At 69.6% G+C, this 57,671-nt stretch carries 48 protein-coding genes and 6 pseudogenes; 39 read left to right on the top strand and 15 right to left on the bottom strand.

Annotated features, from left to right (window positions below):
• Window positions 1-65: 65 nt before the first annotated feature.
• A complete protein-coding gene (locus VS93_RS08305) occupies window positions 66-704 on the bottom strand; it encodes a WbqC family protein (RefSeq protein WP_394298803.1) in 639 nt (212 codons plus the stop codon).
• Window positions 705-1,185: 481 nt separating this feature from the next.
• Here VS93_RS08305 and VS93_RS08300 point away from each other — a divergent pair.
• Window positions 1,186-2,743, top strand: a pseudogene (locus VS93_RS08300) (glycosyltransferase).
• Window positions 2,744-2,863: 120 nt separating this feature from the next.
• Window positions 2,864-3,274 carry a DUF3817 domain-containing protein gene (locus tag VS93_RS08295; protein ID WP_046469396.1) on the top strand — a complete coding sequence of 137 codons (411 nt, stop codon included), beginning with the start codon at window positions 2,864-2,866 and terminating at the stop codon, window positions 3,272-3,274.
• On the opposite strand, the gene VS93_RS08290 is transcribed toward VS93_RS08295, so the two are convergent.
• Window positions 3,241-4,140: an SURF1 family protein gene (locus VS93_RS08290; protein ID WP_082126718.1), complete on the bottom strand. Its 900-nt coding sequence runs from the start codon at window positions 4,138-4,140 to the stop codon at window positions 3,241-3,243. The two genes, VS93_RS08295 and VS93_RS08290, sit on opposite strands and share 34 nt — an antisense overlap.
• Before the next feature lie 696 nt (window positions 4,141-4,836).
• On the opposite strand from VS93_RS08290, the gene VS93_RS08285 reads away from it, so the two are divergent.
• The 4 genes from VS93_RS08285 to VS93_RS08265 all read left to right on the top strand — a co-directional run bounded on the left by VS93_RS08285 (window position 4,837) and on the right by VS93_RS08265 (window position 7,160).
• The gene (locus tag VS93_RS08285) at window positions 4,837-5,604 is read left to right on the top strand and encodes an alpha/beta fold hydrolase (RefSeq protein WP_046469431.1); all 768 of its coding nucleotides are present in this window, start codon (window positions 4,837-4,839) and stop codon (window positions 5,602-5,604) included.
• Between the two features lie 220 nt (window positions 5,605-5,824).
• Window positions 5,825-6,241, top strand: a complete 417-nt coding sequence (locus tag VS93_RS08280; RefSeq protein ID WP_236700418.1) for a fluoride efflux transporter FluC — start codon at window positions 5,825-5,827, stop codon at window positions 6,239-6,241.
• 4 nt (window positions 6,242-6,245) lie between these two features.
• Window positions 6,246-6,608: a fluoride efflux transporter FluC gene (locus VS93_RS08275; protein ID WP_046469394.1), complete on the top strand. Its 363-nt coding sequence runs from the start codon at window positions 6,246-6,248 to the stop codon at window positions 6,606-6,608.
• A 318-nt stretch (window positions 6,609-6,926) separates the two neighbouring features.
• Window positions 6,927-7,160 (top strand): hypothetical protein, encoded by a 234-nt coding sequence (locus tag VS93_RS08265; protein ID WP_046469392.1) that lies wholly within the window; start codon window positions 6,927-6,929, stop codon window positions 7,158-7,160.
• An 88-nt stretch (window positions 7,161-7,248) separates the two neighbouring features.
• On the opposite strand, the gene VS93_RS08260 is transcribed toward VS93_RS08265, so the two are convergent.
• A complete protein-coding gene (locus tag VS93_RS08260; protein ID WP_046469391.1) occupies window positions 7,249-7,893 on the bottom strand; it encodes a class II aldolase/adducin family protein in 645 nt (214 codons plus the stop codon).
• A gap of 506 nt (window positions 7,894-8,399) precedes the next feature.
• On the opposite strand from VS93_RS08260, the gene VS93_RS08255 reads away from it, so the two are divergent.
• The 4 genes from VS93_RS08255 to VS93_RS08240 all read left to right on the top strand — a co-directional run bounded on the left by VS93_RS08255 (window position 8,400) and on the right by VS93_RS08240 (window position 14,544).
• The gene (locus tag VS93_RS08255; RefSeq protein WP_082126722.1) at window positions 8,400-9,923 is read left to right on the top strand and encodes an aldehyde dehydrogenase family protein; all 1,524 of its coding nucleotides are present in this window, start codon (window positions 8,400-8,402) and stop codon (window positions 9,921-9,923) included.
• 162 nt (window positions 9,924-10,085) lie between these two features.
• Complete coding sequence (locus tag VS93_RS08250) at window positions 10,086-11,636, top strand: GMC family oxidoreductase (RefSeq protein WP_046469389.1); 1,551 nt, start codon at window positions 10,086-10,088, stop codon at window positions 11,634-11,636.
• Between the two features lie 509 nt (window positions 11,637-12,145).
• Window positions 12,146-13,048, top strand: a complete 903-nt coding sequence (locus tag VS93_RS08245; protein ID WP_046469430.1) for a glycine betaine ABC transporter substrate-binding protein — start codon at window positions 12,146-12,148, stop codon at window positions 13,046-13,048.
• A gap of 122 nt (window positions 13,049-13,170) precedes the next feature.
• Entirely contained in the window at window positions 13,171-14,544 is a 1,374-nt protein-coding gene (locus tag VS93_RS08240) for an acyltransferase family protein (protein ID WP_201776579.1), read from the top strand.
• A 28-nt stretch (window positions 14,545-14,572) separates the two neighbouring features.
• Here the strand turns inward: VS93_RS08240 and VS93_RS08235 are convergent, their stop codons facing one another.
• Window positions 14,573-14,809: a hypothetical protein gene (locus VS93_RS08235; protein WP_046469387.1), complete on the bottom strand. Its 237-nt coding sequence runs from the start codon at window positions 14,807-14,809 to the stop codon at window positions 14,573-14,575.
• Between the two features lie 412 nt (window positions 14,810-15,221).
• On the opposite strand from VS93_RS08235, the gene VS93_RS08230 reads away from it, so the two are divergent.
• Window positions 15,222-15,431 carry a hypothetical protein gene (locus tag VS93_RS08230; RefSeq protein WP_046469386.1) on the top strand — a complete coding sequence of 70 codons (210 nt, stop codon included), beginning with the start codon at window positions 15,222-15,224 and terminating at the stop codon, window positions 15,429-15,431.
• Between the two features lie 9 nt (window positions 15,432-15,440).
• Here VS93_RS08230 and purL read toward each other — a convergent pair whose 3' ends face one another.
• The 5 genes from purL to purS form a co-directional block, all read right to left on the bottom strand.
• Complete coding sequence (gene purL / locus VS93_RS08225) at window positions 15,441-17,738, bottom strand: phosphoribosylformylglycinamidine synthase subunit PurL (RefSeq protein ID WP_046469385.1); 2,298 nt, start codon at window positions 17,736-17,738, stop codon at window positions 15,441-15,443.
• A gap of 53 nt (window positions 17,739-17,791) precedes the next feature.
• Window positions 17,792-18,289 carry a hypothetical protein gene (locus VS93_RS08220; RefSeq protein WP_046469384.1) on the bottom strand — a complete coding sequence of 166 codons (498 nt, stop codon included), beginning with the start codon at window positions 18,287-18,289 and terminating at the stop codon, window positions 17,792-17,794.
• Window positions 18,290-18,332: 43 nt separating this feature from the next.
• Window positions 18,333-19,037: a phosphoribosylformylglycinamidine synthase subunit PurQ gene (gene purQ / locus VS93_RS08215; protein ID WP_046469383.1), complete on the bottom strand. Its 705-nt coding sequence runs from the start codon at window positions 19,035-19,037 to the stop codon at window positions 18,333-18,335.
• Window positions 19,038-19,210: 173 nt separating this feature from the next.
• Window positions 19,211-19,663, bottom strand: a complete 453-nt coding sequence (locus VS93_RS08210) for an ATP-binding protein (RefSeq protein ID WP_236700417.1) — start codon at window positions 19,661-19,663, stop codon at window positions 19,211-19,213.
• Between the two features lie 84 nt (window positions 19,664-19,747).
• Window positions 19,748-19,990, bottom strand: coding sequence for a phosphoribosylformylglycinamidine synthase subunit PurS (gene purS, locus VS93_RS08205; RefSeq protein ID WP_046469382.1), 243 nt, complete (start codon window positions 19,988-19,990; stop codon window positions 19,748-19,750).
• Window positions 19,991-20,260: 270 nt separating this feature from the next.
• Between purS and VS93_RS08200 the strand changes: the two genes are divergently transcribed.
• The 6 genes and pseudogenes from VS93_RS08200 to VS93_RS08185 all read left to right on the top strand — a co-directional run bounded on the left by VS93_RS08200 (window position 20,261) and on the right by VS93_RS08185 (window position 26,683).
• Entirely contained in the window at window positions 20,261-20,863 is a 603-nt protein-coding gene (locus VS93_RS08200; protein WP_046469381.1) for a sigma-70 family RNA polymerase sigma factor, read from the top strand.
• Between the two features lie 490 nt (window positions 20,864-21,353).
• Window positions 21,354-22,286: pseudogene (locus VS93_RS31230) on the top strand (thiamine pyrophosphate-dependent dehydrogenase E1 component subunit alpha); the annotation flags it as partial.
• A gap of 186 nt (window positions 22,287-22,472) precedes the next feature.
• Window positions 22,473-23,453: an alpha-ketoacid dehydrogenase subunit beta gene (locus VS93_RS31225; RefSeq protein ID WP_046469428.1), complete on the top strand. Its 981-nt coding sequence runs from the start codon at window positions 22,473-22,475 to the stop codon at window positions 23,451-23,453.
• Between the two features lie 15 nt (window positions 23,454-23,468).
• Window positions 23,469-23,644, top strand: a pseudogene (locus VS93_RS33305) (biotin/lipoyl-containing protein); the annotation flags it as partial.
• Window positions 23,645-24,880, top strand: a complete 1,236-nt coding sequence (locus tag VS93_RS08190; RefSeq protein WP_394298802.1) for a dihydrolipoamide acetyltransferase family protein — start codon at window positions 23,645-23,647, stop codon at window positions 24,878-24,880.
• A 225-nt stretch (window positions 24,881-25,105) separates the two neighbouring features.
• Complete coding sequence (locus VS93_RS08185; RefSeq protein WP_236700416.1) at window positions 25,106-26,683, top strand: OmpA family protein; 1,578 nt, start codon at window positions 25,106-25,108, stop codon at window positions 26,681-26,683.
• Window positions 26,684-27,036: 353 nt separating this feature from the next.
• Here the strand turns inward: VS93_RS08185 and VS93_RS08180 are convergent, their stop codons facing one another.
• Entirely contained in the window at window positions 27,037-28,341 is a 1,305-nt protein-coding gene (locus tag VS93_RS08180; RefSeq protein WP_052745602.1) for a serine hydrolase domain-containing protein, read from the bottom strand.
• Window positions 28,342-28,819: 478 nt separating this feature from the next.
• On the opposite strand from VS93_RS08180, the gene VS93_RS26785 reads away from it, so the two are divergent.
• Window positions 28,820-29,419 (top strand): TetR/AcrR family transcriptional regulator, encoded by a 600-nt coding sequence (locus tag VS93_RS26785; protein WP_162231655.1) that lies wholly within the window; start codon window positions 28,820-28,822, stop codon window positions 29,417-29,419.
• Window positions 29,420-29,599: 180 nt separating this feature from the next.
• A complete protein-coding gene (locus VS93_RS08170; RefSeq protein ID WP_046469380.1) occupies window positions 29,600-31,786 on the top strand; it encodes an MMPL family transporter in 2,187 nt (728 codons plus the stop codon).
• An 83-nt stretch (window positions 31,787-31,869) separates the two neighbouring features.
• Here the strand turns inward: VS93_RS08170 and VS93_RS32445 are convergent, their stop codons facing one another.
• Both VS93_RS32445 and VS93_RS08165 read right to left on the bottom strand, forming a co-directional pair.
• On the bottom strand, window positions 31,870-32,118 hold the full coding sequence (locus VS93_RS32445; protein WP_269082813.1) for a helix-turn-helix domain-containing protein: 249 nt from the start codon (window positions 32,116-32,118) through the stop codon (window positions 31,870-31,872).
• Window positions 32,119-32,328: 210 nt separating this feature from the next.
• The gene (locus tag VS93_RS08165) at window positions 32,329-32,511 is read right to left on the bottom strand and encodes a hypothetical protein (RefSeq protein WP_046469379.1); all 183 of its coding nucleotides are present in this window, start codon (window positions 32,509-32,511) and stop codon (window positions 32,329-32,331) included.
• 597 nt (window positions 32,512-33,108) lie between these two features.
• On the opposite strand from VS93_RS08165, the gene VS93_RS08160 reads away from it, so the two are divergent.
• The 15 genes and pseudogenes from VS93_RS08160 to VS93_RS08100 all read left to right on the top strand — a co-directional run bounded on the left by VS93_RS08160 (window position 33,109) and on the right by VS93_RS08100 (window position 48,948).
• Window positions 33,109-33,903 (top strand): enoyl-CoA hydratase/isomerase family protein, encoded by a 795-nt coding sequence (locus VS93_RS08160; RefSeq protein WP_052745600.1) that lies wholly within the window; start codon window positions 33,109-33,111, stop codon window positions 33,901-33,903.
• Window positions 33,904-34,049: 146 nt separating this feature from the next.
• A complete protein-coding gene (locus VS93_RS08155; RefSeq protein WP_052745599.1) occupies window positions 34,050-35,228 on the top strand; it encodes a beta-ketoacyl-[acyl-carrier-protein] synthase family protein in 1,179 nt (392 codons plus the stop codon).
• On the top strand, window positions 35,225-36,919 hold the full coding sequence (locus tag VS93_RS08150; RefSeq protein WP_046469377.1) for a CoA-transferase: 1,695 nt from the start codon (window positions 35,225-35,227) through the stop codon (window positions 36,917-36,919). Before VS93_RS08155 ends, VS93_RS08150 begins: the two co-directional genes overlap by 4 nt.
• A complete protein-coding gene (locus VS93_RS08145) occupies window positions 36,916-37,926 on the top strand; it encodes a 3-oxoacyl-ACP synthase III family protein (protein WP_046469376.1) in 1,011 nt (336 codons plus the stop codon). The genes VS93_RS08150 and VS93_RS08145 overlap by 4 nt, the downstream gene beginning before the upstream one ends.
• A gap of 136 nt (window positions 37,927-38,062) precedes the next feature.
• Window positions 38,063-39,055 (top strand): 3-oxoacyl-ACP synthase, encoded by a 993-nt coding sequence (locus VS93_RS08140; protein ID WP_046469424.1) that lies wholly within the window; start codon window positions 38,063-38,065, stop codon window positions 39,053-39,055.
• Window positions 39,056-39,069: 14 nt separating this feature from the next.
• Window positions 39,070-39,909, top strand: coding sequence for an SDR family NAD(P)-dependent oxidoreductase (locus VS93_RS08135; RefSeq protein ID WP_162231654.1), 840 nt, complete (start codon window positions 39,070-39,072; stop codon window positions 39,907-39,909).
• Window positions 39,884-40,744 (top strand): SDR family NAD(P)-dependent oxidoreductase, encoded by an 861-nt coding sequence (locus tag VS93_RS08130; RefSeq protein WP_236700415.1) that lies wholly within the window; start codon window positions 39,884-39,886, stop codon window positions 40,742-40,744. The genes VS93_RS08135 and VS93_RS08130 overlap by 26 nt, the downstream gene beginning before the upstream one ends.
• Window positions 40,745-40,788: 44 nt before the next feature.
• Entirely contained in the window at window positions 40,789-42,093 is a 1,305-nt protein-coding gene (locus tag VS93_RS08125; RefSeq protein WP_046469375.1) for a beta-ketoacyl synthase N-terminal-like domain-containing protein, read from the top strand.
• Entirely contained in the window at window positions 42,090-42,839 is a 750-nt protein-coding gene (locus VS93_RS26780; protein WP_052745598.1) for a beta-ketoacyl synthase N-terminal-like domain-containing protein, read from the top strand. The genes VS93_RS08125 and VS93_RS26780 overlap by 4 nt, the downstream gene beginning before the upstream one ends.
• Window positions 42,833-43,363, top strand: a complete 531-nt coding sequence (locus VS93_RS26775) for a beta-ketoacyl-[acyl-carrier-protein] synthase family protein (RefSeq protein WP_052745597.1) — start codon at window positions 42,833-42,835, stop codon at window positions 43,361-43,363. Before VS93_RS26780 ends, VS93_RS26775 begins: the two co-directional genes overlap by 7 nt.
• 162 nt (window positions 43,364-43,525) lie before the next feature.
• The gene (locus VS93_RS08115; protein WP_046469421.1) at window positions 43,526-44,701 is read left to right on the top strand and encodes a serine hydrolase domain-containing protein; all 1,176 of its coding nucleotides are present in this window, start codon (window positions 43,526-43,528) and stop codon (window positions 44,699-44,701) included.
• 114 nt (window positions 44,702-44,815) lie between these two features.
• Window positions 44,816-46,444, top strand: a complete 1,629-nt coding sequence (locus VS93_RS08110) for an AMP-binding protein (RefSeq protein WP_236700414.1) — start codon at window positions 44,816-44,818, stop codon at window positions 46,442-46,444.
• A 44-nt stretch (window positions 46,445-46,488) separates the two neighbouring features.
• A pseudogene (locus VS93_RS33300) lies at window positions 46,489-47,600 on the top strand (CocE/NonD family hydrolase); the annotation flags it as partial.
• A 62-nt stretch (window positions 47,601-47,662) separates the two neighbouring features.
• Window positions 47,663-48,151: a CocE/NonD family hydrolase gene (locus VS93_RS30305; protein WP_052745594.1), complete on the top strand. Its 489-nt coding sequence runs from the start codon at window positions 47,663-47,665 to the stop codon at window positions 48,149-48,151.
• Between the two features lie 2 nt (window positions 48,152-48,153).
• Window positions 48,154-48,948, top strand: a complete 795-nt coding sequence (locus VS93_RS08100; RefSeq protein ID WP_046469374.1) for an enoyl-CoA hydratase/isomerase family protein — start codon at window positions 48,154-48,156, stop codon at window positions 48,946-48,948.
• 84 nt (window positions 48,949-49,032) lie between these two features.
• Here the strand turns inward: VS93_RS08100 and VS93_RS08095 are convergent, their stop codons facing one another.
• Both VS93_RS08095 and VS93_RS08090 read right to left on the bottom strand, forming a co-directional pair.
• Window positions 49,033-50,427, bottom strand: coding sequence for an MFS transporter (locus VS93_RS08095; protein WP_046469373.1), 1,395 nt, complete (start codon window positions 50,425-50,427; stop codon window positions 49,033-49,035).
• A gap of 237 nt (window positions 50,428-50,664) precedes the next feature.
• Window positions 50,665-52,866, bottom strand: coding sequence for a prolyl oligopeptidase family serine peptidase (locus VS93_RS08090; protein WP_052745593.1), 2,202 nt, complete (start codon window positions 52,864-52,866; stop codon window positions 50,665-50,667).
• Here VS93_RS08090 and VS93_RS32870 point away from each other — a divergent pair.
• The 4 genes and pseudogenes from VS93_RS32870 to VS93_RS32440 form a co-directional block, all read left to right on the top strand.
• Window positions 52,752-53,441 (top strand): annotated as a pseudogene (locus VS93_RS32870) (thiolase family protein); the annotation flags it as partial. The gene VS93_RS08090 and the pseudogene VS93_RS32870 overlap by 115 nt on opposite strands.
• On the top strand, window positions 53,381-54,352 hold the full coding sequence (locus tag VS93_RS31215) for an acetyl-CoA acetyltransferase (protein ID WP_236700413.1): 972 nt from the start codon (window positions 53,381-53,383) through the stop codon (window positions 54,350-54,352). The pseudogene VS93_RS32870 and the gene VS93_RS31215, both read left to right, overlap by 61 nt.
• A gap of 57 nt (window positions 54,353-54,409) precedes the next feature.
• A complete protein-coding gene (locus VS93_RS08080; RefSeq protein ID WP_052745592.1) occupies window positions 54,410-55,036 on the top strand; it encodes an SDR family NAD(P)-dependent oxidoreductase in 627 nt (208 codons plus the stop codon).
• Window positions 55,033-55,167: an SDR family oxidoreductase gene (locus VS93_RS32440; protein WP_082126711.1), complete on the top strand. Its 135-nt coding sequence runs from the start codon at window positions 55,033-55,035 to the stop codon at window positions 55,165-55,167. The genes VS93_RS08080 and VS93_RS32440 overlap by 4 nt, the downstream gene beginning before the upstream one ends.
• 113 nt (window positions 55,168-55,280) lie before the next feature.
• Here VS93_RS32440 and VS93_RS08075 read toward each other — a convergent pair.
• A pseudogene (locus VS93_RS08075) lies at window positions 55,281-56,440 on the bottom strand (DUF418 domain-containing protein).
• Between the two features lie 179 nt (window positions 56,441-56,619).
• Here VS93_RS08075 and VS93_RS08070 point away from each other — a divergent pair.
• Window positions 56,620-57,384: a TetR/AcrR family transcriptional regulator gene (locus tag VS93_RS08070; protein ID WP_046469372.1), complete on the top strand. Its 765-nt coding sequence runs from the start codon at window positions 56,620-56,622 to the stop codon at window positions 57,382-57,384.
• Window positions 57,385-57,671: the final 287 nt, after the last annotated feature.

The following is a 57,671-nucleotide window of genomic DNA, read 5'->3' as shown; positions in this document are numbered from 1 at the left end:
TGCACGTGGTATATGACAGACGCCCACGTGCGGGTTTTGGTTGCCACACCGTGCGGGGTGGGCTCTCATTCGGCAGCGTCGGCCGGGCGTGCCCCGCGTAGCAGGTCAAGCCCCTCCGGGCCGACGTTCAGCAGCAGGTCCAGCGCCGCCATCCGGGGCAGGAACTCCCCTTTCGGGGAGGTGCGCTGCGGGTACTCGGGGTGCTGGAATTGCTGCCACTCGACACCGATGCCGTACCGCTGGAAGACGCTTTCGTCGACGTAGCCGCGGGCGCCGTCGCCGGAGAGCATCGTGGTCGCGCCCACCTTTGCGGAGAGCTGCGCCAGCAGTTCGCTCTTTTGCCCCGGGAAGTCGCCGAGTTCACTCGCGCATACGACCGGTGTCGTGATCTTAAAACTTTCCAAAATGAAGCGTGTGGTAGCCGTTGCCAAGTCTGATAGGTATTCCCACTCCTCTTTGTAGATACGGAGAAATTTCTTTCCGAAGTCCTCCATGAACGGAGCGCCGCGGTAGCAGTGCTCCGCGATCGCCCTGCGGTGTTTCTCCCTCCAGTGCTGTGAGTTGTCGATCAGCTTGTCCATGATGCGTTCGTCCCGGCTCTGCTGGATTACCGGGACGGTCAGCAGCACAGGGCCGTTCTTCGAGGCCACATAGTTGCGGTTCTGCCACCCCTTGCGTTCGTACTGAACGTGGTCGAGAACGATGAAGAGGTCGCTCTGATCGACCTTGTCGATGAGTCCCAGCCAGGGCAGATAGTGCGCTGGTGCATGGCGACACGCACTGCGGTTCCTCTCCGAGGCGGTTTGTGCACTCTGTGTTCGCTGCGGAGCAGCTCCCCTGGAGCCTAATCAAGTCGTCAGCTCGTCCATGGCGACCGATCCGGTGGATTCGGACTTTTGGCTATTTCTTTGCCGAGAAGGTGAGCTGTGTGGCGTGGACCGTAGGAATGCGAGAAACTGCGTAGTCAGGGGCACACTTCGGCCCCCTGCTGGTATTGCATCAACGGCGCGGATCGTGCGCAAGCGTATAGATACGACTTGGATGGCCTACATAGGTCGTCTGGTTCTGTGAACTTTCTGCCCGGGCGCGGCGTCTACAGGGTGTTGGCTTTAGTCGGTTACCGTCTGCCCGAAACGGTAACCATCTGCCTCATGCCCGAAACCGCGCCATCCGGAGGGTTAACCTGTGCGTACTGCCCGTTTCATCGGAAGTTGGCTGTCAGGCTGATCGCTCTGACGCTGGCCGTGACACTTTTTACGCAGTGGCTCGGGTTTGCCCTGGGAACCGGTGCCGGCCCTGCACCGCTTTTCCTGTGGCTGGCGTTCGGCATCAACCTGCTCGTCTGGAGCATGATCGGCGTGTTGCGCCTCGGGGACGACTCGGCCCGGGCCCTGCTCCAGCGCCGGGCCGTTCCGGCGCGTCGTGAGGTCGCGGTGGAGCCCGCCCCCGATGCCGGGGACCCGGAACGCAGCGAGGAACGGGTTCTGGTCCGGTCGAGAGCGGGCGGAGGAGGGGCCGCCGGAACGGTGGTGGCCGGCGAAGGCGGCGGGAGCGACACACCCGGGGCGCCCTCCGGCGGCGGTGTCGCCACGCGGAAAGCGGCCCCCGAACAGATGAAACTCGCGGTGATCATCCCCGCGCACAACGAAGAACCGGTCATCGACGGCGCGATCACGTCGGCACTGCGGCTCTTCAACCGGTGGGACATCTACGTGGTCTCGGACAGCTCCCGCGACGCCACCGCCGACATCGCCGCCGAGACCGGTATCAACGTCCTCGAGCTCCTCAGCAACCGGGGCAAGGCAGGGGCGATCGAAGCCGTGATCCAGGAATTCGACCTGACCGAGAACTACGACGGCGTGGTCATCCTGGACGCTGACACCGCGCTCGACGAGAAGTACGTCGAGGGTGCGAAGCGGCAGCTGCTCGACCCCAGTGTCGCGGCGGTGGCGGGCTTCGTGGTGGCGGAGTGGAAGCCGAAGGAGCGGACCGTCATCGGGCGCCTGATTTCGGCCTACCGTGATCGCCTGTACTGGATGCTCCAGTACCTCCTCAGATTCGGCCAGACCTGGAGACACACCAGCACCACCTTCATCGTCCCGGGCTTCGCCAGCGTCTACCGCAGCAGCGTGCTCAAGCAGCTGGACATCAACCCCAAGGGGCTGGTGATCGAGGACTTCAACATGACGTTCGAGGTGCACCACCGGCGCCTTGGCCGCATATCGATGAAGCCCGGGACCAAGGCCTACTGCCAGGACCCGTTCACTCTGGGCGACTACGTCAAGCAGGTGCGCCGCTGGACGCTGGGTTTCTGGCAGACGGTGCGGCGGCACGGGGTCTGGCCGAGCGTGTTCTGGTTCGCCCTGTTCTTCTACATAATGGAAGTCCTGCTCGTGGCGAGCCTGCTCATCATTACGACCGGCCTTGCGGTGTTCACCCTGCTGCCGGTGATCACCGGAGAGGCGATCCTCGGCCTCGGCTGGTACGCCGCCGCGTACACCGAGGTGACAGTGGTGCTGCCGCTCACCGCGATCGCCATCGGGATGTTCGTTCCGGACTACGTCCTCACCTGCGTCATGGCGACGGTGCGGCGCCGGCCGAGCTACCTCTTCTACGGGCTGTTCTTCCTGCCGATGCGGCTCATCGACTCCTACCTCACACTGCGCACCATCCCGCAGGCCTGGACCACCAAGGCTCCGACGGTCAGTGGAAGAGCCCGGTGCGGGCCGCCGGCCGGTTGTGAGCCGACCCGCACAACGACTGCTCAGCGCAGCACCTAGGCTCGAAGAGCAAAGGAATCTCTGGCGCTGTGTATGTGGGACCGCCGGGGATCTGTGCCGTTCGACCGGACGAGGTGCCCCCTGTGGAAAAGAAGCGCCTGGCGTTCACGCTGTACCGGGTGCTCGCTTATGTGGCGGGGATCTTCCTGCTGCTTCTGGCGTTCGTGGCTATGCCGGCGAAGTACCTGGTCGGAGAGACCGCTCCGTTCTCGCTCATGCCCGCTCCGGCGGGGATGGAGCGGCTGTTCGGTGCGGATTCGGTCCTGATGATGGCGGTCGCGATCCCGCACGGCTACATCTACATGCTGTACGTGCTGGTCGTGATCTGGGTCGCCCTGGAACGCCGTTGGGGGGCGGGGCGGACGCTCTGGGTCGCCGTTGCCGGGACGATCCCGTTCGTGGGTCTTATCGTGGAGCACCGCCTGGCCAAGGCGGAGAAGGCTTCGGAGCGCCGGGCCCGTCAGGGTGAGGAGGTGCCGGTGGCGGAGGGCTGAGACCCTGCTGAGCCGGCGCTCTCGCCGCCGCCGGGATCCTCGGGCGTCCCGCCGGAGCCGTCGCCTCCCGCGCCGCCGTCCGGGTCTGCGGCGCCGCTGGAGCCATGGACCTGCCCCGCCAGTTCCCGGCGCATCAGCACGATCCAGAACACGAAGGCCGCGGCCCCGAAGACGACCCACTGCGCGGCGTAGCTCACACTCCGCCAGTTCCACTCGATCTCGCGCGGCGGATCGGGCGGGGACACCTCCTGCGGCCGCACGCCCTGCCTCTCGGCCGGGGCGCCGGAGGGCTCCTGCGAGGCCAGGAGAACGTACCCCTCGTAGAGCCGGTACTCCCAGACGTTCATCAGGAGCGATGGTGCGATCCTCTCGACTTGGCCCTCGGGCATCGAGATCGGGATGACGCCCTCGTCCTCCTTCTGCGGTGGGAGCAGCCAGCCGGTGACCGTGACCTCGCCTTCGGGCAGGGGGGCCAGGTCCTGAGGGGAGTCGGCGTCGCCGTCGACCCAGCCGAGGTGCACGATCACGGCGCTGCCGTCCTCGGTGACCAGCGGGGCGATGACGTTGTAGCCTTCTCCCCCTTGGGGGGAACGCGCGGGGACCAGCATCTCGGCACCGGTGTCGTACTCTCCCGCGGCGGTGACGGCCGTGTTGGCCCTGTCGTGCGGCATGTACTCGCCGGGGGCGAGAACGGTGCTCAGCTCGGAGGCCGAGTCCGGGTTTTCCACCGGACTGGTGATTACGTCGCGTGATGGCTCCTGGGCGCGCATGAACTGCCAGTAACCGAAGGCGAAACAGGTGACGACGGCGAGCACGACCAGCGCGTGGAGGCCGAGCCAGCGAGGCTGCAGTAGCGGATAGCGCACCCTCTCAGGCTATGTCCGATGCGGGGGGAGGGTTTGCTGGTCCCCCATTGACGTTTCCCGTGTGGGCTTGGCTCGGAGTAGACACACGGATGGTGATTACTTTAAGTAATTTTCTGTGACTGAGGGTTGTTGCTGGAGGAGGGTGTGGGTAATCTATGTACCAGCGCGGGAGGGAAGTCACTGTAAACGCGCTTCGCGAGCTTTCGCAGGTCGCGACTCCAGGGGGGAGGAGTCTGCGACCGTTCCCAAAGCGAGGGCCGCCTCCGTGATTTTGAGGGGGGACATGGAGGCGGCCCTCGCGTTTTCTATGTGGGCGGTGCTCGCGGCGCGGTCGGGCCCTTTCCGCGATCACCGCGGTCCTGTCGGGAGGCGGCCTCCTCGCTGCACCGCTGATCGGCGATCGGCGGCGCGGTGACCTGCTCGAACGGTGGCTGGCCGGACTTGGGTGCGAGGCCCCCGGCGGCATCGGAAGAGGTTTCGCCGAATGCGGCCCGCCCACCGCCATCTGCGGCCGCCGGGCCCCGGCCGTCCAGAGCGGGGGTGGAACTCCGAGCGCGTCCCAGAGCAGGACCGCAGGGCGCCCCACGATGCGCATCGGTCGGCTCCCGACGGCCGGTGCGGACCGGAGCCGGACCGTCACCGTCCCGGGCGGAGATGCGGGTACGCTTTTACCTGCTGTCCCAGGAGGTCGCGCACATGGCCGAGGTACCCCTGCAGCACCGGTTCGACGGACCTCGGAACGCTCCGACCGTGCTGCTCCTTCCAGAGTTCGGCACGAGGTGGTCGATATGGGAACCGCAGATGCCGGAACTGACCCGGACGAGCCGGGTCCTCCGCGTCAACCATCGCGGCCATGGCTCGTCGCTGGCCCCCGAAGGCCCCTACACGACCGAAGAGCTGGTCGGGGACGTCCTTGCGCTGCTCAACAAGCTGGGCTTAGAGCGGCTTTCCATTCTCGGTTTCGGTTTCGGGGGCATGCTGGCCACGTGGATCGCCTCGACGGTCCCCGACCGGGTGAACCGGCTGGCGCTCCTGGCCGGCGCGCCCCGCACACCCGCCGCCCACCACTGGCGCGACATCGCTTCGCGGGTCCGTGAGGGCGGAATGGCCGCGGTGTCGTCGGAGGTGACGCGCTCCTGGTTCACACCGGCGTGGGCCGAGCAGCGCCCCGACATCGTGGAGCGCGTGGTCGAGGAGTTCCAGGGAACCGACTGCGCCGGTTACGCTGGGTGCTGCGACGCGATCGCTGAGGAGGATCAGCGCGGCACCCTGGCCCGGGTGCGGGCGCCGACGGTGGTCATGTCCGCCGCGCACGATCCTCTTCTGCCGCCCGGCTACGGTCGGCAGCTGGCCGACGCTATCTCCGGAGCCAGGTTCGAGGTGATCACCGGGGCGGCGCACCTGGTGGGCGTCGAACGCTCCGACAGGGTGAACGAACTGCTCATGGACCACGTGGCCCGATGAGTGCGGCGGCGCGGCCGCTATCATCGCTCCCGGCGGTGGGGCCCGCCATTTCGCTTCCGGCGGGAAACCGCGGCGTGTGCCGCTAACGGTCCCTGTCAGCCGCACCCGTAGCTGATGGGAGCCTTTCATGGTGGAAGGAACCGGGCCGCCGCCGGTCGGTCCCGGCCCCGGCGCGTCCTCTCCGCGTAGTCGCTGGAGGCTCCGGGAGGCGCCATGGGCCGTGTGGTCGGCGGTCGCTCTAGGAGGCGCTATCGGCGGCCTCGCCCGCCACGGGCTCAATCTCGCGATACCGCACGAGCCCGGGGTGTTCGCCTGGTCGACCTTTCTCTCCAACATAACGGGCTGCTTCCTGATCGGCGTTCTCATGGTGCTGGTCAGCGATGTCGTGCCGCGGCTGCGGCTGCTGCGCCCCTTCCTCGGGGTCGGTGTCCTGGGCGGCTACACCACGTTCTCGACGCATATCGACGTTGCACAGGTGCACATCGACGAGGCCCAGCAGTTGCTGGTCGCCGGCTCCGCGGGATTCGCGCTGGTCTACATGGCGGGTACGGCGGTCGGCGCGCTCCTGGCGGTGTGGATCGGAGTGCGAGCGACTCAGGCGGCGTTCCGTGCGCGGATCGCCGCGGGCCGGAGGTAGCGGGATGACGGTCCTCATGGTCGCGCTCGGCGCCTCCCTCGGTTCGCTCCTGCGTTACTCCATGAACCAGTTCGTGCAGGCCAGGCACGATTCGGCGTTCCCGTGGGGAACCTACGCCGCCAACATGACGGCCTGCCTGCTGATCGGGTTCGTGAGCACGCTGATGCTGCCCGAATGGGCGGTCGCGCTGGTGGTGACCGGGTTTCTTGGTGCGCTGTCCACGTACTCCACGTTCGGCTACGAGACGTTCCGGCTGTTGGAGAGCGGGGCGTGGTTCCTCGCCCTCGCCAACGTCGCTGGGTCGATCGCCGCGGGGCTGGGGGCCGCCGTCATCGGAGCGACGGCCGCGGTGGCGCTCCAGGTCTAGCCGCTCCGGCGGGCACCGCCCGGCGACCCGGTCCTCAGGACCGGATACTGTGCTGGTCGCTCGACCGTGCGAGGCGTACGGGCGCGCTCCGCCGCTGGCGGCCCCCGTGGCGCCGCGAGGCGCTGGTAGCGGCGCAGGCGACCGTCGGAATGCTGCTGATAGCGGGGTTCCTCACCTCGGCGCCGCTCGCCTTCGTCCTGCTCTTCGGGATGCTGGTCCCGTTCGTGTTCCTGACCTCGCAGCTCAACCTGGCCAGCGGGATGCTCACCGAGCTGAGCCCGCGCTCATTGGACGAACGCGAGCTCAACGAGCAGATGCATGCGCAACGTGTCCCACCGGCTGGTCGCATGGACGCTACCGGTGGCGGTGCTCGGTCTGGCGCTGGTGTCCGGAGGCGGTCTCGGGGAGGGAGGGTTCGAGGTGACGCCCGGCGCGTTCCTGCTCCTGCTGCTCTTCGTGCACACCGGTCTTCCGGCGGCCTACCTCGCCTGGACGCGCTCCGAGGAGTCCTACGACGAGGAGGACGAGGCGGTCGGCCCCGAAACGGGATAGGCCCGCCCGCCGGGGCCCAGGGCTGGATCGGGCCGGGCCGCTCCCGGTCTGTTCCCGTATGGGCCGCCGGACAACGGGCCGGAACACCTCACCAGATGTCGGGGCCGGCCCAGCCGTAGGTGTCGCGGGTCCGCGCCTCGGCGAGTTCCTCCTCGGAGAGCACCCGCGGCTCGCCGATGGTCTTCGCGCGGATGTAGATGCCGCACAGCCACTCCAGCAGGCGCGCGTGCTCGAACGCCTGATCCAGGCAGTCGCCGGTGGCGACTCCACCGTGGTTGGCGAGCAGCGCGGCGTACTTGCCCTTGAGCGCCTTGACGGCCTGGTCGGACAGGTCTCCCGTGCCGTAGGTGGCGTAGCGGGTCACCGGGATCGCCCCGCCGAGCCGGGCGGCCGTGTAGTGGATCGGCGGCAGCTCGGCCAGGGTCGCGGAGACGACCGCGGCGTTCTCGGCGTGCGCGTGCACCACGGCTCGGGCGGTGGTGCTCCGGTACACCGCCATGTGCAGGGTCGCCTCGGCGGCCGGCGCGCGGCGGCCCTCCAGCACCCGCTCGTCGACCGATAGCACGGGGCAGTCCGCCGGCTCGACGAGGTCGAGCGTGGCGCCTGCCGGGGTGATCGCGAGGAGATCGCCGGAGCGGATGCTGACACTCCCGCCCTCGCCATGGGCGAGGCCGCTATCGGTGAGTCTGCGGGCGGTCAGGCACAGGTCTCTGCGTTCTTGCTCTAACAGCATGTTTCCTCTATGGGCCGGGCACGCGCGGTGCCGGGAGTCCGGGCCGTTCCTCCGGCGTCCGTGGCGGGGGCGTCGAGCAGTGGGGGTCGTGAGGGAGGCCGGAACGGCAGCCGGTCCTGCCTGGAACGCCCGCACTGGGCGCGGACCCGGCCTTGCGGTCCATCGAGTTTAGGTATACCTAACCAACCATACCTCGCGGCGGGGGCTCCCTGTCCAGCGGGGTGTGGCGTGGATCCGCGGAGCCTCCGGAGAACGCCCGTGCCAGGGCGCCCCCGGCCCGCGAAGAGGGTGCGGGGCGGGGGCTGCGGGGTCCGGTGGACGCATACCCGATCGATAATCACGGAAAGTCATCGACGGTTCGGGTGTTGCGTGATGTGCTTCACCGGCACATGGCCGAGAATAGGCTGTTTTTGCTGGTCATATAGGATTTTGCGGATGATATCGGAAGCGTAAAGAACCGAAAAGGCCTGTTTGTGGCCTTTTTTCCAGGGCAAGACCGTCTCGTGATGCGACCCTACGTAACTCTCCCGAATAAGCAGTACCTGTCTGAGCCCGGCTCCACCCAAGCCACGAGCCTGTATATAGCCGGCGCCTGGCGAGGCGCCGCCGAAGGCGGCGTCCGCAACGTCCTCAACCCCTACGACGCCTCCGTCCTCACCGTTGTGAGCGAAGCCGGCCCGGCCGACGTCGAAGCCGCGGTCGCGGCGGCGCGCAGCGCGTTCGACGACGGCGACTGGCGGCTGCGCCCGGCGAACGAGCGTGGGGAGATCCTGTATCGCATCGCCGACTTCCTGCAGCGCGGTCGCGAGGAGATCGCGGTCATGGAGTCCCTCGACACTGGCAAGACCATCGAAGAGGGCCGTATCGACGTCGACGACGTCACCGCGGTGTTCCGGTACTACGCGGGTCTGGCCGACAAGGAGGCCGGCAAGGTCGTCTCCACCCCCGAGGGCATCCTGAGCCGGGTCGTCTACGAGCCGGTGGGGGTGTGCGCGATGGTCACCCCCTGGAACTACCCGCTGCTGCAGCTCTCCTGGAAGGTGGCTCCCGCGGTCGCGGCCGGCAACACCATGGTCATCAAACCGAGCGAGGTCACCCCGGTCACCACCTGCAAGCTCGTGGAGCTCGCGATCGAGGCCGGTGTCCCGGAGGGCGTCGTGAACCTCGTCCTGGGCACCGGAGCCGAGGTGGGCGCCGCCATGGTCGAGAGTCCCGACGTGGACCTCGTCTCCTTCACCGGCGGCCTGGCCACCGGCAAGCGGATCATGGCGAGCGCGGCCGAGACGGTCAAGAAGGTCGCCCTGGAGCTGGGCGGCAAGAACCCCAACATCATCTTCCCCGACGTCGACCTCGACACCGCGGTCGACTACGCGCTCAACGCCGCGTTCTTCCACTCCGGGCAGGTCTGCTCGGCCGGCGCGCGGCTCATCGTGCACGAGGACATCCACGACGAGTTCGTAGCCGAGCTGGCCCGCCGCGCCGAGGCCATCAAGATCGGCTGCGGGCAGGCCGAAGGCGTGCAGAGCGGCCCGTTGGTCTCCGCCGAGCACCGCGCCAAGGTCGAGGCGGCCGTGGCGCGCGGCGTCGAAGAGGGGGCCAGGATCATCGCCGGCGGATCCCGGCCCGACGACCCGGAGCTCGCCAAGGGCTACTTCTTCCGCCCGACGGTCTTCGTCGACTGCGACCGCACGATGGACATCGTGCAGACCGAGGTGTTCGGACCGGTCGTGACGGTAGAGCGGTTTCGCACCGAGGCCGAGGCCATCGAACTCGGCAACAACACCGACTACGGGCTGTCCGGCGGGGTGTGGACCGGCGACGCCGGACGCGGCGACCGGGTCGCCGCCGGCCTCCGGCACGGCACGGTCTGGATCAACGACTACGGTCCCTACTTCCCCGGCGCCGAATGGGGCGGTTTCAAGCGCTCGGGGATCGGCCGCGAGCTCGGCCAGGCGGGGCTCGACGAATACCGGGAGGCGAAGCACATCTACCGCAACCTCGACCCTCAGCCGCAGCGCTGGTTCGGGTAACGGTGATGCGCGCGGGAGACGACCGGCCCGCGCTTCCGCTCCGCCCCGCCGCGCGCGTGGCGGACCACCGTCATGTCCTCAGTCCAGCCACATTCTCCCCCGGCCCTGGCCGGTTACCCGGTGCGGGTGCGACCGGGGGTGTTCGCTCGAAAGGAGCTGCACGTGGCCTCAGCGGATTCCACTTTCGACTACGTGATCGTCGGTGGGGGCACCGCCGGCTCGGTGATCGCCAACCGGCTCTCGGAGGATCCCGCCACCAGCGTGTGCGTGATCGAGGGAGGTCCCTCAGACGTCGGGCTGGAGCGGGTCCTCAAGCTCCGCGACTGGCTCGACCTGCTCGGTAGTGACCTCGACTACGACTACCCGACCGTGGAGCAGCCCAACGGCAACTCCTACATCCGCCACTCGCGGGCCCGGGTGCTGGGCGGCTGTTCATCGCACAACACGCTGATCAGCTTCCGCCCGTTCGCCCAGGACCTCGACGACTGGGTGGCCGCGGGAGCCGAAGGGTGGGACAACGCCACCGTCCAGTCCTACGCCGACCGGATCAAGTGCAACATCATCCCGGTCGCCGAGCAGGACCGCAACGAGATCGTCAAGGACTGGATCACGGCGTCGGCCAAGGCCACCGGCGTCCCGGTGATCGAGGACTTCAACGCCGCGACCTCCCACGGCGGCGGCTTCAGCGAAGGCGTCGGTTTCCTCTCCATCGCCTACGATCCCTACACCGGCTACCGCTCCTCGGCGTCCGTCGCCTACCTGCACCCGATCATGGACCAGCGGCGTAACCTCACGATGCTTCTGCAGACCTGGGCCGACAAGCTGGTCTTCGAGGGCGACCGCGCCGTTGGCGTCGAGGTACGGCGGCCTTCGGGTGAGCGCACCACAGTCCGTGCCGCGCGGGAGGTCATCCTGAGCGCCGGCGCGGTCGACACGCCGCGGCTGCTGATGCTGTCCGGGGTCGGCCCCGCGGACGACCTGCGCCGGGTGGGGATCAAGGTCCGGCACGACCTGCCGGGCGTGGGTGAGAATCTGCTCGACCACCCGGAGTCGATCATCATGTGGGAGACCGGCCGGCCGGTCCCGGAGAAATCCGTGATGGACTCCGACGGGGGGCTGTTCATCCGCCGCGATGACGGCGACCCGCGCCCTGACCTGATGTTCCACATCTACCAGGTCCCGTTCGACGACAACACCGCCCGGCTCGGCTACGATTCGCCCGGCCCGCGGAACGCGATCTGCATGACACCGAACATCCCCCGCTCCCGTTCGCGCGGCAAACTCTGGCTGGCCGGCTCCGACCCGGACACCAAGCCGGCGTTGGACTTCCGCTACTTCACCGACCCCGAGGGCTACGACGCGCAGACGATCGTGGACGGACTGCGGATCGCCCGGGAGATCGCCGGCACCGAACCGTTCAAATCCTGGATCAAGCGCGAGGTCGCGCCCGGTCCCGATATCACCACCGACGAAGGGCTGTCGGAGTACGGCCGGCGTGCCGCGCACACCGTGTACCACCCGGCCGGGACCTGCAAGATGGGCGCCGCCGACGACCCCGCGGCCGTAGTCGACCCCACACTGAAGGTGCGGGGCCTGACCGGGCTGCGCGTGGCCGACGCCTCTGTGTTCCCGAGCATGCCCTCGCCGAACCCGATGGTCACCGTTCTGGCGGTCGGCGAACGCGTCGCCGATCTGATCCGGGCCGACCGGTAGGCCCGGGAAGAGCCGGCGCTGTTCCGCCTCCGCCGGCCGCGGTGGCCGTTCGAGGGGCCCGCTCTCCTCCGGGGGGGATTTCCCCCCGGAGGAGGGTTGCGGCGCCGCCCCGGAGGATGTTCTCTGTGATTACCCTGGATACAGGTTGAACAGGATCTTCCGCGCCGGGTTCGTCGAGAAGGGAGACCCCGCCCACCGGTTCTTGGACGGTTGGCAGTGGACCGACCGGGACCAGAACACGGTCGTCCAGCCGATCGTGGACGAGGAGCGGGGTCCGAGGACGCGGTGGCCCGGTGGGTCCGAGAGAACCCGGACATCCGGAGACCCCGGATGCCCGAAGGCACCGCCCCCCGTCCGTAGCCGGGACAGCGGACGTGCGGCGCCTCCCGCTGCCGCACGTCCGCTGCCCGCGCCGGTTCCCCCGGCCGGATATATCGACGGAGAGACGACCAGTGCGCGAGACGAGACTCGGATCGGCCATCCTCACGGCGCTCGCCGCAGTCCTGTCCATGCCGCTCGTTACCTCCTGCCTGGCATCGGCCACCGAGAACGACGCGTCGGAGGCGCCCGGCGAGGTGCGCATCGCTGTGAACGGCTGGGTGGGCTACCAGGCCTCGGCCGCGGTTCTGACCTATCTGCTGGAGAACGAGCTCGGCTACCGGACCGAGCACGTGCAGCTCGACGAGGACGCCTCGTGGCGAGGGCTGGACGGGGGATCGGTCGATGTGATCGTGGAGAACTGGGGCCACCAGGAGCAGATGGAGCTCTATGGCCCCGGCGGCACCGGCGGTGCCGCCGACGGCGGTCCGAACGGCAATGAGGGCATCATCGGCTGGTACATACCGAAGTACCTGGTCGAGGAGCACCCGGAGATCGGTACGGTCAAGGGGCTCAAGAAGAACACCGATCTCTTCGCTTCCCCACAGTCCGAGGACAAGGGGGTGTTCCTCGGCAGCGACCCCTCGTTCGTCACCCAGGACCAGGGCATGATCAACAATTTCGGCCTGGATCTGAAGATCGTCTACGCGGGGTCCGAGGAGGAGCAGATCTCCGAGATACGCGAGAGGTACGAGCAGGAAGAGCCGGTGCTGTTCTACTTTTACCAGCCGCAGTGGCTGTTCGAGGACTTCGATCTGGTCCAGGTGGAGTTCCCCGAGTACGTCGAGGGCTGCGAGATCGACCCGGAGGACATCGGGTGCGGCTACCCCGAGTACGAGTTGAACAAGATCTTCCGGAAGGGGTTCACCGAAAAGGGCGGCGACGCCTACCGGTTCCTCGACAAGTGGCAGTGGACCAACGAGGACCAGAACACGGTCGCCCGGATGATCGCCGACGAGGGGATGGATCCCGAGGACGCCGCGGCCGAGTGGGTGGCGGACAACTCCGACGTCTGGCAGGACTGGCTCCCGTAACCGGGCGGCCGGAAGGCACCCTCGGCGATGACCGCCCGCGCCCTGGTTTCCCGGACGGGGGGTCACGGGTAGCGGTGCCCGCACCAGCCTCCTGATACGCGGGAACCTGGTCGGGTGAGGGTATGGAACACGGTCCTCTCGTAGGCGTGCGACGGCTGCGCCGGACAGCGGAGCGGGCCCCCGACCACCGCGACCGCTACGTCGACCTGCTCCGGGCATTCGCCATCTCCGCGGTCGTTCTGGGCCACTGGCTCGCGGTCGTCGTCGTGCGCACCCCCGAGGGCGGCATCACCGGTGAGAACGCGCTCGTCCACATACCGTGGGCCCACCCGTTGACTTGGCTCCTCCAGGTCATGCCGATCTTCTTCCTGGTCGGCGGGTACGCCAACGCCGCCTCCCTCACCTCGCACTACCGCCGCGGCGGCGGCACCGCGGGATGGCTGCTCGGTCGCACCGACCGGTTGATGCGGCCGACGACCGCCCTCCTGGTGGCCCTCGCCGTCTTCGCCCTGGCGGGCCGTGCGCTGGGCCTGGACGAGGAGGACATCGGGCTGGCCGTCTGGGCCGCGCTGATCCCACTGTGGTTCCTCGCCGCCTACATCTCGGTGGTCTTCCTGACCCCACTGATGTACGCCCTGCACCGGCGCGCCGGCCTCGCGGTTCCCGCGGCGCTCACGGCCGCCGTCCTGCTAATCGACACCGCCCGGATCGGCTTCGGCGTCCCCGTCATCGGCGAGGCGAACTTCCTCCTGGTCTGGCTGACCGTGCACCAGCTCGGGTTCGCCTGGCGGGACGGCCGCCTGCCGCGGCATCCGGTGCCGTTCGCGCTGCTGGGCGCCGGAGGGACCGCGCTGCTACTGGCGTTGACGATGTTCGGCCCATACCCGGTGAGTATGGTGAGCGTGCCGGGGGAGGAGCTGCAGAACGCCTCACCGCCCACCTTCGCGCTGCTCACCCTCGCCTACACGCAGACCGCGGTCGTGTTGCTGCTCAGCGGCCCGGCCAACCGCATGCTGCGGCGCATCGGCCCGTGGACGGCGGTTGTGGGGGTGAACACGGTCGTGCTGACCCTCTTCCTGTGGCACATGGTCGCCGCTGTCATCGCTGCCGCCGTGCTCTTCCCCACGGAGATCTTCCCGCAGGTGCCGGTGGGCTCGGCCGAATGGCTACTGCTCCGCGTCCCCTGGGTGCTGGTGGTGGCCGTTGTACTCACCGTCCTCGTCGCGGTCTTCGGCCGGATCGAGGTCCGCAGCGGCTCGACCTCCGCTGTCGCGGGGAGCGCGGGCGAGCGGCCGGACCCGTGGAGGTCGCCGCCGGTGTGGCTGCGCTGGGGGCTCATCGTGTTCGGCGGCGTCGCGGTGGTGACCGGCCTGCTCGTCACCGGTATCGAGGGCCCTGGCTACCACGGCCCGGTGGCCATGCCCACGGTCTCCTTCCTCGGCTACCTCCTCGGCGCCGCCGCGCTCCGGGCGGCCCGGGAGCGGCTGACCGGGTGAGGCGGCCGCCGAGTCCCGGACAGCGTGTTCACCCGGATTGTTCGTAGTGCAGGCGCTGGCTCACCCAGTACACGTTGAAGCAGGCTCCGACGAAGCCGGCGCCGAGGATGACGGCCAGTGGTGCCGAGTCGGTCAGCAGCACCGCGAGCACTGTTCCGGTAAGGAGTACCAGCGCCCCGAACAGCGCGAGGACCAACCGGAACCGTAACGCGCTGTAGGGCCGCTCGTGGCTCCCCAGAGACCCTTTCACCCGTCCTCTGCGCATGTCCCGCCCTCCGCGGTTGGTCTGTTCCCCCATCGTAAAGCGCACGCCGGGCGCCGCCCCCGTCAGCCGCGCCGCCGGCGAATCCGGCCGGCTGCGCTCCGCTGCCGCGCACCGGCACCGCCCCGACCGGAAGGCTCCTGCCGGGATCGGGGAGTGGGCCCGGCTCGCGGGCCGGACCCGCGGCATCCGGGCTTCCCGTCGCGGGTCCCGCCTTCCCGGGTATTCCGCGGTGCCTGAGGTACCGCTGCCCGAGACAGCGGTCGGCATGCAGGACGCGCCGAGCTCTTCGCGGCAGGGGCGGATGAGCTGTTCGCGCAGGATGAAATCCTGCGGGCCGCGGGTTCGGGCGCGGGGTAACCGGGTAGCCGGATCCTCCGGAGACACGATCCCGACACGCTAAGGGGGCCTCGCCATGGAGCGAGGGAGCAGCAAGCACGGCCCGAAGCTCGACGACCAGATGGAGCGCGAGGTCGAGGGGACACTGCGTTCAGGCAGGCCCACCCGCGTGCAGGAGGAGCTGGAACCGGAGCCCACGGTCACCGACGAAGGCGAACCCGCCACCGACCCCGAGATGACTGATCCCGAGGCGGAGAATCATCCGGGAGCCGCGGAGGAGGAGTGACCCCGCCTCCTACTCGGCGTCGAAGATCCCGGGGAAGGTGGAGGCGTGGGCGGTGCGCAGGTCGTCGAGGGGGATCTCGAACCCGCCGGCCGGGTGGCGCACGGTGAGGCTGGATCCGCCGACGGTTCCGATCGCCGCTGCCGGGACGCCGTGCCGGGTGCACAGCTCGGTGAACGCGGACTCGGCGTCGGGGCGGACCACCACGATCGCGCGGGCCGTCGACTCGCTGAACAGGTCGGTGAACGGGTCGTCGAGCTCGACCGCGCACCCGATGTTGCCGCGCAGCGAGGACTCGGCGAGGGCGGCCACCAGCCCGCCGTCGGACAGGTCGTGCGCCGCGGCGGCCACGCCGTACTCGGCGGCGTCGGCCAGTACCTCGGCCAGGGCGGCCTCGGCCGCCAGGTCCACCTTCGGCGGCAGCCCGCCGAGGTGGCCGTGGACGACGTCGGCCCAGGCGGAACCGCCGAGTTCCGCGCGGGTCTCACCGAGCAGGAAGATCGCCGCGCCGTCGGCGTCGTGGCCGAAGGCCGTCCTCAGCCGGTCGTTGACGTCGTCGATCACGCCGAGGACGCCGATGACCGGAGTCGGGTGGATCGCCGTGTCCCCGGTCTGGTTGTAGAAGCTGACGTTGCCGCCGGTGACCGGGGTGCCGAGCTGCCCGCAGGCGTCGGCCAGCCCCCGGACGGACTCGGCGAACTGCCACATCACGCCCGGGTCCTCCGGGGAGCCGAAGTTCAGGCAGTTCGTCACGGCGAGCGGGCGCGCGCCGGTGGCGGCCACGTTGCGGAACGCCTCGGCGTAGGCGGCCCGGGCCCCGGTGTAGGGGTCGAGCCGCGTGTAGCGGCCGTTGCCGTCGGTGGCCAGGGCGACGCCCCGGTCGGTGTCGTCCGAGAGCCGGATCATGCCACCGTCGTGCGGCGTGGCGAGGACCGTGTTGCCCAGCACGTAGCGGTCGTACTGCTCGGTGACCCACGTGGGGTCGCAGATCCCGGGTGCGGCGAGTACCCGCAGCACCTGCTCGCGCAGCTCGTCGTCGGTCTTGGGGCGCTCCAGGCGCGACGGGTCGTCGGCCTGCAGCCCGTCCTGGTCGGCTGGGCGGGCGTAGGGGCGCTCGTAGACCGGGCCCTCATCGGAGGCGGTGCGCGGAGGCAGGTCCACCACGGTCTCGCCGTTCCAGGTCATCACCAGGCGGCCGCCGCGCTCGGCCTCCTCAGCGGTGACGTCGGTGACCTCGCCGATCTCGGTGGCCAGGATGTTCCACTTCGCGCAGACCGCCATGAACTCGTCGAGCCTGGCCGGCTCGACGATCGCCATCATGCGCTCCTGCGACTCGCTCATCAGGATCTCTTCGGGCGCGAGCCGGGGGTCGCGCAGCGGAACCCGGTCGAGCTCGACGCGCATGCCGCCGGTGCCGCCCGCGGCGAGTTCGGTGGTGGAGCAGGAGACGCCGGCCGCACCGAGGTCCTGGATGCCGACGACCAGATCCTTGCCGAACAGCTCCAGGCTGCACTCGATCAGCAGCTTCTCCAGGAAAGGATCGCCGACCTGGACGCTGGGCCGCTTGGCGTGGCTCTCGTCGTCGAAGCTCGCGCTGGCCAGAACGGAGGCGCCGCCGATGCCGTCGGGACCGGTGGTAGCGCCGAACAGGACCACCTTGTTCCCCGGCCCGGGCGCCTGCGCCAGCTTGATGTCCTCGTGCTTCATGATGCCCATGCACAGCGCGTTCACCAGCGGGTTGGCGGCGTAGCCGGCTCCGAAGCCCAGTTCACCGCCGATGTTGGGCAGACCGAGGCAGTTGCCGTAGAACGAGATGCCGGAGACGACGCCCGGCAGCACCCGGCGGGTGTCGGGGGCGTCGGCGGGCCCGAAGCGCAACGCGTCCATGACCGCGACGGGGCGGGCGCCCATGGTGAGGATGTCGCGGACGATACCGCCGACACCCGTGGCCGCGCCCTGGTGCGGTTCGACGTAGGAGGGGTGGTTGTGCGACTCGATCTTGAAGGTCACGGCGTATCCGTCGCCGACGTCGACCACACCCGCGTTCTCCCCGATGCCCACCAGCAGAGCGTCGTTCTCGGGCGCCTTCTCGCCGAACTGGCGCAGGTGCACCTTGGAGCTCTTGTAGGAGCAGTGCTCGCTCCACATCACCGAGTAGATGGCCAGCTCGGCGGAGGTGGGGCGGCGCCCGAGGATCTCGCGCACGCGCGCGTATTCGTCGTCGGCCATGCCGAGTTCGGCGAATGGCTGCGGGGTGTCCGGTGTGGCCTCGGCGGTCGCGACGGTGTCGGCCTGCGCTGCTTCGGGCATTCGTTTTTCCGTTCGGGCTGTGCGGTGTGCGGCGTGCGCCGTGGGAGGTCGGATCACTGGTTCGGGGCCTGGGCGTGCGCGAGGATCAGGCCGGCGGTGGTGTCCTGGGCGTAGGGGGCACTGCTCCCCTGCACCATGACCTCGCCGTCGGTCAGGATGGTGTCGGTCTCAGGGACGTCCTCGGGTTCCTGGCTCCCCTCGGGGACCACCTGACCCCATTCCTGGTCCAGCAGGTGGCCGTAGACGGCTTCGATCGCCTCGTCCCCGTCGAGCCCCTCAGCGGTGATCCCGACCAGGCGGTAGCACTCGCCCCCTTCGCACTCCTCCCCGAGATCGGTGTAGTCGACCTCGTCCGGGGCGCTGCCGAGAGCGTCCATCTCGGGGGCGGGCGCGGACTCCTCCGCACCCTGCCCCTGCGGAGGGGACGGAGGGGCGGGAGCGGGCGCGCGCATGGCATTGAACAGGCCGACGGCCCCGGTGGCGATCAGAGCGGCGGTGACCACGCCGACCAGGATGACCAGCATTCTCCGGGAGCGCAGCAGCGCCATCATCGGGTCAGTCCCCTTACGTACGGGTGTCGCGGAACCGCCCGGATCATCCCGTCCCCGCCGGGGCCGGAGAGGCTTCGGTGACGCGCGCGACAAGCGAGGTGAAGAACCCCAGCCCGTCGACAGAGGGGCCAGTGAGCTCCTCAACCGCGTGCTCCGGGTGCGGCATGAGCCCGACGATGTTGCCGTGCTCGTTGCTGATGCCGGCGATGTCGCGCTGCGAACCGTTGGGCGCGGTGCCTACGTAGCGTGCGACCACCCGGCCGCTGCGCTCCAACTCGTCCAGGGTCTCGGGCGCGGCAACGTAGTTGCCCTCGCCGCTTTTCAGTACCACCAGGATCTCCTGGCCCGGCAGGTAGCGGTTGGTCCACGCGGTGCCGGCGGACTCGATCCGCAGGCGCTGGTCGCGGTTGATGAAGTGCAGCGAGCGGTTCCGGGTGAGCGCGCCGGGCAGCAGGTGGCTCTCGCACAGGATCTGGAAGCCGTTGCAGATGCCCAGAACCGGTAGCTCCCCCGAGCGCGCGGGCGGCACCAGCTCCGCCATGATCGGGGCGAAGCGGGCGATGGCGCCGCAGCGGAGGTAGTCGCCGTAAGAGAAGCCGCCGGGCAGGATCACCGCGTCGACGCCCTTGAGGTCGGCGTCGCCGTGCCAGAGGGCGACGGGCTCCGCCCCCGCGATGCGGACCGCACGCGCGGCGTCCCTGTCGTCGAGGGAACCGGGGAAGGTGACGACGCCCACACGGGCTGTCATGGGCACTCTCCGAAAGATCGTCCGTGGGAGCAAGGCCGTACGCGGTGTCCGGTCGTCGCGCCCGGCGTGTCTTGGTTTTGAGGCTACCTGCTGACCTCGGCTATCGCGATGCGGGGAGAGGGCGCGGAGCCCCGCGGACCCGGCGACCTCCTTTGACCGCGTTGGTCGGCCGCTCAGCAGAGCATGGCGGGTGTGCGGTCCATCCCGCACCCGGCGCTGCTGTGCTCCCCGCCGTGGTGCAGCCGCTTGTGCAGCTGGACCGTGGTCCCGCCGAAACGGGAGGAGGTGAAGGTCACGTCGTCCGAAAGGTGACGCATCAGCAGAATGCCCCTGCCCGACTCCTCGTCCGGATCCGGCAGGGGCACCTGGTCCGCGTCGAACGTTGGCCCTCTGTCGACGATCCGCAGGAGACAGCTGCCGCCGGCCACATTGGCTTTGACCTCGTAATTCGGTGCCCGGGTTCCGTGCTCGATGACATTGGCGCACGCCTCGGACGCGGTGAGCAGGATACTGAATCGGCATTCGTCGCAGACGCCGTTGGCTCGCAGTGCTTCGGTAAGAAATCTCCGTACAACACCGACGGTGTACGGCTGCCGGGGGAGCACGATCGAGAATTTCACGCCCATCGAAAGCCCTCGCGACCGGTTCGGCACATTAGCTAGAGTTCCCGTAGAGGGAGTACCGAAACTGGCCGGGGCGGCCGGGGCGGGCTACTCGACCCGCAGCTCGAAGTCCTCGATGACGGGGTTGGCGAGCAGCGTCTCGGCAAGCCGGCGGATGTCGTCGAGCCTGTCCTCGCCCACCTCGCCATCGATCTCCACCTCGAAGCGCTTGCCCTGCCGGACCTCGGAGACCGCCTCGAACCCGAGGCGGCCGCACGCCCCGAGGATGGCCTGTCCCTGGGGGTCCAGGATCTCCGGCTTGAGCATGACGTCAACGACGACGCGGGCCACAGAGTCCTCCACTGGTGTGCCGTACTGCGAGACAACGGTCCGGGGCTCTCCGCCGACGCGGAAGAGGCACGAAGAAGCGTACGGTACCTGCGGACTCTTCGGAGTCCAGGGGGGCGGTGCGCAGACGTCTTTACCGTACGTTTAGGCGGCGCTGGTCGAATCTTGCCATTTCGTGATGCTTATCACGTCGGTTGGACTCATCGCGAAGCGGCTCGGCAAGCGTCTAACAAGTTGGTAGCAATCAACGGTCGTCCGTCCTAAGGGGGAAATTTGGCGACCATCGAACTGGAGCGCACCACCGAAGACGAAGACGGCGCGGAACATCTGGACTTCGTCTCCGCAGTGACCCCGTACGCCGAGCAGCTGTACCCCACTGCCCTGCGTATGACGCGGAACTCCGCTGACGCCGAGGATCTGGTGCAGGAGACCTTCACGAAGGCCTTCGCCAACTTCCACCAGTTCCGGGCGGGCACGAACCTGCGGGCGTGGTTGTACCGGATCCTGACCAACACCTTCATCAATGGGTACCGCAAGAAGCAGCGCGAGCCGCGCCAGGAGACCACTGACGAGATCAAGGACTGGCAGCTCGCCGCCGCCGACACGCACGCCTCGACCGGCTCCCGCTCCGCTGAGTCCGAGGTTCTCGAGCACCTGCCCGACTCCACCATCCGGCACTCGCTGGCACAGTTGCCGGAGGAGTTCCGTGTGGTGGTGTACCTGATCGACATCGAGGGCTACTCCTACAAGGAGGTAGCCGCCCTTATGGAGACGCCGCTGGGAACCGTGATGTCCCGGCTGCACCGCGCTCGCCGGCAGCTCCGCGGGATGCTCGCCGACTACGCCAAGGAGCGTGGAATCCAGGCCGCGGCCTGACCGCGCCGCCCCGCCGCTGAGTCCTCGCCCGCCCCGTTGCGCGGAAGAACCGTTTCGCGAGCCTCGCACTGACCTCCGTCCGACATGTGCGCTCGCGGGCCCGCGCCCAGCACGGGGCCGCCGCAGGACAGGCCGCGCGGATGTGGAGTCTTCCACTGTTTCGTCACGCTCGGTAGTGAGTTGCTGCTTCTCCGCTGAATTTCGGGTCGTCCGGCGATCGATCTTCCACGGGAACCGGTCGGACGTCCGACTTTTTCCTCGGATGGCCTTGAGTTTGGTTGGAAGTCCTGGTAGTTGCGCTTTTGGTGTTCTTGGGAATGATGGCCGGTGGCGAAAAGGTGTCGCTGAGGCCTTGCGCGGCCAGCGGTGAGTTCTGTCACGATACGGGTAGGGCTGCCCGTGCATACCCGTTACCCCGGGTGAGCGGGCGGAGATCCGGCCGGTCAGCGGTACCCCGCCACATCGGCCCCGATTACCCGAGGAGCGACAGGTGTCTAACACCACCGCGCACGAGGAACCGGAGCTTATCCAGCTCCTGACCCCCGACGGAGAACTGCGAGAGCATCCCGACTACCCGCTCGACATCAGCGACAAGGAGATCCGCGACCTCTACCGCGATCTCGTACTGGTCCGGCGCATCGACACCGAGGCGGTCGCGCTGCAGCGACAGGGCGAACTCGGCCTGTGGGCCTCTCTCCTGGGCCAGGAAGCGGCGCAGGTCGGTTCGGGGCGCGCACTGCGACCGAACGACATGGCCTTCCCCTCCTACCGCGAACACGGCGTGGCCTGGTGCCGCGGCATCGACCCCAAAGAGCTGCTGGGACTGTTCCGCGGTGTCACCAACGGAGGATGGAACCCCCGCGACCACGGCTTCCACCTGTACACGATCGTCATCGGCACGCAGAACCTGCACGCCACCGGTTACGCCATGGGGGTCCAGCGCGACGGCGCTCTCGGCGAAGACGGAACCGCGGTCATCAGCTACTTCGGCGACGGCGCCACGAGCCAGGGCGACACGAACGAGGCGTTCAACTTCGCGGCCGTGAACAACGCGCCCACCGTGTTCTTCTGCCAGAACAACCAGTGGGCCATCTCCGAGCCGCTGGAGCGGCAGTCCCGCGTCCCCCTGTACCAGCGTGCCCTGGGGTACGGCTTCCCCGGCGTGCGCATCGACGGAAACGACGTCTTCGCCTCGCTCGCCGTCACCCGCCGGGCGCTGCAGAACGCGCGCGAGGGGCAGGGGCCCACGCTCATCGAGGCGTTCACCTACCGCATGGGCGCGCACACCACCAACGACGATCCCACGCGTTACCGGATCTCCGCCGAACTGGAGGAGTGGAAGCAGAAGGATCCCATTCTGCGGATGCGCGCCTTCCTGGCCAATCAGGCCTCGGCGACGACGCGTTCTTCTCGGCCGTCGACTCCGAGGCCGACGAGCTCGGTGAACGCGTCCGCCGCGAATGCCGGGAGCTGCCCGAGCCCGACCCGCTCGACATCTTCCACGAGGTCTATGCGGAACCCAACAGCCACATCGACCGCCAGCGCGCGGATTTCGCCGACTACCTCGCCTCCTTCGAGGACGCCGGCGTGGAAGGGGGCCGGTAAGCACATGGGTACCAAACTCACGATCGGCAGAGCGATCAACGAGGGACTGCGCGCCGCCATGGAGGCCGACCCCAAAGTCCTCGTCATGGGAGAGGACGTCGGCAAGCTCGGCGGCGTCTTCCGGGTGACGGACGGGCTGCAGAAGGACTTCGGGGCCGACCGGGTCATCGACACTCCGCTCGCGGAGTCCGGCATCGTCGGTACGGCGATCGGCCTGGCACTGCGCGGCTACCGCCCGGTGTGCGAGATCCAGTTCGACGGGTTCTTCTTCCCCGCCGCGAACCAGACGTTCTCCCAGCTCGCCAAGATGCGGCGGCGTTCCGCGGGAGCGCTCAGCGTGCCCGTTGTGATCCGCATTCCCTACGGGGGTGGGATCGGAGCGGTCGAGCACCACAGCGAATCCCCCGAGGCCTACTTCGCGCACACCGCCGGCCTGCGGGCGGTCACGGTCGCCACTCCCGAGGACGCCTACTGGATGATCCAGCAGGCGATCGTCTCCGACGACCCGGTGGTGTTCTTCGAGCCGAAGCGGCGCTACTACGAGAAAGCCGAGGTGGAGACGGGGCCCCCGCTCGCCTCCGCCACCCCCATGGAAACCGCCCGTGTGGCGCGTCCAGGGCGCGACGCCACGCTTCTCGCCTACGGGCCCATGGTCAAGACGGCGCTGCAGGCCGCCGAGGCCGATTCCGAGCGCGACATCGAGGTGATCGACCTGCGTTCCCTCGCGCCGGTCGACTACGACACGGTCACCGAGTCCGTGCGCCGCACGGGACGCCTGGTCGTCGTGCACGAGGCACCCCTCACCAACGGCCTGGGCGCGGAGATCGCCGCCCGGGTCACCGAAGCGTGCTTCTACCACCTGGAGGCTCCCGTCATCCGGGTCTGCGGGTTCGACACGCCCTACCCCCAGTCCCGGTTGGAGGAGCACTACCTCCCCGACCTGGATCGGGTCCTCGACGGCGTCGACCGCGCGTTCGCGTTCTAAGGGAGCCGGGTGAACATGGAACAGCAAGGCGTGCAGGAATTCCGGCTGCCCGATGTCGGTGAGGGACTGGTCGAGGCCGAGATCCTGCAGTGGTACGTGCAGCCCGGCGACCAGGTCGAGGTCAACCAGCTCATCTGCGAGATCGAGACCGCCAAGCCGCGGTGGAGCTGCCCAGCCCCTTCGCCGGAACGGTGCGGGAGTTGCTGGTCGAGGCCGGAAGCACGGTCGACGTCGGAACCCCGATCATCCGTGTGGGCGACGACCCCGCCGACCCGGGGGCGGTCGGTGCGCAGAACGGTGCCGTGCAGCGGCAGGAGGAGGGGAGCGAGGAGGAGACACGGGAGAAGCCCCTGGTCGGTTACGGGGAGAAGGCGTCCGCGACCCAGCGCCGCAAGCGCCGCCGTCCGGCGGCCGCATCTGCGGCGGTCGCACCGCCCGCCGCACCGCCTTCCCCGCCGGCCCAGGCCCCGGCACCGGCGCGGGAGGCCTCGGCTCCGCTGAACGGCGGCTCCGCACGGGCGCTCGCTAAGCCCCCGGTGCGCAAGCTCGCCAAGGACCTCGGGGTGGACCTGCGTTCGGTCACCGCCACTGGTCCGGGCGGCCTGGTGACCCGTGAGGACGTGCAGCGGCACGCCGCACCCCCCACGGAGGTCCCCGCCCCGCCCGCTCCGGAGTCCGGGGAGCCCGAGCCCACTCCGGAGGCACCGGTGGCGGACTTCGCGGCCCGGGAGGAGCGCATCCCGGTCAAGGGCGTGCGCAGGCACACCGCGGCGGCCATGGTCAGCAGCGCGTTCACCGCGCCGCACGTGACCGAGTTCCTGCAGGTCGACGTCACCAAGACCATGCGGACCGTGCGGAAGCTACGCGAACGACCGGAGTTCGCCGACGTCAAGGTGTCCCCGCTGCTCCTGGTGGCCAAGGCGCTGCTGACGGCTGTGCGGCACCATCCCCGGGTCAACGCCTCCTGGGACGAGGAGGCGCAGGAGATCGTGGTCAAGCACTACGTGAACCTGGGGATCGCCGCGGCGACCGACCGCGGCCTGGTGGTCCCCAACATCAAGGACGCCGGAGCGAAGCCGCTCCCCGAGTTCGCCCGCGCACTGCAGGAGCTCACCGAAACGGCCCGCGAGGGCAGGACCACCCCGGCCGCCATGAGCGGCGGAACGATCACGGTCACCAACGTCGGCGTGTTCGGCGTCGACGCGGGCACACCCATCATCAACCCGGGCGAGGGCGCGATCCTCGCGTTCGGCCAGATCCGCGACATGCCGTGGGTGCACAAGGGCAAACTCAAGGTCCGGAAGGTGACCACCCTGTCGCTGTCCTTCGACCACCGCATGATCGACGGCGAGCTGGGATCCGAGGTCCTGCGGGACATCGGCGCGATGCTGGAGGATCCGGAGATGACCGCCCTGGCGTGGGGCTGACCGGCAGCCCGCGGCCCACTGCGTGGGGCCGCGGGCGGCCCGCCTGACCGCTGGGCCAGGCCGCTGCGACCGCTCCCCGGAGCTGTTCGACGACGGCAGTGCCGGACCGGTGACGTGGCCTGGTCCGGCCCCGGTTTCGCGGAACGTTCGCCGGGGTTCCCACGTCCGATCCGGTGAGTGCGCGTGATGTGGCGTTTCGTGATGGAGCCGTAGCCTGGAGGGCCAGTGGAACCGAGGTCTTGTATCCCCCTGCTCTCCCTCGTGGTGTCGGGGAGTCTGCTGCTCGGCGGGTGCGGCCTGGCCGGCGATGACACGCCCGGCGAGGGCGGTGACGCCGCAGAAGACGGGAGGGAGGAACGGGGGAGCGGCTTCGTCCAAGAGGGCTACGTGGGGTCCTACGGTGATTTCCTCCACGCGCGGGTGGAGGTGACCGAGGTCGCTCGGCTCGACGATCGCACCAGGACGACGATCGAGTTCACCAACCTGCAGGACGACACGGTCAAGTACGCGCAAAGCAAGAACGTTCTGAAGCCCGCCTGGTTCAACCTCCTCGACCCGGTGAACCAGCGCCGCTACAACGTCTACACCGACATCGGAACCAAACCGCCCGCGAGCAACGACTGGTCCCCCGGAGTCGCCTACGAGATCGTGGTCTACTCGCCTCCCCTGGAGGACAACGTCGACCAGGTGACCGTGCAGGCGCCCGGAGGGATCGGGGAGTTCACCGGAGTGCCGGTGGTGGAGGGCGAGCCGGAGACCTACCCCTCGGAGGCCCCGGAGGAGAGCCCGAGCGAGGGCGACACGGTCACCTATCCGGTGGACGACGGCGACCCCGAGCCCCTGGACGACGACTACGAAGAGCTGTACGGGGTGGTGGAGAACGTCGTCCAGGGCCGGGAGACCGAGGATGACACCGAGACGGTCGCGCTGCGCGCCGATGTGTTGTTCGAGTTCGACGAGGCCGACCTCACCGACAACGCCGAAAGCGTCCTCGAGGAGGTCGTCGAGGAGACCCGGGAGCGGGCCGACCCGGAGAACCCGCCCATCACCATCGCCGGGCACACCGACGGGGTCGGCGACGATGACTACAACCGGGAGCTTTCCGAGGAGCGCGCGGAATCGGTGCGCGAGCTTCTGGAAGGAGAGCTCGGCGGGGAGTACGAGTACGAGACCGAGGGGCACGGTTCATCCGACCCGGTGGAGCGCGAAGGCGGAGACGACGACACCTGGGCGCGGGCGCAGAACCGCCGGGTGGAGATCTCCTATGCCTTCCTGGACGACGTCGCCAACGAGGACGCCGGCGACGAGGAGTACGAGGAAGAGCTCCTCGAGGTCGATCCGTCGGAGGCGGGGGAGCCGGCCGCGTTCCGCGCCCACAGGGACGAGGAGCCGGTCGCCCAAGGCGAGTTCACCCAGGAAAGGGAGGACGGCGACCGCGAGTGGACCATGCGGGTCTACCCGTTCTACCGGGACGGCGCCTACCTGGTGGTTCGCTTCGACATCACTCTCGACCACGGTCCGGACCTGCGCTACACGCAGAACCCCTTCGGCTCCGGAAACACCGGCCGCGTTAACTTCGGGGTGATCGACCCGGCGAGCGGAACCATCCATCAGCAGGTCCGGCGTCGGGACCCCGACCGGACCGTGCACAGGCTCGGCTGGAAGGTCTGGCCCCCCGCCACCGGAAAAGGGGTGACGCAGTACGGCTACATGTACGTCCCCGCGCCGCCGGAGGACGTCACCTCGGTGACCTTCGACGGAGCCGACTTCGGCCGGTTCCCCGGCGTCCCGATCGAGGAGTGACTCCGTTGGTCCCTGTCGGCGCGGGTACCCGCGCGACAGGGACCACATCATGCGCTGTGCGGGGGTGGAACCGCGCCCGCCGGCGGGTGGCCGTATGCGGACGGAGAGCGGAGACGAGCAACCGCGGCGCGCTCCGCTGCGTCGGATCCGGCTGAACACCCCACCTGCCGATTCGGAGAACTTCTCATGTCCGGGAGGCACCTCCTTGGCCACGAGGGCGCCGCCGAGGGAGGGGCGCGAGCCGCGTCCCGTCGATCTCGACGGGGTGCCGGGCCGGTAATCGGTAGACCTTCCAGAAGGACCCGGGTGGCTCCAGCTGTGGCGGATGGGGCCACCCGGGCGTTATCCGGAGGCTAGGCCAGGCAGGCGTACACAGCGCGCACCAGCGCCTCGGCGCGGGGATTCCTCGGGGCCGCGCAGTGCTTGTTGAGGACGTATCCGAAGGCCAGGTCGTTGTCCAGGTCGGCGAACCCGAGGGCGCCCCCGGATCCCTGGTGGCCGAAGGTCCGGTACCCCCAGCCGTCGAAGTAGGGGCCGCTGGGGACCATGAATCCCAGGCCGAAGGCCGTGTGCGAGAGCAGGACGCGGTCGGGTCCCCGCGACCAGGGCTGCGCCGCCTGCTCGGCGAGACCGGGGGACAGCAGCCGCCGGCCGTCGACCTCGCCGCCGAGCGTGGCGTAGTAGCGGGCCAGTCCCCGGGCGGTGCAGATCGCGTTTCCCGCGGGCATCTCCAGGGCGTGCAGCCGCGGGGTGTTCATGTCGAAGCGGTTGACCATCACCGTGGCGAACGTGCGCTGGGCGAGTGTCTCGACCCTGCGCTGTACGAGCCGGCCGACCATCCGGTCGGCCAGATCGCGCGCCGGCCCTTTGACGAGGGTGGTGAACCGCTGCTGCCGCTTCAGGGCGCGCTCTCCGGTGCCGCGCGCCGGCGCCAGTGCCACGAGCTGCCTGATGAACTCCTCGTACCCCTTGTCGGGGTACGGTTCGATCTCCCGCGGGGGGATCGTCGGCGCGAAGCGGTGCTCCTGCTCCGGGGGTGTGCCGATCCGCAGGTCGAGCCGCAGCGAGGGCGCGACCTTCTCACGCAGGTACTGACCCGGTGTTCTGCCGGTCGCGCGCCGGACCACCTCTCCCAGGAGCCAGCCGAAGGTCAGCGCGTGGTAGCCGTGCGCGGTGTCCGGCTCCCAGGCCGGCCGCTGCGCGGCCAGCGCGTCGACGACCGGGTGCCACGCCTCCATCATGGCCAACGTGATGGGGCGGTCCACGGCCGGGAGCCCTGCGCGGTGGGTGAGCAGGTGCTTGAGGGTGATCCGCTCCTTGCCTCCAGCGGCGAACTCCGGCCAGTAGTCGGCGACCCGCGCGTCCAGGTCCAGTAGTCCCTCATCGACCAGGTGCAGCACGATCCCCGCGGTCACCCCTTTGGTCGCCGAATAGATGATGGCCGTCGTGTCCTCCTCCCACTGGCGGCCGGTCCGCGGGTCGGCGCAGCCGCCCCACAGGTCGATCACCGGACGCCCGCGCTCGTAGACGCAGAAGGCGGCACCTACTTCGTCCCCCGAGTCGAAGTTCTCGGCGAACACCTCGCGTACCTTGGCGAACCGGCGTTCGGTCGTTCCCGCGATCGCGGCGCCGCCGGTTCTCCGATCCTTCCCAGACATGCCAGCTCCCAGAGTTGCTCGGACGCCCGTCCCCGACTCCCGCGCGTTGCCGAGCGCCGCGCGGGATGACTCCAGCACAGGGGTGCTTCGGTATTGATCCGGAAGCGCGCTGTGCGTGGAGGTACCGGATCGGCGATCCACCGCTCCAGTCCCCGCTCATGTGAATCCGCAACTATATTTATGAGCGTTCATTCATATTGATTGCGGCGAACGAGTGTGTCAAGGGCCGGGGCCCGCAGTCAACGCGGGGCTCCTCCGCTCCGGGCCCGCCCACTCGTGTCGACCGGGTGAGCGGCCCCGGCCGGTGTTCCGGCCCGGCGGCCGGTACATACGCTTATTCACCTCTCCTGCTGGCTACTCTTGAAGTGCCGCCGCCCGTGGAGACCCCGCGGGTGGCAGCCGACCCCAAGTTGGCGATCGAGAACCGATGGGACAGGCGATGCCACCGAGGACCAAGACGCGGGCGAAGGCGCGAGCGGTGTCCGGCCAGCACCCCCGGGAGCGGCTGAAGGAGGCCGGAACCGAACTGTTCTTCGCCAGAGGCTTCCACGCCACCTCGGTGCGCGACGTCACCGAGGCGTGCGGCCTCACACCCGGCTCCCTGTACAACCACTTCGGGTCCAAAGAGGACCTGCTGTACTCGATCATCATGGACGGCCACGCCGTTCTGAACCGGTCCCTCGACGCCGTGCCCGCGGACTCCCCGCCCGCCGACCGGCTGCACGGTCTCATCACCGCGTTCGTGCTGCACCACGCCCGATCCCGCCAGGAAGCCATGGTGGGCGACGAGTGGCGGTCGCTGAGCGCGGAGCTGCTGGAGGACGTGCGCCAGGCCAGGCTGCGGATTCGCGTGCTCGTCGAGACCGCCATCCGCGACGGCGTGCGCTCTGGTGTCTTCACCCTGCCCGAGCTCGAAGGCGGCGATTCCGCCCGGTTGGCCGCCATGGCGGCGCTGGACATGAGTCTGCGGGTCTCCGGCTGGTTCCGGCCCGGCGACCCGGTGGCCGATACGGAACTCGCGCGCTTCTACGCAGATCTCGTTGTGCGCGGAGTCACGACTCCCGCCCCAGCTTCCTGAGCTGGGCTTTCCAAGGCGCGAGGGCGCACTGGTACCGGTGGGGTCCAGGTTTCGTGAACGAACGTACGTCCAGTACTTTCTCCTTTTGGAATCGGATGGTTAGCGTCGTTAACGCTGCGTGCATTTTTGCGCGCTGCTCCGGTCGTCAGCGAAATCCGATTCTTTGGGGAGAGGGAACACGTGTCGACTCTGCTCGAGCGCCTGGGGCGATTCGCCGCCCGGCGTCCATTACTGCTGCTTCTGTGCTGGATGCTGGTGGCCGGCATCGTGATCGGCGCCGCGCAGCACCTGGGGCCGAAATACGGGGACGGTTTCGACCTTCCGGGAACGGAGTCGCAGGCAGCCCAGGACCTGCTGGAAGAGGAGTTCCCGGAGGCGCGGGGGGCGAATCTGATCGTCGTCCTCAGCGCGGACGACGTCCCTATAGCGGAGAAGGACGGCTCAGAGGCCGAGATCGCGGCCGCCTTCGAACGGGTCGCCTCGATGGAGGAGATCGCGGAGGCCCCCAACCCCTTGGCGCTGCCGCCGGAGGCGGGGGTCGTCTCAGCGGACGGGCGGACCGCGTATTCGCCCGTCCGGGCGAACCAGGCCATGGGAGAGATCGACGACCCCGACGCGCTGACGGGCGCCATCGACGACAGGTTCGCCCCGGTGCGCGCCGCCGGGGTGGACGTGGACTTCACCGGCCAGATGTCCAGTACCTACGGCACCGCCGGCTTCAGCGGGTCGGAGTTGGTGGGGCTCGGGGTGGCGGCGATCGTGCTCATCGTCGCCTTCGGGTCGGTCGTCGCCGCGGGACTGCCGCTAGTAACGGCGATAGCCGGACTGACGGCCTGCCTGAGCGCCACGTGGCTCCTCGGCCGCGTATGGCAGATCCCCGAGGACTCGATGCTCATCGCCGCGATGATCGGTCTCGGCGTGGGCATCGACTACGCGCTGCTGATCGTCAGCCGCTACCGGGAGTACCTGCTCGCGGGGGAGAGCGTCGAATCGGCCCTGGGGACCTCTCTGGCCTCGACGGGACGGTCGGTGGTGTTCGCGGGCGGCACGGTCATCGTCGCGATCCTCGGACTGTGGCTGACCGGCCTGCCGGTCGCGGGGGGCATGGGAACGGCCACCGCGGTCACGGTCACGGGGGTGTCCCTCACGTCGCTCACCCTGCTGCCCGCCCTTCTCGGACTGACGGGACGGCACATCACCCGGCTGCGACTCGGAGCGGTCCTCGGGCGCGGCCGGGGCCGCCGCGTGGACGCGCGAGACGGGTTCTGGACCCGGGTAGCGCAGGCCGCCACGGCGCGCCCGCTGGTGTCGGCCCTCGCCGCCGTGCTGTTCCTGGGAGTGCTCACGATCCCGGTGTTCTCCCTGCGCCTCGGGCTGCCCGATGACGGGAGCCGCCCCCCGGAGAGCACCCAGCGCCAAGCCTACGATCAGCTCGCCGAGGAGTTCGGACCGGGAACGGCGGGGCCGTTCACCGTCGTCGTGCGCATGGCCGAGGGAACCGGCGAGGAGGACCTGGCCGGACTCACCGGCGCCCTCGGCGAGGTACCCGGGGTGGAGCGCGTCACCCCGCCCACCGTCAACGAGGAGGGCAGCGCCGCGGTTCTCTCCGTGGTCCCCGCGACCTCCCCGCAGTCATCGGCCACCGTGGAGCTCCTGCACGAACTGCGCGACGACGTCGTCCCCGAGGCGCGCGGCGGATCCACGGCCGTGGTGGGCGGTCCCACCGCCTACTACGCGGACATGGGGGAGCTGCTCCAGGGGCGGCTGGCGCTGTTCATCGGCGGCGTCGTTCTCGTCTCCTTCGTGCTGCTCATGTTCGTCTTCCGGAGCATCCTGGTGCCGCTGAAGGCGGCGATGGCCAACCTGCTCTCCATCGGTGCCGCCTACGGCGTGGTCGTGGCCGTGTTCCAGTGGGGGTGGGGGAAGGAGCTCATCGGGTTACCGGAGACCATCCCGATCGAGCCCTTCGTGCCGCTGCTGATGTTCGCGATGCTCTTCGGCGTGTCCATGGACTACGAGGTGTTCCTGGTGTCCCGGATCCGGGAGGAGTACGACCTCTCGGGCGACGCCGTCGCCGCGACCATCCGCGGGGTCGCGGGAACCGGGTCGGTCATCACCAGCGCGGCGCTGATCATGATCGCGGTGTTCCTGTCCTTCGTGGGACAGTCCGAGCCGTTCGTGAAGCTCTTCGGCCTCGGTATGGCCGTGGCGATCCTGCTCGACGCCACGGTGGTCCGGATGCTGCTGGTTCCCGCTGTCATGCGGCTTATGGGGCCGGCCGCCTGGTGGCTGCCGGGATTCCTGAGACGCGGAAAGACCGGCGAGCCGCGTACCGACCGGGAGCCCGTGCCCACCGCTCACACCTGAGCGAGGACACGGGCCTTGCAGGGGTCATCGTGCCCCCCCGGCACGATGACCCCGCTTTGCGTGTGCAGGGAGCCGCGGCGCGGTCATGCCGCCGGCCAGCCCTCCACGGCCCTGCGCAGCAACTCGTTCCGGTTACGCGCGCCGACCTTGCGCAGCACGCTGCTCACATGGTTCTTCACGGTCTGGTTGGCCAGCCGGAGTCGGTCCGCGATCTCCTCGTTGGTGAACCGCTGCACCAGCATCGCGAAGATCTCGCTTCGCGTTTGGTCATCCTGCTCCAGGACGGAGCGGAATAGAGGAAACCATTGCCCAGCGCCGACCGTTCGGGGCACGCACTCAGCCAGAGATGTTCGCCACTCGCCGTCCGTTTGACCCCGTCGAGCATCAGGCGCAACCGGTCATCTTGTGGATGTAGGAGTCCGCGCCGGCCTTGAGCGCGTCGGTGAGTTCGGGCAACTGCTCGACGGCGGTGTAGATCACGATCCGGATGGCCGGGTTCGCGATCTTGATCCGCTGGATCAGGGAGGCGTCGATCCCCTCCCCTACGGGGTTGGGTCGATGATCACTACGTCGTAGCCCGAGCGGACGGTCTGCAGCAGTTCGCTCTCGGAGTCAGTGCAGACGAACGACAGGTCCGGCCTGATCAGCGCAATGATACTGAAGGCCGCTCTGATTATCGGCTGGTGATCGAGTACGACAACCGACGTGATTGAATCATCTCTCATGTTTTCTTCTTCGCGCGAGGAGCGGTTGAAGGTGGAGAGGCATGGGACTTCTCTGGACCCCCATTGCTTTCCCGTCCGGTTGGATGTTGACGATTGAACTTCCCCCAAAGCCTCTCACGGCGACTCATAGACGCTTGTCGGCGATGATAGGTTTACCTTTGTGTCCAATTTGCACGAGAAGTGAAGTTCATTCCGCTCCTTGGGGGCGAGTTGCGGTGATCGCGTTTTATTTTTTGCCTAGATTTTGCGTTCCGAACTCCGGGAATCGTCCCTCGGTATCAGCGTGACATTCATCGCCGCAAGGGCGGGTGTTCCTCGAAGGACGATTGTGTGACGAGTGTCACGGCGGAAGTTGATCCGCGAGTTCAGCAACGGCGGTACTTGGTACTTTCTGTCGGGATATCCCGCGTTGAATCAGTACCGTGCGGGTCTATATGCATCCGCGGGCGAGTAGTTCAATGAGATTGGGTTCTCCGAGAGATCCCAATCTTTAAATCGCGAGGAAAATAATTCGCGATTCCGAACGGATCCAGTGGTCTCACGCATACCCGCGTTACCCCGCTGACGTCCTACTTCATAGGAACAGGAAAGCAGCGTATGTCGGACTGTGTCCTGGTGCGCGCTATTGGCTCAGTGCGCCTGATAATCCTCAACCGGCCGGAGCGCCGGAACGGGCTGGACTACGAAATGGGGCTCCGGCTGCTATCGGAGGTGGTCGAGGCCTCCCGCGACGACGAGGTCCGGGCGATCGTGCTCTCGGGGGAGGGAACGGCCTTCTGCGCCGGCGACGACATCGCCACGCTGCAGCGCTACATGGAGGGTGACCCGAGCACCGCGCCCGCATGGCGGGAGACCAGCGACGCCTTCTACGTGCGGATCTGCGAGGAACTGCTCCTCACCCGCAAACCGGTCATCGCCGCGGTGAAGGGCGCGGCCGTGGGGGCAGGGACGGAGCTGGTCTGCGCCGCCGACCTCCGGATCGGCGGGCCGGGCACCAGACTCGGCAGTGCGCTGATCACCATCGGCCACGTCGGCGCGACCGCGATGCTGCAACGCGTCGTGGGACCGGCCAGGGCCACCGAGATCTACCTCAGCGGTCGGCTGGTGCAGGCGGAGGAGGCCATGCGGCTCGGGCTCCTCGACCGGTTGGCCGACGACGACGAGAAGGTGCTGGACCTGGCCGTGGAGACGGCCACCAGCCTGGCCGAGGGGCCCACCCGCGCGATCGGGCTGTTCAAGGAACTGCGCGAGCGGACCGAAGGGCTCCCCGCGCTGCACGCCTTGCGGCTGCAGGACCAGTTCCACCACCGCAGCCGCACCGAGGTGGCCGACAGCACCGAAGGGCCCCTCGCCTACCTGGAACGCCGGAACCCCCGCTTCACCGGCGGCTGAACCACGTCCCGAAACCCGCGCGACGCTCTAGATCCTTTCGGAGGGGACATGCAGAGCAGTCCGAGCGACACCCGATCCAATGTGCTCATCACCGGCCTCGGTTTCGTTCTTCCCGGAACGAAGGGGAACGACCAGGTCTGGGAGCCTTGGCTACGGGCGCGTCCCAGGTCGGTCGGCTGCCGACCGTCATCACCGAGAACATGCAGTGCCGGGCCGGCGCGCGGCTGCGTGACTTCGACCACCGCGACTACGTTCCCGACCTACCGGACCGGTTCGCCAAGCGGTACAGCCGGGAGATCCTCATCGCGCTCTCGGCGGTGGAACAGGCCCGCGCTGACGCCGAGCTGCGAGTCGGCGACGAGACCGAGGCGCAGCGCGTCGGCGTCATCGGAACCAGTTCACGCGGGCCGGTGGAGTGGTGGTCGCAGACCTGCTCCCGGAAGGTGATCGACTCCCGCTTCCCACCGGTGGAACCCGAGCAGGGCGTGTTCGCCTCCCTGCCGGGCAGTCCGGTCACGCTCAGCGCGATACGGCTCGGCGCCAAAGGAGTGGTCACCACGCTCAGCAACGCCTGCGTGGGGGGCCACCAGGCCGTGGGGCTCGCACTCGAACTGCTGCGCTCCGGCCAGGCCGACGTGATGGTGGTCATCGGCTACGAGACGCCGTTCGTACCGGAGGTCCTGCGCGTCTACTCCCCGGCGGGCGCCGGTGTGCTCTCCTGCGCGGAGGGCGACCCCCGGGGGGCGCTCAAACCCTATGACCGCCATCGCGACGGGTTCGTAATGGGCGAGGGGGCGGTCGCGATGGTGCTGGAGACCGAGGAGAGCGCGCGCCGGCGCGGGATACCGGCCTATGCCCGGGTCGGGTCGGTCATCACGCTCAACGAGGCCGAGCACGCGACGCGGATGGATCTGTCCGGCAGGTTCACCGCTGACATGATGACGCAGGCGATGGCCGGGGCCGGGTCGTCGATGGAGCGGCTGGACTACGTGTGCGGGCACGGGACAGCGACCCGGTACAACGACGCGGCGGAGAGCCGCGCCCTGCGGATCGCGGTCGGCGGGCGCCCGCTGCCGCCGCTGGGCTCGATCAAACCCGTCTTCGGGCATCTGCTGGGTGCCTCCGGCGCCCTGAACTGCGCCGCGACCGCGATGATGCTCGACAAGCAGTGCCTGGTTCCGACGATCAACTGTGTGGACGTGGATCCCGAGTGCGACCTCGACCACGTGCGGGAGGGAGCGCGCAGCACGCGGGTGCGCAGTGCCATGTCGCTCTCCTTCGCGATCGGCAGCCAGAGCTCCGCGCTGGTCCTGGAGGCGGTATGACCGGGACCACTCCCCGCTTCCTCGACGACGTCGACACCATGTGCGTCGACCACCTGCGCGACGGGATGGCGGTGCACGTCGCCTCCACCATGTCGCGGCCGAACGCGATGCTGATGGCGATCGCCCGGTCCCTGGGAGGGCGGGCGCGCTTCACCATCAGCTGCAACGCCTTCCACGCGAACATGCACGCCCTGGTCATGGCGGGCGTGGTGCGCCGCGCGATCACCTGCTTCGCGGGCGACACCTACCCGTCGCCGCGCCCCAACCCGCTCTACGCGGATCTGGCGGAGGGCGTGCCCTTCCCCGTGGAGGAGTGGAGCCTGATGTCACTGGCGCAGCGCCTGGTCGCGGGCGCTACCGGCGCGCCTGTGGCGATCAGCACCTCGCTCATCGGTACCGATCTGGAGCGCGGGCTCGCCTCGGCCGACCCGCCACTGCTCACACGGCTCGACGGCGAACGGGCGGTACTGCTTCCGGAGCTGCGGCCGGACGTCACCCTGCTGCACGCCGCCTGCGCCGACCGGCAGGGCAACCTGTACCTGTACGGCCCTCTCGGAGAGGGATGGTGGGGCGCGATGGCCGCACGGGAGGGCGTGCTGGCCACGGCGGAACGGGTGGTCGAGGAGCCTCCCGAAGGCATGACCCGTATCCCCGCCGACCGGGCGATCGCGATCACACCGTGCGAGTTCGGCGCGCACCCGCAGGGGATTCCGGCGCTTCCGCAGTGCGGGATCCCCGGATACCTGGACGATTACGACTACCTCACCGAACTGGCGGAGGACTGCCGATCACCGCGCACCCGGAAACGGTGGTTCACCCACTGGGTGACCGAGGTCAAGGACCATTACGGCTACCGCGCCCGGACGGGAAAGCCCCGGCCCGGCCCGGACGGCCTGGCCACCTGGCCGTCCCGTTCTGCCACCGCCCCGAGCCCCACCCCCGCCAAGGACGTGGAGCCCACCTGGAGGGAACGGCACATCGTGCTCGCCGCCCGCGCGATCGTGGACCGCGTGCTCGAAGGCGGGCACCGGACGCTCGTCGCCGGGATCGGGGTCTCCCACGTGGCGACCTGGCTGGCCGCCCAGTGGCTGCGGGACCAGGGGCACCCAGTGCAGGTGCACGCGGAGCTGGGGCTGATCGACATGCGCCCGGAACCCGGGGACGTGTTCCTGTTCTCGCAGCGCCACGTGGCGAACTGCGGCGCCTTCGGCAGCACCCTCGACGTCCTCGGGGCGCTCACCCCCGGAACCGGGCGGCACACCCTCGGCGTGCTGTCCGCCGGGGAGATCGACGCGCGGGGCCGCATCAACAGCAGCCGTACCTCAACGGGCGGCTTCCTGGTGGGCTCCGGAGGGGCCAACGACTTCGCCTCCCGCTTCGAGGTGCTCGTCGTCGCCCCGGCTTCACCGAAGCGGTACGTGGAGCGCACCGGCTTCGTCACCTGCCCCGGTGACCGGGTGGGCACGGTCGTCTCGCAGTACGGCCGGCTAACCCGGGAGCACCCGGGCGAGGACTTCCGGCTGCGTACCTGGTGCCCGCCCTTCGGCCGGCAGGACGCCGACCCGCTGCGGACCCTGCGCGACAGTACCCGGTGGCCGCTTCCCGACAGCGTCCCGGTACCCGAGCGCCCGATCGACTTCGACGAGGTGGCCCGGTTGCGGGCCCTGGACCCGGAAGGGATCTACCGATGAGCCCGATTCACCCGAACGGCGGGGTGCCCGTAGTCCTGGAGGGGGTCGGTCACGATTTCCCGGGTGAGCCCGTGCCCAACTCCTTTTTCGAGACCGAACTCCCCCACCTGGGGATCAATGACGCGTGGATCCGGGAGCACACGGGCGTGCACACCCGGCACTGGCCGAAGGCCGGAGAGCACCACGTGGACATGGCCGAGCGCGCCGCCGCGCAGGCGCTGCGCGACGCCAGACTGGACCCCGGCGATGTGGACGTCATCATTGGCACCAGCGCGACGGCGCGACCGCGGGTGAACCCCACGACCGCCGGCAACCGCTACATGGACGTGGCCCAGCCGCTGCAGCACCGGCTGGGGGCCTCCCGGGCCTTCAGCTTCGACGTGACGGCGGTGGCCTGTTCCGGGTTCCTGCACACCAGCGTCGTAGCGCGCGCCGTGCTGTCCACGATGAACGTGCAGACCGTGCTGGTGGTCTGCGCGGAGAATCCACGCCCCATCCTGAACTTCGGCTACCGCAACGCCGCGCTCTTCGGTGCGGGCGCCGCCGCCGGTGTGTGGCGCCGCGCGAGCGGGCCCACCGGTCTGCACGGAGTCACCCTGCGCACCGAGCCGCGCTACTACGACGCCTTCGACATCGACGACGACGACAAGATGCTGATGAAAGGAAAGGTGGTCGGGGATGTCGCGCCGCGATTCCTGGCGGAGGTGACCACCGACGTGCTCTTGGGAAGCGGCCTGGGCTGGCTCGATCTCGACTGGATCATTCCGCACCAGGGCAATATCCACATCATCGAGGACTTCCAGAAGGCGATGGATGCCCCCAAGGAGTGCGTCCTGGTCAACATCGACCGGCGGGGTAACACCTCCAGTGTCAGCGTCCCCGGCTGCCTTTCCGAGAACGTCCATAACGGCGTGATCCGGAGCGGGCAGCGGATTCTGGCCGCGAGTATCGGCCGGGGGTTCAGCGGCGGGGCGATGATCTTCAGTTACGGGGAACCGGGGCGCTGAGCCCTTTTCCTGCCGCTTCTGCGGGATGAGCCTGCGAAGCGGTGCGGAAAACCCCGCGCTGCGGTGGTGAAAAGGCGCTCCGATGCGTCGCTGCTTTCGGAATGTCCCGTGAAATCTGATGGAAGGCGGAGTCGCCGTGCCGAGGAAAAGGAACAACGCCCGCGGGCAGGATCCCCGCTGGGAGGGGAAGGGAATCCACTTCCGCGGGTTCGGCCTCTACTATCCCGAAAAGCTGGTCATGAATGAGCCCGGCCTGACCGACGACTCCGGAAACGAGATCGACGCTTCGGTACTGGGCCGCGTGCAGGTGAAGTCCAGGCATGTCAGCAACGAGAAGGAGACCGTCGCGCGCATGGCCGCCGAGGCGGGCGGGCAGGCGGTGCAGAACGCCGGAATCTCCCCCTCCGACCTCGACCTGATCATCCTGAGCAACTGGACGACACCGCCCTACACCCCCGAGTACGGTCCCGAGGTCGCTTCGCTCCTGGGAACGCCGCGCACCCTCGCCTACGACATCTCGGGGGCGTGCACCGGTTTCGTGCACGGGGTGCAGTCCGCCGCCGCGTACCTGCACTCCATCCAGGGGCCCGGGTACGCCCTGGTCACCTGCTCCGAACAGTTCAGCCGCCGGGCCCGCCCGGGCAGCAAGGGCGAACTGGTGTGCGGCGACGCCGCCGGCGCGGCCGTTCTGGAGAAGCGCGACGACGGCGGCACCGGACTGATCGACTCCACCCTGCGCAGCGATGGCGACCGCGCGTCGGTGGTCAGCGTTCCCACCGACACGGGATGGGTGCGCAGCCAGCGGGACCTGGCCGATCACGCGGTGGCGGGCATCGTCGAGGCCTGCTCGGAACTGCTGGACCGCAGCGGCCTGCGGATGAGCGACATCGACTGGGTGGTGCCGCACCCCGGCACCGACGTCGTGCACAACAGGGTCCGCGGGGCGCTCGGGGTGCCCGAGACCAAGCTGGTCCTCAACTTCCAGGTGCGCGGGAACACCACCAGCGCGTCCATCCCGATCGTGCTCGCCGAGAAGTGGGACGCGGGCCTGTTCCGCCCCGGCGACCTCGTGCTCAGTCCGGCCATCGGCGCGGGCTGGTACTCCGGCGCGCTGCTCTACCGGATCTGATGGGGAGGAGGAAGGTGTCAGTGCCGCCCGAAGCAGGAGTCGGCCGCGCCGGCGGGTCGCCCGATGGGGCGGAGGACCCGGTCACGGTCGTGATCGGCGGGACCAGCGGCCTCGGCCTGGCGACCTCGGTCGCCCTGGCCGAGGAGGGCAGGCGGACGATCGCCGCCGCCCGCGGTTCCGCGCGGCTGCAGCAGGTCCGCACCCTGGCGGCGGCGAAATCGCTGCCGCTCACCGTCCACCCCGTGGACGTCACCTCGGCGCAGAGCGTGCGTGAACTCTTCGCGCACGCCGAATCCCAGGGGCCGGTCGCGGCGTGCGTGAACGCCGCCGGGCAGAACCTGTCCCGCCTGCTGCTCAGCCGCCGCGACCAGAACGGGGAGTGGCGGCTGCATCCCGAGGAGGAATGGCGGGCCACCATCGAGCTCTGCCTCACCGGCACGTTCCTGGTCGGCCGGCAGGTGGCCGAGCTGATGGCGCGCCAGGGCGCGGGAGGCGTGCTGGTGAACATCGCCAGCAGCACCTGGTCGGGGTCGTGGGGGCAGTCCGCCTACGCCGCGGCCAAGGCCGGGGTGGTGTCCCTGACGCGGAGCTGGGCCCTGGAGCTCGCCGACCACGGGATCCGCGTCGTGTGCGTCGCGCCCGGCGTCGTCGACGGAACGGCGCTGCGCGACAAGTGCGCCGCCAACCCGGGGCACGCGCGGTTCATGGACCGGCTGCGCGAGCGGGTCCCGCTGCGACGCTTCGCGGCGGAATCAGAGGTGGCCGCGAGCATCCTGCACGCGATCGACAACGAGTACCTGACCGGAAACGTAATGGAGGTGCATGGCGGTGGGTTTCCAAGCCGTATCGTCTGAATCGACCGAGGACCGCAGAGCGGCGGGACGGACGCCGTTCGAAGGGCGGGTCGCGATCGTCACCGGGGCCGGGAGCGGCATCGGGCGCGAGATCGCCGAGACGCTCGCCGCGCAGGGCGCGGCCGTGGGCCTGGTCGGGCGCACGCTCGACCGGCTGCAGGAGGTCGAGAAGGCCATATCCGAGCGCGGTGGTTCCGCCGCGAGCCATCAGGCCGATGTCACGGACATCGACTCCCTGCACGATGTCGTGCACGAGCTCGGCGCCGAGTTCGGGCCGGTGGACCTGGCGGTGAACAGCGCCGTCAGCGGGGCCGGGCAGAAGTTCCTGTGCGACCAGGACGAGGAGTCCTGGCTCGACACCATCGACACGAACCTGAACGGGGCCTTCCGGCTGTGCCGGGCGGTCGTCCCGACCATGATGGAGCGGCGCCGCGGCTCGATCGTGCTCGTCTCCAGCGTCGCCGGGAAGCGCGGGGTACCCGCGAATACCGCTTATTCGGCGTCCAAATTCGGACTGAACGGGTTGATCAAATCCCTCGCGATCGAACTGGGTCCCTCCGATGTGCGGGTGAACGCGGTCTGCCCCGGGCTGACCAACACCCAGATGCTGCACAACGAGGACCTGTACGGCCGCGACTTCATGGACAGCATCCGCACTCATTTCGGTCCCCCTGACCTCACCTGGCCGCGCTTCTGGAAGAGCGCGGTCCGCAACACCGACCTGCAACGGCTGATCGAGCCCGAAGAAGTGGCCGATCTGACGGCGTTCCTGCTCAGCGACGCTGCCCGCTCCATTACCGGAGAGTCCATGTCCGTCGACGGCGGATCCCCGTGACGCCGCGAAGACGTGCACACGCCACAAGAGAAGAGGAGCAGCACATGTCAGGAGCACAGCAAGGACCAAGGGACACCGTGGTCACCGGTATCGGCCTGTGCCTGCCGGGCCCGAACGGCGGCGTGACCCGCACGGTGCCGGAGTTCTGGGAGACGATCTCCACCGGCACTCTCTGCGTGCACAACGACGGCGTGTACTTCGGGGCGATCCCGTCCGTCGCGGCCGATGTGGCGGCGGAGCTTCCCGAGATCCCCCGCCCTTACATCGACAACTACGCCCCCACCCACCTCTACGGGCTGACCGCCCTGTTCGAGGCGCTGGCGGACGCCGGGATCGACTGGCGCGCCGGCGCGGCGGAGAACGCGGCGCTGCTGACGGCGCGGGCCGGGATGGACACCATCGTCGCGGCCTACCGGGGGGCCCTGGACGCCAATCCGGACGAGCTCACCGCAGCCGAGGCCAAGGGCCTGTTCATGCGGCTGGCCCTGTCCGGGGCCGTGACCGACGTGGGCAACGTGCAGGCTTCGCTACTGCGCTCCACCGGTCCCAGCTTCTGCGTCTCGTGCGGGTGCGCCTCGTCGGCGGTACTGCTGGGCCGGGCGATGGCGATGATCCGCGACGGCGAAGTGGACACCGCGATCGTCACCGGGGTCGACGCCTGGAACCTGGACCAGGCCCGGCACCTGGACCGGCTGCGGGAGACGATGAAGGCCGAGGTCAGAACCACCTCGTTCACCGCGCCCGAGCTGCGCATGGACCGCCCGATGCGGCCCTATGACCGCGACAGCGACGGGTTCAACATGGGCGACGGCGCGGTCACCCTCGTCGTGGAGGCCAGGGAGCACGCGCAGAACCGCGGGGCCGGCGTCCACGGGTGGCTCATCGGGCAGGCCACGCGGCGCGGCGCCGTACCGAGCGCGCTGGCCGCCACCGGAGTGGACTCGGCGCTGTCCCATGCGGCCCGCGACGTCATGGGCGACCACACCGCCCCTGCGGACATCGCCTACGTCAACGGCGGAGCTCAGGGGGACCCGCTGTTCAACCAGTTGGAAACGGACGCCGTCGCCGACATCTTCGCCGACACGGTGCCGCCCTACGTCACCTCCCAGGAGGCGTGCTTCGGGCACGTCGCATCGGGCCTGGGCAATATGGGGGTGGCCGCCACCCTGCTGATGATGCGGCACGGGCAGATCGCCCCCACGGCCGGCTGCCGCGTCCCCGACCCGGCCCTGAGCTTCGACCCGCTGCCCGGCACCTCACCCAAGCCGGTCCGCTTCGACCGCGCGCTCAGCGTGAACTACCAGGTGGGAGGGGTCGCCAGCGCGATACTCCTGGGAGCCGCGCAGTGACCGCGCGGCCGGACTGGGGCCGGGTCGCGGTCCGGGGCGTGGGGATGTCCCTGCCCGGAATCGGTGATACCTGCCGTGACCTGTGGGAGTTCACCGAGATGATCATGAAGGGGGTTTGTGCTATCAGCGAGTTCGACGAGTTCGACACTCCGCTGCGGGTGGCCGGCCAGGTCCCTGACAGCGGAGCGGGCTCGCTCGGCCTGCCGGACAGGGCGCTGCGTCGGCTGCCCAAGGCGAGCCGGCTCGCGCACGTGGCGGTGGCCGACGCCATCGGCCACGCCGGTCTGACGGCCGCCGACCTGAACGACACGGACGCGGTGCTCGTGGTCGCGTCCATCCAGTTCGGCCTGCGCGAGACGGCCGACCTGCTGCGCCGCTTCCACGAGGCCGGGCCGCGCGGCATCGGGCTCGACTACTGGATCGCCGGGACCCCGGGCAGTATCGCCGGGTGCCTGGCGACCAACCTCGGCCTGGACATGCCGACGCTGACGCTGACCGGCGGATGCAGCACCTCCCTGCGCGCGTTCGAGCTCGCGGCCGGGATGATCGCCCGCGGCGAGGTCGAGCACGCCGTCGTGGTCGGTACCGACTGCGTACTGGAACCGCTGTTCCTCTCCAGCACCACCTACGAGGGTGGCTCGGGCTTCCGGGCCTCCACGCTGTCCGGCGATCCGGAGGACGTGCGGCCGCACGACGACGACCAGACTGGCAACGCCCCCGGTGAGGGGGCGGTCGCCTGGTGCTGAGCAGGCCGGGGAGGACGGTCCGGACGGCGTTCGCCGACGTGGAGTTCATGGCGCTGTCCTCGCGCAAGCGGGGCGCCAGCCCGGTCGGCCTGGGCGATCCGCGGCGCTTCGCCCAGGACATCGAGCGCCTGCTCGCGGTCGCCGATCTGGGACTGGCGGACCTGGCGTTCATGTGCGACTTCGCTGAGGGCAGCCGGCACCTGGAGGACTACATCTGCGACGTCCTCAACGCCCTCCGCGAGTCGGCCGGCGACCACACCGATCTACTGCTCACCACGCAGGAGGCCTGCTTCGGGCATATTCCGGGCGTCGCCGGACTGCTGAAGATCCTCGCGAGTCTCGTCATGCTGAACACGAGGATGGTCGCCCCGACCGCCAACCTGGTGCGCCCCTACCGCCGGCTGCCCGCCTCCCCGGTGATCCTGGCGCCGCGCCCGCTCCGGGGGACCAGCGATCCGATCGCGATGGCCGTCGGGTCGTCCGGGGGCGGCGACACCTCGTCGATCCTGCTGCGGCTGTGCTGAACAGCCGCGGCGTGCCGGAGCTCCGATTCTCCCGAGCGGCGGATCACCCCTCCCGGCCCGCCGCTCGGGACCGTTCGTGCGGCACAGTGAAACCCGTACCGGAACCAGTCGGGGCGGTGCGGACCGTCCCGAGCATCGGGGTGGATCGGACGGTGGGTGGCGATGATCGAAGGGGACGTGCGGCCGGGGTTCGAAGAGGTGCGGGAGGAGTTCGAGCGCAATTTCGCCGAGCGGGGCGAGGTCGGGGCCGCGTTCAGCGTCTACCGGGGAGAGGAGCCCCTGGTCGACCTGTGGGGCGGGTACCGCGACCCGGATCGGGGGCTGCCGTGGGAGTCGGACACCCTGCTCCCGATGTTCTCGGCGACGAAGGGGGTGGCCGCCGGGACCATGGCCGTGGCGCACGCCCACGGGGCGTTCGACTACGACACCCCGGTCGCGGAGTACTGGCCGGAGTTCGCGCAGAACGGCAAGGGGCACATCTCGGTGCGGGACCTGCTGGACCATCGGGCGGGGCTGTCGGCGCTGGACGTGCCGGTCGGCGCCGCGACGCTGGCCGACCCCGCCGCCCTGGCCGGCATCCTCGCCGCGCAACAGCCCCGCTGGAAACCGGGCACCCGGCACGGGTACCACTCCCTCACGCTGGGTCTCTACCAGAGCGAGCTGATGCGCCGGGTGGATTCGCTCGGGCGCGGCGTGGACGGCTACTTCCAGCAGGAGATCGCGCACAGGCTGGGGCTGGAGTTCTACATCGGCACCCCCGACTCGGTGTCCCTGGACCGGCAGGCGGCGCTTCCCGCCCCGACCCGGGCGGACATCCTGCGCAACATCAACGAGGTGCCGTTCGGATACGCGCTGTCGCTGTTCAACCCGATGAGCATCACCCGCCGTACCTTCGGCAACCCGCCGCTGCGTACCGCGTCGGAGCTGGCGCTGCCGCCGTACCGGGGTATCGAGCTCGCCTCGGCGAACGGGATCGGCCAGGTCCGCGACGTCGCCAGGTTCTACGCGGAGCTGGCCGGGGGCGGGGCGGCCCTCGGGCTCGACGACCGGACGTTCGGCGAGCTGAAACGCCCCGATCCGCCGCCCTCCGGCGGCGAGCGCGACCTGGTGCTGAAGGTGACGACGCGGTTCACCCTGGGGTTCTGGAAGCCGTTCGCGGATTGGCGGTTCGGCTCGGACGAATCGGCCTTCGGCGCGCCGGGCGCCGGCGGCAGCTTCGGGTTCGCCGATCCGGCCCGGGGTACCGGTTACTGCTACGGGACCAATGCCCTGGGCCTGCGGATCTGGGACGACCGGCGGGAGAAGGCGCTGCGGGACGCGCTCTACCGCTGCCTGTAGGCGTCCGCTGCGGAGTTGACACGCGAGGTCTCCTGTGATGTATATAAATGAACGTTCATATATAAAGCAGAGGTGGGGACCACCTCGATGCGCCGCTCATGGAAGGAGCGAGAAGTGACCGGCTCGATCGAACTCCTTGCGGACGACGATCCCCGGGTGCCCGATCGCGGATCGTGCACCATCCCGGGGCTGCTCTACACGCGGGCGCGGCTGCACCCCGACCGCGTGTTCGCGCTGTTCGAGGACGCGCCGTCGTGGACCTACCGGCGGACTCTGGAGGCCGCGGAGGGAGCCGCGGCGGGCCTGGCCGACCTGGGTGTGACCGCCTCCGACCGCGTCGTCTCATGGCTGCCCAACGGTCCCGACGCGCTGCGCGTCTGGTTCGGCGCGAACCTCCTGGGAGCCGTGCACGTCCCCATCAACACCGCCTACCGGGGCGGGCTCCTGGAGCACGTGATCCGGAACTCCGGTGCGGGCGTCCTCGTGGCGCACGCCGAGCTGGCCGAGCGGTTGGCCGGGATCGACCTCGCCGACGTGCACACGATCGTCGTCATCGGCGAGTACGGCGGGCCGCGACTGCCGGTCCGCGTCGTCGACGGGGACATCCTGTCCCTGGGCTCCGGCCGTGTCCCGGATCCGCCGCGGCCGGTAGAGCCGTGGGACCCACAGATGATCATCTATACCTCGGGTACCACGGGGCCCTCCAAGGGCGTGCTGCTGCCCTACGTGCACCACTACAGCAGCGCCGTGGCCGCCTTCGGCGCGCGGGTCCGCGAGGGGGAGCGCTACCTGGTGCAGCTCCCGCTGTTCCATGTCGGCGGGACGCTCGGCGTCTACGGCATGCTGCTGTACGGGCATTCCGTCGTCGTCACCCGGCCCTTCCAGACCGATGGGTTCTGGCCACTGGTCCAGCGGACGGGAATCACGAGCTGCACACTGCTCGGAGTCATGGCCACCTTCCTGGCCAAGCAGCCGTCCCGCACGGAGGACGCGCACACGCCCCTCAGGTGGGCCTGGGTGGTCCCGCTCGTCGACGACGCGTCGGACTTCGCCAAGCGCTTCGGGGTCGACGTGTACGCCATGTACAACATGACCGAGGTCAGCTGCCCGATCATCTCCGAGGCAACCCCTGCCGTCGCGGGCACCTGCGGCAGGGTCCGACCCGGCGTGGAGCTCCGCCTCGTCGACGGCGACGACCGGGAGGTGGAACCGGGGGAGACGGGGGAGCTCGTCGTGCGCACCGCCCGGCCGTGGGCGCTCAACAGCGGCTACCACGCCATGCCCGAGGAGACCGCCGCCGCCTGGCGCAACGGCTGGTTCCACACCGGGGACGCGCTCCGGCGGGACGAGGAGGGCAACTTCTTCTTCATGGACCGGATGAAGGACGCCATCCGGCGCCGCGGCGAGAACATCTCCTCGTTCGAGGTCGAGGCCGAGCTGCTGGCCCACCCCGTGGTCCGCGAGGCCGCGGCGGTGGCGGTCCCCGGCGAGCACGGGGAGGACGAGATCCTCGCGGTGATCTCGACGGTGCCCGGAACGCGCGTGGACCAGGCCGAGCTGACCGAGTTCCTGCGCTCGCGCATGGCCTACTTCATGATCCCCCGCTACCTGCGGGTGCTGGAGCAGCTACCGCTCACCCCCACCAGCAAGATCCGCAAGCATCTCCTGCGGGAAGAGGGCGTCACCGCCGACACCTGGGACCGCGAGCGTGCCGGGCTGAAGGTCAAAGGGGAGCGGTGGTGACGGGCGGCGGCACGATCGAGATCGAGCGTGATGTGGCCGCCCCGATGCGTGACGGCGTCCTCCTCAGGGCGGACGTGTGGCGGGCGGCGGACGGCCGGGCCCGGCCGGCCATCGTCTACCGGGCGCCCTACGACAAGCGCATGCTCACCGCGCTCGACGTCCTCCCGCCCTACCTCGCGGCCGAAGCCGGGTACGCGGTGGTGCTGCAGGACACCCGGGGCCGGTTCGCCTCGGAAGGGGAGTGGGAACCGGTCCTGTGGGAGCAGGAGGGCCGCGACACCTACGACACCGTCGAATGGGTGGCCGAACAGCCTGGTGCGACGGCAACGTGGGCATGGCGGGGCCGTCCTACCTGGGACTGGTGCAGCTGCTCGGGGCGATGGAGCAGCCTCCGCACCTCAGGGCGATCGCGCCGGCCATGGTCACCTCCGCCGAGCACGACCGGGCCGCGACGGGCGGCGCGCTCCGGCTCGACCACATCGTGAGCTGGCTGGTGTTCATGTCCGCCGACTGGCTGGCGCGGCGGCTGGCCGCGGGCGACCCGCCGCCGCCCGAGACCATCGCCGCCATCGCCGGCTACGCCGAGTCGCCCCGCTCGGCCATGGAGGTCCTGCCGCTGCGGGACATCCTGAAGCTCGAAGGCTTCCCCTTCTCGTTCGCCGACGTCCTTCCCGGCGGCAGGCTGGACCTGCGTCCCACCATCCGGACGGAGGCCATCAGGATCCCGACGCTCATGGTTACCGGTTGGTACGACGTCTTCTGCGGTCCGACGATCGCGCTGCACCGGCAACTGGTGGCGGAGTCGGGCAGCGCGGGGCGGCACCGGCTCATCGTGGGGCCCTGGGCACATCTGGGAACGCTGCTGTCGGTGCAGGGGGAGCTCAACTTCGGGCTGCGGGCCGCGGCCTCGTACGGCGGCCTGCCCGCCAAGCATCTCGCGTTCTTCGACCGGCACCTGCGCGGCGGTGCGATCGAGTCCTCACCGGTGGAGTACTTCCTCATGGGGGCCAACGAATGGCGCACCGCGACGGAGTGGCCGCCGGCCGCGACCACCGAGCAGAGCTGGTACCTGCACAGCGACGGAAACGCCGAGGTGGCCGGCCGCGGCAGGCTCGCCCGGAAACGCCCGGCCTACGACCAGACCCCCGACCGCTACACCTACGACCCTGCCTCTCCCGTACCCAGCCACGGCGGGCGGGTACTCAACCTGGGCGGCTGGTGGGCGGGCCTCTCGCCCAGAACCACCTGGAGAGCCGGCGCGACGTCCTCAGCTACACCTCGCCGGCGCTGGAGGAACCCGTGGACATCGCCGGCCCGGTCCGGCTGTGCCTGTGGGTGGACAGCACGGCCCCCGACACCGACTTCGTCGGCAAGCTGCTCGATGTGCGCCCGGACGGGCGCGCGATCATCATCGCCGACGGGGCCCTGCGGGTCAGGCACCGCGAGGGCTTCGACACCGAGAAACCGCTGCACCCACGGGAGGCCGCGGAGATCGTCGTCGACCTCGGCCACGTCTGCGCCCGGATCGCCACGGGGCACCGGATCCGGGTGCACATCAGCAGCAGCAACTTCCCGCACCTGGACCGCAACGCCAACTCGGGAGCGCCCGTGGGGACCGACGAGACCCTTTCGACCGCCCGGCAGCGCGTGCACCACAAGGGAGCGCGCGCCTCCGGGCTCACCCTGACCGTCCTGAGCGGAGATTGAGCATGACCGACGACGTCCTGCGCCACGAGATGTACGAGAGCGCGGCGATCCTGACCATGAACCGGCCCGATCGCCGCAACGCCCTCAACCGGGAGCTGGGTGAGCGCCTCATCGAGGCCCTCACCGAGGTCGGTAGGGATCCCGAGGTGCGGTGCGTGGTGCTGACGGGGGCCGGCGGCGCCTTCTGCGCGGGCGACGACCTCGACGCGGTCGCCGACTTCCTCGCCGGGGACCGAAGCTCCGGGCCGGCCGACGAGGTCACCGGCGACTCCCACTACCTCCGCGTGTGCGAGGCGATGGTGCGCTGCCCGAAGCCGGTGATCGCCGGCGTGGACGGTGTCGCGGCGGGGGCCGGGACCGAGCTCGCCTGCGCCGCCGACTACCGCATGGCCTCCGACCGCGCGCGTATCGGCAGCATGCTCGTCCGTGTTGGGCACTTCGGTACCGCGGTGCTGCTGCCGCGGGTCGTCGGCCCCTCGCGGGCCACCGAGATCTACCTGACCGGGCGCCTCGTCGAGGCCGACGAGGCGGAGCGTATCGGGCTGGTCCACACGGTGGTGCCCGCCACCGAGTTCCAGGCCTCGCTGCGGGCGCTCGCCCGTACCCTCGCCCAGGGGCCCACGAAGTCCATCGCCTACTTCAAGGAGCTCAGGGAGGCGGCGTGGGGCCAGCCCGTCGAGTACGGGCTGCGCCTGCAGGACCTCTACCACATCCGTTCGCACACCGAGATCGCCGATGCGGAGGAGGGGCCGCGGGCGTTTCTGGAGGGGCGCGAACCGGTGTTCGGCGGCGGCTGAGGGCCGCTTCCCAGCGGACGCCCGGGACCGGATGGCTCCCCGGTCCCGGGCGTCTTTCGTGTGCTCGCCGGCCGTCCGGCCCTGTCAGCGGGCGACGGTCTCGGTGATCGCCTCCAGGTTGCGGCCCGTGGTGCGCGGTCCGAGCAGCAGGACGTTGGCGCAGCACACGAGCAGCAGGATGGCCGAACCCGTCAGTACTCCCATGGCGCCGAAGGCGTCCAGGACGGCGAGCCCGGCGAAGGGCAGCACCGCCGCGGCGAGCCGGCCCGTCCCGTAGCTGAAACCGATGGCCACGTTGCGCGTCCGGGTGGGGAATACCTCCGCGAGGTACATGTGCGAGGCGGTGCCGAAGATGTTGCTGAAGACGGTCAGCGTGAAACCGGTCACCAGGATGAGCCACGTCAGGGTGGCGGCGCCGAAGACCAGGCCGCAGACCGCGATTCCCAGCGCGGAGACGACGATGAGGGTCTTGCGCTCCATCCGGTCGGCGATGAGCGTGGCCAGCAGCGCCCCCAGCGGGTACCCGACGGCGATGATCCCGGTGTAGCTCAGTGACTGGACGATGTCGAACCCCTTGGAGACGAGCAGGACCGGGGCGAGCTGACCGAAGCCGTAGTACCCCACGGTCCCGAGCACGGCGAGCACGCACATCATGACAACGCGGCGCAGGTACCGGCCGCGGAACATGCTCGAAAAGGAGTCCTGCTGCGCGGGAGCGACGATGTGCTCGGTGGAGTCGGGCTGCGGGAGCGGACCCGTGCTGCGCTCGACCTCCTGCTCGATCCCGGCCACCACGGCCTCCGCCTCCTGGGGGCGTCCCCGGGCGGCCAGCCAGCGGGGGGACTCGGGCAGCCGGCGGCGCATCCACAGGATGAGGACCACGCCGGAGCCCGCCGCGACGAGCAGCAACCTCCAGCCGTCGAAGAAGAGGACGTGTGCGGCGGCCAGCGGCGCCCCGAGCAGGGCTACAGCAGGGAAGGCGAGGAACCCGAACGTCAGCGCCCACCCCACGTAGCGCCCTCGGTGCCGCTTGGGCAGGAACTCGCCGAGATAGGCGTCGATCAGCGCCGCCTCGGCACCCGCCCCTATGCCCGCGACGAACCGGCAGGCGATCAGCACCCACACGTTAGGGGAGAACGCGGCGATGAGCCCGAAGATGAGGTAGATGGTCAGGTTGACCAGGAACATGCGGCGGCGGCCGAAACGGTCGCCCAGCGCACCCAAGGCGTTCGCGCCGACGAACATGCCCAGGAAGACGGAGCCGATGAGCGCACCCTGCTCGAAGGTGGTGAGGCCCCACACCGGGGTGAGTACGGCGACGAGCACGCCGCCCAGGAACAGCTCGAAGAGCTCGTAGAACACCCCGATGCCGACGATGAAGGTGAGCTTGCGGTGCCAGCGGCCGATGGGCAGCCGGTCCAGTCGGGCGACGATACCGATGGCCGCGGTGGGGCGCGGTGCGGAGGAGCTGTCGGACATGGTCTCCCGTTTCCCTAATGTAAATGAACGTACGTTTATTTAAGATCACACCGGCGCGGATGACAAGACGGGGAAACAAACGGGCCGTCCGCGGGCCCCGGGACCCCGCGAACGGCCGCACGGTGCGCTAGCCCGTCGGGTCGGCGTGCAGTTCCAGGGACTGCGCCCCTTCGGTCGCCTGCACGATGGCGCTGCCCTCGTCATCGCTCTGCCATTCGCTCCCGTCCTCACCCACGATCAGGGAGTCGGGCTGCAGTTCGGTGATCTCCAGGCGGTCTCGCCGTCGGACTCCACGGTCAGGGTGCCGTTCTCACCGGGTGAGATCCCCGCGCTGTCGACGTCGACCGTAGCGGAGTCCACGTTGCTCAGCTCGACGTCGATCTCCGGAGCCTCCGCGACCGCGGCCCCCTCCGTCCAGGTCAGACCGGTCGTGTTCCGGCCGTCCCCGGAAGGCTCGACCTCCGGCTCGGACTGGGGGACGGCGCGGGAATGCGCGTCGACGCGGGCGCGCTCACCAGGGGCGTCGTCGCGGGCGCGCAGGTCGGACAGCCACCAGGCGCCGCTCGGCCCGACCCCGAGATCGGGCTTGTAGGCGTTGCCGTACCACGAGTAGCTGATGCGCGGGGGGTTCTGCTCGCGGGTCCCGGTCAGCCACTCCGCGGCCTCGGAGAAGTTGTCCTTGTGCAGGATGAACGTCAGATGGCCCTCCAGCGGGTGCAGCTTGCGCTCGTGGCGGTAGTCCAGTTCGTCGAACTTGTCGGCCATCCTGACGACCGTGTGCGAGGGCACCACGATGTCGAGGCCGCCGTGTGTCAGATGGAAGGGGACGTAGCGCCCGTTCTCCGCAAGCGGTTCCAGGTTCCCGCTCTCCTTGCAGGTTCCCTCCGGGTCGTCCTGGATGCCGATGTCGATCTCCACACCGGGCAGCATCTCGATCGACGCGCATTTCGCGGGCGGGGCGATGGCCGAGGCCGCCGCGAAGAGGTGCGGGTAGTAGAAGGCGTAGTAGTAGGTCCCGTACCCGCCCATCGAGGCACCGGTCATGGTCGTGCGGTCGGCGTCGACGGCGTAGTCGGCGAAGACGCGGTTCCAGATCTCCCAGACCGAGAGCTCGCCCTCCTTGACCCACCAGGACCAGGGATCCCGCCCCATAGGGCTGACGCAGATCGAGCCGCGCTGCTCGCACGCCTGCTGTACCAAGTCCGGGCTGTACTCGGGGTACTGGTTGTGCGACATGCCGGCGCTGTGCAGCATCCAGGTCATCGGCGCCGGCTCGGAACCGTCGTAGGACGTGGGGACGTAGATCCCGTATGGCTGCACCCGTCCGGGGAATCCCACGGTCGTGAAGTCGTTTCCGTTCTCGATCGGAACCAGCCCCTGGTCCTCCTCAACAGCGGAGACGTACCAGCGGTTGGAGAAGCCGGTGGGTCTGGGCTCGGGGGTCGTTCCGCCCTCGCCCAGCTCGGTCCAGGAGACCTCCTGGCCGAACGATGAGATGTCGCCCGCGGCCAGACCGCGCGCCTGCTCGGCCTCCATCCAGGCGTTCTTGTCCTCGGCGGCGTTCTCCTGGTCCAGGGTGCGGAAAGCGACGTTGTAGATGTTGGGCTGGCCGGGCCGGGCTCCGTTGCTGATGCCCACATCGGCGAAACCCGCCCCGTCACCGCCGGCCGCTCCTGAGACCAGCTTGACGTTCCAGTCGTCCTCCGGATCCAGCACCGACCTGTCCATTCGGACCACGAACGAGCGTGCCTCCTCGTCCACGATGTGCGCGCCGGAGTCGGCGACGTCCGTGCGGGAGCCGTCCTCGGTGTCGATCAGCCACGCTCCGGCCGCGGAGACCAGCAGGATGTGGTCCGTTTCCGAATCCTTGATTCCGATGTTGGCGGGCAGCTGTTCGGCTGTACCCCCGGAACCGGTGTCGAGCAGGAACGCGGCGATCGGCACGGAGGTGTCGGCGAGAGTGGTCCAGTCGACGCGCCAGTAGGAGGCGTCGGAGTCCAGACCGATCCCCGCGCGGAAGATGTCCGCACCGTTGTGCCGGGCTTCCTCGGCCTGGTAGCGGTAGGTCCCGACGGGGCCGCCGATGGGGTACAGCATGCCGCGCGGGTTGCTGGTGGAGACGGTGGCGCCGCGTGCCCCGACATCGTCGTAGAGGAAATCGGTCCACAGGAAGGCGCCGTCGTCGAGCCGGCCCGTGCCGGAGGTGCGGGGGAACGCCTCGGAGAACGGCCATCCTTCAGGGGCGGGCAGTTCCGGTTCCGCTGTGTAGGCGGCCGGGGGCATGCCCGAGGGGAGCGGGGTCGACGCCGGGCTGTACTCGGCGGATGCGGATGCGGATGCGGATGCGGGGGCGGCCTCGGCGGGCACGGACCAGGGGAGCAGGAGCGCGGCGAGGCAGAGGCAGAGCCATCGCCCGCGTCCGGGTTTCGGGGAGGACATGCGAGGTATCTCCTTCTTTCCTCTCTTTGCCCCCGGGTTACGAAAAAATGAACGTACGTTTATACAGTGGCACACCCGGTACCCCGAGTACCACCCCCGCGACTATTTTTGGTGCTTCCTCCGCTGGTCCGGGTGCTGTCGTGGTACTTCCCTCCGAGGTCGCTCTTGCCAAAGAGCCGGGGATGCGGTTGAGTAAACGTACGTTCATTCATATTGACCCCGGATGGAAGCGAGGCATCATGCCCAGCCGCGACTCCGTCTTCGTGCTCGGCGGCGCCCAGACCGACTTCGCCCGCACCCTGACGAAGGAGGGGAGTGACCCCTTCCCCTCCTTGTTCGCCGAGGTCGTGGACGCCTGCCTGCGGAACGCCCGAGTGAACCCCGGCGAAGTGCAGACGGCCCACGTCGCGAACTTCGACTCCGGACACTTCACCGGCCAGGCGCACCTCAGCGCGATGATCCCCATGCTCGACCCCGCCTGGAGCGGACTGCCCACCAGCCGCCACGAGGCCGCGTGCGCCTCGGGCAGCGCGGCCGTGCTCGGCGCCATGGCCGACATCGAGGCGGGCCGGTACGACGTCGCGCTGGTCGTCGGCGCGGAGGTGATGCGCAGCGTGCCCGGCGAGGAGGCGGCCCGGCACATCGCTGCGCCACCTGGGTCGGGCACGAGGCCGAAGGCGACGGCCTGCCCTGGCCGACCCTGTTCGAGGAGATCGCCGAGGAGACCGAACGGCGCCACGGCCTGGAATGGGCGCACCTCACCCGGATCGCCGAGATCAACCGGACCAACGCCCGCCGCAACCCGCTGGCCCAGACACGTTCCTGGACCTACGGGCCCGAGCAGTTCGCCGACGACGACACTACGAACCCGCTCGTCGCCGGGCGGATGCGCAAGAGCGACTGCGGCCGCATCTCCGACGGCGCCGCAGCGGTGGTCCTCGCGGGCCGCCGCTTCGCCGAGGAGTGGTCCCTGCGCCGCCCCGCTGCCGTCCCCCGTCCCGCGGCGATCCGCGGCTGGGGCCATCACAGCGCCCCTTTGCCGCTGGCCGCCAAGTTCGAGCTGAGCAAAGACGAGCCCTACATGTTCCCGGGCGTCCGCGCGGCGATCACGGAGGCCTACCAGCGTGCCGGAATCCCCGGCGCCGGGAGTCTCGACGTCATCGAGACCCACGACTGCTTCACCATCACCGAGTACATCGCCCTGGAGCACTTCGGCGTGGCAGAGCCGGGCCGCGCCTGGCGGGCCGTGGAGGACGGGCGGATCGCGTTCGGCGGATCGATCCCGGTCAACCCCTCGGGCGGGCTCATCGGCGCCGGACACCCCGTGGGCGCGACCGGGATCCGGATGCTGCTGGACGTCCAACGCCAGGTCACCGGAACGGCCGGCGACTACCAGGTGCCCGGGGCCACCACCGCGGCGACGCTGAACATCGGCGGTAGCTGCAGCACCGCCGTCAGCTTCGTCGTCGCCGGCACACCCGGCTGAGCAGGCATTCCCGCGACCCCTGACCGGTACCAGGAACACACATCGGAGAGAACGCTTATGACATCCGCCCAGTTCGACGGACACACTGTGCTCGTGACCGGAGCTGCACGGGGAATCGGAGCGGCGACGGTGCGGCGCTTGGCCGCCGCGGGCGCCCGGGTGGCCATCAACGACCTTCCGGGCGGCGAGGCGAAGGCACTCGCGGAACAGATCAGCGGTGAAGGCGGTGACGCCCACCCCTACGAGGCGGACGTCACCGACTCCGAGCAGGTCGCCGCGATGTTCGACGACCTCGGTGAACGCTTCGGAGGGGCCACGGGTCTGGTCAACAACGCCGGAACCGTGTGCCGCGGCCACCTGGTGGAGTTCGACGACGCGGAATGGGACCGCGTCCTCGACACCAACCTGCGCAGCGCCTACCTCTGCCTGAAGCACTTCGCGCGCTCCCGCGTCGACACGGCCCAAGGCGGTGCCGTCGTCAACGTCGCGTCCATGTCCTACAAGGGCATGACGCAGCAGATCGCCTATGTCGCGAGCAAGGGCGGGATGGTGTCGATGACCCGCGGCGCTGCCCTGGAGCTCGCGCGCCACGGGATCAGGGTCAATTGCGTCGCCCCCGGCATGATCGAGACCCGCATGACGGCCTTGAGGGGGCCGGGGACGACAAGCTGCGCCAGGCGATGATCGAGCGGATCCCGCTTCGGCGTTACGGCCGGCCGGAGGAGATCGCCTCGGTGGTGGCGTTTCTCCTCTCCGCCGATTCCTCCTACATGACGGGGGAGGTCCTGCACGCGGCGGGCGGAGCCCGCCTCTAGACAGTGTCGTGATCGTGCGAGGGGGCCCTTCACGTCCGGTCGTCCCGCCGGAGGTCGTACATGCCCCCGGTCCCTCCGGCGGGGCCCATCGCTCGGAGGGGAGCAGCGCGTCCCTACCCCGGTCGTCCGGCCGTTCCGGCGCGGCGGTAGACCAGCCGGTGGAGGAGGGTTTCGGCGGGACCGCGGCGGCCCGCGCGCTCCAGTGCGTAGGCGCCGAGGACGGTGAGCAGCCAGACGCCCGTCGCGAAGAGGGCCATGCCGGCGCTGCCCATCGCCGCGCCGAGTCCGAGGCCCCACGCGGCCAGGGCCGGGGAGAAGAGCACCGAGTGGGCGAGGTAGCAGGACAGCGAGCGCTTGCCGACCGCGGCCACCGCCACCACAGGGGCGCTCCGCCGCGCGCGCTCGGACATCCGGTGCGCGACCAGGGTGATCAGCGCGGCGTAGCCGAGACCGGCGGGCAGCCCGGTGATCGTCTGCACCATGAGGAACACGCCCTCCCCGGAGACGAGCGCGGGAGGCACGTCCAGGGCGCCGATGTGCGCGAGCGCCGCCGGCTGGCCGCCCAGCCAGCCGATCGCGATCCCGGCGACCGCGGTGCGGCGCAGCAGCGGTAGGTGGTTTCCGGGCTCCTCCAGAATGCGGTGCCGTGCTGCCCAGAATCCGAGCAGCATCGCGGCGTGCATGCTGAAGCCGAGAAGGCCGCCCATCAGCGTCACCGCGAGCAGCCAGGTGGTCAGCCGGGTGGCGGCCGCGGCGAGCGGATCCGTCTCCCCTGATGCGTAGGCCGCGGTCGACGGGACCGTCTCGGGAGCGCCGGGCTGCGCCATGAATTCCAGGACCGTCAGCGCGAGCAGCACGAACAGCAGGGCCGTGGCGACCGAGGCGGCCACCAGGACGGCCCGGTCGCTGCGGCGCAGGAACAGCCAGCCCAGGATGAGGCCGGCCAGCCCGTAGGCGCCGAGGATGTCGCCGGCCATGAGCAGCGCGGCGTGCCCGAAACCGAAGACGATGAGCCACAGGCTGCGCCTGCGCAGCAGCGCCGCCGCGGACCGCTCGGAGCTTCCGGCCGCCGTCTGGCGGAGGAAGAGCTGCGTCATGCCGTACCCGAACAGGAGGGCGAACAGCGGGTACACCCGCAGGTCCAGGCGGTGATCATGGCGAACTGGACAGCGGCGTCGAGCGCCGAGCCGTCGACCGGATGCCAGCCCGACGGTCCGTGCTCCGCCGCCCACAGGTAGAACCCCGTGTTCGACAGCACGATCATCAGCAGCATGAGCCCGCGCCCCAGATCGGGGGCCAGGGCCCGTTCTGCCGAGCGCACGGAGCCGCGTATCGGTCCGCGTGTCGTGGCCTCCTGTTCCCGCATAGCTCTCTCCCGTTCCGGCGCCAATAAACTCCGAACAGTGTTCGTTGAACTCCGAACGCTATACGGAGTTTTAGGATGATCGCAATATGAAGGCGGAAGAGGCAGGGAGCACCGACCCGGCGCGCGCCCTCGAACTGCTGTGGGGGCGGCGGGCGCTCCCGAGCCGGGGGCCCAGGCCCGGACTCGCCCCGGAGCGGATCGTGCGGGCCGCGATAGAGATCGCCGACGAGGAGGGCCTGGCCGCGTTGTCGATGCGGCGGGTCGCCGGTCGGCTCGGGGTCGGCACCGCGTCGCTGTACACCTACATCCCGGGCCGCCCCGAACTGCTGGCGCTCATGCTGGACACGATGATCGGCGACGGCCCCCTGCCGCACACGCTGCCCGGGGGCTGGCGGGAGAAGGTGCAGGCGTGGGCGCGCGACGACTGGGAGGGCTACCAGCGCCACCCCTGGGTGCTCCAGGTCGTCTCGGACCGCCCCTCTGTGGGGCCAAGGCTGATGGAGTGGTACGAGTCCGCGCTGCGCGCGCTCGACGGCACCGGCCTGACCGAGTCGGAGACGGTCGCCGCGGTGGAGTCCGTCGACGGCTACGTACGCGGCGTGGCCCGGCTGGCGGCGGACGCCGCGGAGACCGAACGGCGCACCGGTGTCAGCCAGGAGGCGTGGGAGGCGGCACAGGAGGCGTTCCTGCGGGAGCACGCCGACTTCAGCCGCTACCCCAGGTGGGTCGGTGCCGCGGCGGCCGGTGCTTTCGGCGACCCCGTGCAGAACTTCGAGTTCGGCCTGCAGCGGATCCTGGACGGGATCGAGGCCGTGATCCGGGCCCGCTCCGGGGAGGGGACACAGAGCTGAGGAGGCGGCCCCGGGACCGGCCCTACCCGCTCCGGCGACGAGCGCACCGCGCGCATCGTGGCCCAACCCGGCCACCACCGAAACCCGCGCCGACCGGGCGGGAACGGAGCCGCGTGGGGAGAACCCTGGAATACTGGGGCATTCCACGCGTTGCTCCGCCCGTCCCCCGCGAAGGTGCCCATGAGCGAAGGCCAGCCCCCGCCTGCCACCCCGCCGGGGCCACCGCCGCCCTACCCGCCACACGCGCAGCGGCCGCCCTACCCGCCGCCCCCGCAGTACGGTCCGGG

This window comes from Allosalinactinospora lopnorensis (assembly GCF_000981225.1).
Taxonomy (GTDB): domain Bacteria; phylum Actinomycetota; class Actinomycetes; order Streptosporangiales; family Streptosporangiaceae; genus Allosalinactinospora; species Allosalinactinospora lopnorensis.
The sequence above is the reverse complement of the archived record's forward strand: the minus strand, read 5'-3'. Positions and strand labels throughout refer to the sequence as shown.

Bases quoted from the DNA above. Each gene is read 5' to 3' on its own strand.
- VS93_RS08285 (WP_046469431.1), top strand. From the start codon at position 4,837: ATGGCCGAGGTACCCCTGCAGCACCGGTTCGACGGACCTCGGAACGCT.
- VS93_RS08275 (WP_046469394.1), top strand. From the start codon at position 6,246: ATGACGGTCCTCATGGTCGCGCTCGGCGCCTCCCTCGGTTCGCTCCTG.
- VS93_RS08265 (WP_046469392.1), top strand. From the start codon at position 6,927: ATGCGCAACGTGTCCCACCGGCTGGTCGCATGGACGCTACCGGTGGCG.
- VS93_RS08260 (WP_046469391.1), bottom strand. From the start codon at position 7,893: ATGCTGTTAGAGCAAGAACGCAGAGACCTGTGCCTGACCGCCCGCAGA.
- VS93_RS08255 (WP_082126722.1), top strand. From the start codon at position 8,400: ATGCGACCCTACGTAACTCTCCCGAATAAGCAGTACCTGTCTGAGCCC.
- VS93_RS08245 (WP_046469430.1), top strand. From the start codon at position 12,146: ATGCCGCTCGTTACCTCCTGCCTGGCATCGGCCACCGAGAACGACGCG.
- VS93_RS08240 (WP_201776579.1), top strand. From the start codon at position 13,171: ATGGAACACGGTCCTCTCGTAGGCGTGCGACGGCTGCGCCGGACAGCG.
- VS93_RS08235 (WP_046469387.1), bottom strand. From the start codon at position 14,809: ATGCGCAGAGGACGGGTGAAAGGGTCTCTGGGGAGCCACGAGCGGCCC.
- VS93_RS08230 (WP_046469386.1), top strand. From the start codon at position 15,222: ATGGAGCGAGGGAGCAGCAAGCACGGCCCGAAGCTCGACGACCAGATG.
- purL (WP_046469385.1), bottom strand. From the start codon at position 17,738: ATGCCCGAAGCAGCGCAGGCCGACACCGTCGCGACCGCCGAGGCCACA.
- VS93_RS08220 (WP_046469384.1), bottom strand. From the start codon at position 18,289: ATGATGGCGCTGCTGCGCTCCCGGAGAATGCTGGTCATCCTGGTCGGC.
- purQ (WP_046469383.1), bottom strand. From the start codon at position 19,037: ATGACAGCCCGTGTGGGCGTCGTCACCTTCCCCGGTTCCCTCGACGAC.
- VS93_RS08210 (WP_236700417.1), bottom strand. From the start codon at position 19,663: ATGGGCGTGAAATTCTCGATCGTGCTCCCCCGGCAGCCGTACACCGTC.
- VS93_RS31225 (WP_046469428.1), top strand. From the start codon at position 22,473: ATGGGTACCAAACTCACGATCGGCAGAGCGATCAACGAGGGACTGCGC.
- VS93_RS08180 (WP_052745602.1), bottom strand. From the start codon at position 28,341: ATGTCTGGGAAGGATCGGAGAACCGGCGGCGCCGCGATCGCGGGAACG.
- VS93_RS08165 (WP_046469379.1), bottom strand. From the start codon at position 32,511: ATGAGAGATGATTCAATCACGTCGGTTGTCGTACTCGATCACCAGCCG.
- VS93_RS08160 (WP_052745600.1), top strand. From the start codon at position 33,109: ATGTCGGACTGTGTCCTGGTGCGCGCTATTGGCTCAGTGCGCCTGATA.
- VS93_RS08150 (WP_046469377.1), top strand. From the start codon at position 35,225: ATGACCGGGACCACTCCCCGCTTCCTCGACGACGTCGACACCATGTGC.
- VS93_RS08145 (WP_046469376.1), top strand. From the start codon at position 36,916: ATGAGCCCGATTCACCCGAACGGCGGGGTGCCCGTAGTCCTGGAGGGG.
- VS93_RS08125 (WP_046469375.1), top strand. From the start codon at position 40,789: ATGTCAGGAGCACAGCAAGGACCAAGGGACACCGTGGTCACCGGTATC.
- VS93_RS08115 (WP_046469421.1), top strand. From the start codon at position 43,526: ATGATCGAAGGGGACGTGCGGCCGGGGTTCGAAGAGGTGCGGGAGGAG.
- VS93_RS08100 (WP_046469374.1), top strand. From the start codon at position 48,154: ATGACCGACGACGTCCTGCGCCACGAGATGTACGAGAGCGCGGCGATC.
- VS93_RS08095 (WP_046469373.1), bottom strand. From the start codon at position 50,427: ATGTCCGACAGCTCCTCCGCACCGCGCCCCACCGCGGCCATCGGTATC.
- VS93_RS08090 (WP_052745593.1), bottom strand. From the start codon at position 52,866: ATGTCCTCCCCGAAACCCGGACGCGGGCGATGGCTCTGCCTCTGCCTC.
- VS93_RS08080 (WP_052745592.1), top strand. From the start codon at position 54,410: ATGACATCCGCCCAGTTCGACGGACACACTGTGCTCGTGACCGGAGCT.
- VS93_RS32440 (WP_082126711.1), top strand. From the start codon at position 55,033: ATGATCGAGCGGATCCCGCTTCGGCGTTACGGCCGGCCGGAGGAGATC.
- VS93_RS08070 (WP_046469372.1), top strand. From the start codon at position 56,620: ATGAAGGCGGAAGAGGCAGGGAGCACCGACCCGGCGCGCGCCCTCGAA.